This is a genomic window from Paenibacillus sp. FSL H7-0326 (assembly GCF_001955535.1).
In the GTDB taxonomy this organism is placed as follows: Bacteria; Bacillota; Bacilli; order Paenibacillales; family Paenibacillaceae; genus Paenibacillus; species Paenibacillus shunpengii.
In genome coordinates, this window is sequence record NZ_MPVN01000002.1 from 978580 (window position 1) to 1036250 (window position 57671).

Annotated in this window: 44 protein-coding genes, 1 pseudogene and 2 riboswitches (1 of these 47 running past the window's edge); of the genes and pseudogenes, 8 read left to right on the forward strand and 37 right to left on the reverse strand. The window is 45.8% G+C overall.

Annotation, left to right across the window (positions count from 1 at the left end; genetic code table 11):
• Positions 1-27 precede the first annotated feature (27 nt).
• The 4 genes from BK126_RS15420 to BK126_RS15430 form a co-directional block, all read right to left on the reverse strand.
• Positions 28-390 carry a hypothetical protein gene (locus BK126_RS15420; protein ID WP_076313413.1) on the reverse strand — a complete coding sequence of 121 codons (363 nt, stop codon included), beginning with the start codon at positions 388-390 and terminating at the stop codon, positions 28-30.
• A gap of 56 nt (positions 391-446) precedes the next feature.
• Positions 447-1007: a hypothetical protein gene (locus tag BK126_RS15425; RefSeq protein WP_076313414.1), complete on the reverse strand. Its 561-nt coding sequence runs from the start codon at positions 1005-1007 to the stop codon at positions 447-449.
• Between the two features lie 7 nt (positions 1008-1014).
• Positions 1015-1188, reverse strand: coding sequence for a hypothetical protein (locus BK126_RS29445; RefSeq protein ID WP_179085548.1), 174 nt, complete (start codon positions 1186-1188; stop codon positions 1015-1017).
• 539 nt (positions 1189-1727) lie between these two features.
• A complete protein-coding gene (locus tag BK126_RS15430; RefSeq protein ID WP_483310674.1) occupies positions 1728-3248 on the reverse strand; it encodes a recombinase family protein in 1521 nt (506 codons plus the stop codon).
• A 49-nt stretch (positions 3249-3297) separates the two neighbouring features.
• Here BK126_RS15430 and BK126_RS15435 point away from each other — a divergent pair.
• Positions 3298-3651: pseudogene (locus tag BK126_RS15435) on the forward strand (manganese catalase family protein); the annotation flags it as partial.
• Positions 3652-3814: 163 nt separating this feature from the next.
• On the opposite strand, the gene BK126_RS15440 reads toward BK126_RS15435, so the two are convergent.
• From BK126_RS15440 to thiM, 21 genes are all read right to left on the reverse strand, one after another.
• Positions 3815-8305 carry a GH32 C-terminal domain-containing protein gene (locus BK126_RS15440; protein ID WP_256702861.1) on the reverse strand — a complete coding sequence of 1497 codons (4491 nt, stop codon included), beginning with the start codon at positions 8303-8305 and terminating at the stop codon, positions 3815-3817.
• A 192-nt stretch (positions 8306-8497) separates the two neighbouring features.
• The gene (locus BK126_RS15445) at positions 8498-10777 is read right to left on the reverse strand and encodes a GH32 C-terminal domain-containing protein (RefSeq protein ID WP_076313417.1); all 2280 of its coding nucleotides are present in this window, start codon (positions 10775-10777) and stop codon (positions 8498-8500) included.
• Positions 10774-13242 carry a PfkB family carbohydrate kinase gene (locus BK126_RS15450; protein ID WP_076313418.1) on the reverse strand — a complete coding sequence of 823 codons (2469 nt, stop codon included), beginning with the start codon at positions 13240-13242 and terminating at the stop codon, positions 10774-10776. The genes BK126_RS15445 and BK126_RS15450 overlap by 4 nt, the downstream gene beginning before the upstream one ends.
• Before the next feature lie 24 nt (positions 13243-13266).
• Entirely contained in the window at positions 13267-14889 is a 1623-nt protein-coding gene (locus tag BK126_RS15455; RefSeq protein WP_076313419.1) for an ABC transporter substrate-binding protein, read from the reverse strand.
• Between the two features lie 121 nt (positions 14890-15010).
• Positions 15011-15907 carry a carbohydrate ABC transporter permease gene (locus BK126_RS15460; RefSeq protein WP_076313420.1) on the reverse strand — a complete coding sequence of 299 codons (897 nt, stop codon included), beginning with the start codon at positions 15905-15907 and terminating at the stop codon, positions 15011-15013.
• Positions 15908-15920: 13 nt separating this feature from the next.
• A complete protein-coding gene (locus tag BK126_RS15465; RefSeq protein WP_076313421.1) occupies positions 15921-16871 on the reverse strand; it encodes an ABC transporter permease in 951 nt (316 codons plus the stop codon).
• A gap of 183 nt (positions 16872-17054) precedes the next feature.
• Complete coding sequence (locus tag BK126_RS15470) at positions 17055-18023, reverse strand: LacI family DNA-binding transcriptional regulator (protein WP_076313422.1); 969 nt, start codon at positions 18021-18023, stop codon at positions 17055-17057.
• A gap of 242 nt (positions 18024-18265) precedes the next feature.
• Complete coding sequence (locus tag BK126_RS30245) at positions 18266-18535, reverse strand: Imm26 family immunity protein (protein WP_076313423.1); 270 nt, start codon at positions 18533-18535, stop codon at positions 18266-18268.
• Between the two features lie 179 nt (positions 18536-18714).
• Positions 18715-19341: a 50S ribosomal protein L25 gene (locus tag BK126_RS15480; RefSeq protein WP_076313424.1), complete on the reverse strand. Its 627-nt coding sequence runs from the start codon at positions 19339-19341 to the stop codon at positions 18715-18717.
• A gap of 245 nt (positions 19342-19586) precedes the next feature.
• Complete coding sequence (locus BK126_RS15485) at positions 19587-20258, reverse strand: pullulanase-associated domain-containing protein (protein WP_076313425.1); 672 nt, start codon at positions 20256-20258, stop codon at positions 19587-19589.
• 48 nt (positions 20259-20306) lie between these two features.
• Positions 20307-22478 carry a type I pullulanase gene (gene pulA / locus BK126_RS15490; protein ID WP_076313426.1) on the reverse strand — a complete coding sequence of 724 codons (2172 nt, stop codon included), beginning with the start codon at positions 22476-22478 and terminating at the stop codon, positions 20307-20309.
• Positions 22479-22889: 411 nt separating this feature from the next.
• A complete protein-coding gene (locus BK126_RS15495) occupies positions 22890-24173 on the reverse strand; it encodes an amidohydrolase family protein (RefSeq protein WP_076313427.1) in 1284 nt (427 codons plus the stop codon).
• Entirely contained in the window at positions 24164-25546 is a 1383-nt protein-coding gene (locus BK126_RS15500) for an amidohydrolase family protein (protein ID WP_076313428.1), read from the reverse strand. Before BK126_RS15500 ends, BK126_RS15495 begins: the two co-directional genes overlap by 10 nt.
• Before the next feature lie 144 nt (positions 25547-25690).
• Positions 25691-26728: an ABC transporter substrate-binding protein gene (locus BK126_RS15505; protein ID WP_076313429.1), complete on the reverse strand. Its 1038-nt coding sequence runs from the start codon at positions 26726-26728 to the stop codon at positions 25691-25693.
• Positions 26729-26786: 58 nt separating this feature from the next.
• Positions 26787-27674 carry an ABC transporter permease gene (locus BK126_RS15510; protein ID WP_083655902.1) on the reverse strand — a complete coding sequence of 296 codons (888 nt, stop codon included), beginning with the start codon at positions 27672-27674 and terminating at the stop codon, positions 26787-26789.
• Between the two features lie 36 nt (positions 27675-27710).
• Complete coding sequence (locus BK126_RS15515) at positions 27711-29033, reverse strand: FAD-binding oxidoreductase (RefSeq protein WP_305954043.1); 1323 nt, start codon at positions 29031-29033, stop codon at positions 27711-27713.
• A 37-nt stretch (positions 29034-29070) separates the two neighbouring features.
• Positions 29071-29877 (reverse strand): ABC transporter ATP-binding protein, encoded by an 807-nt coding sequence (locus tag BK126_RS15520; protein WP_083655903.1) that lies wholly within the window; start codon positions 29875-29877, stop codon positions 29071-29073.
• Between the two features lie 16 nt (positions 29878-29893).
• Positions 29894-30709 carry a creatininase family protein gene (locus BK126_RS15525; RefSeq protein ID WP_076313431.1) on the reverse strand — a complete coding sequence of 272 codons (816 nt, stop codon included), beginning with the start codon at positions 30707-30709 and terminating at the stop codon, positions 29894-29896.
• A gap of 351 nt (positions 30710-31060) precedes the next feature.
• Positions 31061-31714, reverse strand: coding sequence for a thiamine phosphate synthase (gene thiE, locus BK126_RS15530; RefSeq protein WP_076313432.1), 654 nt, complete (start codon positions 31712-31714; stop codon positions 31061-31063).
• Positions 31711-32523 (reverse strand): bifunctional hydroxymethylpyrimidine kinase/phosphomethylpyrimidine kinase, encoded by an 813-nt coding sequence (gene thiD, locus BK126_RS15535; protein WP_076313561.1) that lies wholly within the window; start codon positions 32521-32523, stop codon positions 31711-31713. Before thiD ends, thiE begins: the two co-directional genes overlap by 4 nt.
• A gap of 3 nt (positions 32524-32526) precedes the next feature.
• Positions 32527-33369, reverse strand: coding sequence for a hydroxyethylthiazole kinase (thiM, locus tag BK126_RS15540; protein WP_076313433.1), 843 nt, complete (start codon positions 33367-33369; stop codon positions 32527-32529).
• 789 nt (positions 33370-34158) lie between these two features.
• Between thiM and BK126_RS15545 the strand changes: the two genes are divergently transcribed.
• From BK126_RS15545 to BK126_RS15560, 4 genes are all read left to right on the forward strand, one after another.
• Positions 34159-36162 carry an endonuclease MutS2 gene (locus tag BK126_RS15545; protein WP_076313434.1) on the forward strand — a complete coding sequence of 668 codons (2004 nt, stop codon included), beginning with the start codon at positions 34159-34161 and terminating at the stop codon, positions 36160-36162.
• A 206-nt stretch (positions 36163-36368) separates the two neighbouring features.
• The gene (locus BK126_RS15550) at positions 36369-36983 is read left to right on the forward strand and encodes a hypothetical protein (RefSeq protein ID WP_083655904.1); all 615 of its coding nucleotides are present in this window, start codon (positions 36369-36371) and stop codon (positions 36981-36983) included.
• Positions 36984-37039: 56 nt separating this feature from the next.
• Positions 37040-37264 carry a cysteine-rich CWC family protein gene (locus BK126_RS15555; RefSeq protein WP_076313435.1) on the forward strand — a complete coding sequence of 75 codons (225 nt, stop codon included), beginning with the start codon at positions 37040-37042 and terminating at the stop codon, positions 37262-37264.
• A 107-nt stretch (positions 37265-37371) separates the two neighbouring features.
• A complete protein-coding gene (locus BK126_RS15560) occupies positions 37372-37884 on the forward strand; it encodes a hypothetical protein (RefSeq protein WP_076313436.1) in 513 nt (170 codons plus the stop codon).
• A gap of 181 nt (positions 37885-38065) precedes the next feature.
• On the opposite strand, the gene gcvH is transcribed toward BK126_RS15560, so the two are convergent.
• Complete coding sequence (gcvH, locus tag BK126_RS15565) at positions 38066-38458, reverse strand: glycine cleavage system protein GcvH (RefSeq protein ID WP_076313437.1); 393 nt, start codon at positions 38456-38458, stop codon at positions 38066-38068.
• Between the two features lie 235 nt (positions 38459-38693).
• Positions 38694-38836: riboswitch (glycine riboswitch) on the forward strand.
• 1 nt (position 38837) lies between these two features.
• A riboswitch (glycine riboswitch) is annotated at positions 38838-38965 on the forward strand.
• A gap of 165 nt (positions 38966-39130) precedes the next feature.
• Here gcvH and gcvT point away from each other — a divergent pair.
• From gcvT to gcvPB, 3 genes are read left to right on the forward strand one after another with little or no spacing between them, the layout of a single operon-like run.
• The gene (gcvT, locus tag BK126_RS15570; RefSeq protein WP_076313563.1) at positions 39131-40264 is read left to right on the forward strand and encodes a glycine cleavage system aminomethyltransferase GcvT; all 1134 of its coding nucleotides are present in this window, start codon (positions 39131-39133) and stop codon (positions 40262-40264) included.
• Positions 40264-41616 (forward strand): aminomethyl-transferring glycine dehydrogenase subunit GcvPA, encoded by a 1353-nt coding sequence (gene gcvPA / locus BK126_RS15575; RefSeq protein WP_076313438.1) that lies wholly within the window; start codon positions 40264-40266, stop codon positions 41614-41616. Before gcvT ends, gcvPA begins: the two co-directional genes overlap by 1 nt.
• A 47-nt stretch (positions 41617-41663) precedes the next feature.
• Complete coding sequence (gene gcvPB, locus BK126_RS15580) at positions 41664-43148, forward strand: aminomethyl-transferring glycine dehydrogenase subunit GcvPB (RefSeq protein ID WP_076313564.1); 1485 nt, start codon at positions 41664-41666, stop codon at positions 43146-43148.
• Positions 43149-43284: 136 nt separating this feature from the next.
• Here the strand turns inward: gcvPB and secA2 are convergent, their stop codons facing one another.
• From secA2 to galE, 11 genes are all read right to left on the reverse strand, one after another.
• Positions 43285-45573 (reverse strand): accessory Sec system translocase SecA2, encoded by a 2289-nt coding sequence (gene secA2 / locus BK126_RS15585; protein ID WP_076313439.1) that lies wholly within the window; start codon positions 45571-45573, stop codon positions 43285-43287.
• Positions 45574-45663: 90 nt separating this feature from the next.
• Complete coding sequence (locus BK126_RS15590) at positions 45664-46194, reverse strand: GNAT family N-acetyltransferase (RefSeq protein ID WP_076313440.1); 531 nt, start codon at positions 46192-46194, stop codon at positions 45664-45666.
• Between the two features lie 314 nt (positions 46195-46508).
• Positions 46509-48221, reverse strand: coding sequence for a phosphoenolpyruvate--protein phosphotransferase (gene ptsP, locus BK126_RS15595; RefSeq protein WP_076313441.1), 1713 nt, complete (start codon positions 48219-48221; stop codon positions 46509-46511).
• Entirely contained in the window at positions 48214-48489 is a 276-nt protein-coding gene (locus BK126_RS15600) for an HPr family phosphocarrier protein (protein WP_076313442.1), read from the reverse strand. The genes ptsP and BK126_RS15600 overlap by 8 nt, the downstream gene beginning before the upstream one ends.
• A 216-nt stretch (positions 48490-48705) precedes the next feature.
• Positions 48706-50751, reverse strand: a complete 2046-nt coding sequence (gene ptsG, locus BK126_RS15605; RefSeq protein WP_076313443.1) for a glucose-specific PTS transporter subunit IIBC — start codon at positions 50749-50751, stop codon at positions 48706-48708.
• Positions 50752-51079: 328 nt separating this feature from the next.
• Positions 51080-51928 (reverse strand): glucose PTS transporter transcription antiterminator GlcT, encoded by an 849-nt coding sequence (gene glcT / locus BK126_RS15610; protein ID WP_076313444.1) that lies wholly within the window; start codon positions 51926-51928, stop codon positions 51080-51082.
• Positions 51929-52052: 124 nt separating this feature from the next.
• Positions 52053-53582, reverse strand: coding sequence for a flotillin lipid rafts scaffold protein FloT (locus tag BK126_RS15615; RefSeq protein ID WP_076313565.1), 1530 nt, complete (start codon positions 53580-53582; stop codon positions 52053-52055).
• Positions 53583-53627: 45 nt separating this feature from the next.
• Positions 53628-54149: an NfeD family membrane protein gene (locus tag BK126_RS15620; RefSeq protein WP_076313445.1), complete on the reverse strand. Its 522-nt coding sequence runs from the start codon at positions 54147-54149 to the stop codon at positions 53628-53630.
• A gap of 451 nt (positions 54150-54600) precedes the next feature.
• A complete protein-coding gene (locus tag BK126_RS15625) occupies positions 54601-55764 on the reverse strand; it encodes an iron-containing alcohol dehydrogenase (protein WP_076313446.1) in 1164 nt (387 codons plus the stop codon).
• 163 nt (positions 55765-55927) lie between these two features.
• A complete protein-coding gene (locus BK126_RS15630) occupies positions 55928-57532 on the reverse strand; it encodes a UDP-glucose--hexose-1-phosphate uridylyltransferase (RefSeq protein WP_256209775.1) in 1605 nt (534 codons plus the stop codon).
• Positions 57533-57545: 13 nt separating this feature from the next.
• Positions 57546-57671, reverse strand: the 3' end of a protein-coding gene (gene galE / locus BK126_RS15635) for a UDP-glucose 4-epimerase GalE (RefSeq protein ID WP_076313448.1). Its footprint extends 876 nt past the window's final position; the window shows 126 of its 1002 coding nt (coding positions 877-1002); its start codon lies beyond the right edge, outside the window — the gene reads right to left on this strand; it ends in the stop codon at positions 57546-57548.

Genomic DNA, 57671 nt, shown 5'->3' on the forward strand with positions numbered 1-57671 from the left:
TTAGATGGACAAAAGGGGCGTCTTTTATTAATCTTTGTATTGTATGTTTAAATGTGTTTTAAACACTTCAATTGCTTCATCAGATAGTTTTTCATCAGGATTTGATCTTATTAAAGTAAAGGCATAATCAGTGAAACAAGGTTTAATAAAATCTCGTTCAACTCTACCATAATAATCTTGGAATTCGATTGCTATTCTTTTGATTCCGCCCCCATGAAGAACATAATCATTAAATTCTTCATGCAAAAATGAATGTTCTTTAAGTAAAGGAACTATATTCATTTCAAATTCTTTTACATATTTGAAATTGTTGGTTTCCATGATGATTTTATCTTGAATATCAATTATTGACTTTCTTAGTTCAGTAAACCTTTTGTATGATAATTCCATTCATAACCCCTCGCTTTTCTTCTTAATCAAATACATTTTCATTTTAGTCATTTACATTACCCCCATGCTTCCTTATGCTTGATCGGAATTGCTGGAATAGATAATGAATTTGGAGAAGCTTTTTCTCTATACATACTCCATAAATTAGGCATCGGTAATTTAGGACCATTAACTTCCGCCATTAAACCATTTACAACATTGATATCCTTCCGATTAAAATCAACCCGATTTTCTAATTCTCTTATTAAATCAAGGTATTCTTTCTTCTTTTGAAGTGCTTCTTCAAGAATAGAATCACAATAAGCCTTCTCTTTTTCTTTGTATTCATTAATACGCTGCAAAATTTCTTCCATTGGCAAAGAAAACTCGAATACGGAATTCTCTGAAATTAGCTCATATTCGTTTTTCCGGCGACCAACAATGATTTCTTGCTTACTTATTTCTTCATATACATCATCCAGTTCTTGCACAGGCGCATGTGTCAACGTAAGATGCTTTACTTTCGCTTTCAATTCTTCCAGTTTCTTTTCTTCTTCCAACCACATCATTTTACGGTTAGTTATTTCTGCGCCAAATGTCAATTTATCAGCTTTTAATTTCTCTATTAATTTTTGCATTTCCTAATCACGCTTCCTTTTCATTTTTTAATTTCTTTTCCCAATATCGTTCTTGATATTGCTTCACTTTTTCACGATTTTCTTTACGCCATTTTCGTCTATACTCTTTCACTTTTTCAGGATTTTTCTTCCGATATTCTCTAAAATACTTGTTCCTTGCTTGGCGTGCTTCTTCATTCATTATGAGATTGAACTCCTTTCAAATTAAAAAGAGGCCTTGTTCCTTCATTGGGTAAGATGTTTGACGACAACAAACCATGCAATGAAGGACGAAAGCACTCCTTTCTGCTTTTTATATTTTTGTTTTACATAGTATAAGCCTTAAACTCGTACAATAGTTGACCCTGAATTCAATGTTTTTTTATAATTTATTTTTCTCGTAATGTGTCATCTATTAATCAAGTTAAATAGAAGGAAGGGTATTTATTCAATTGTTTTGAATAATATAAGAAAGAGCACACTGTTTAAGTGCACTCTTTAACATTTAGCTTTCGTTATAGAGGAATTAATATTATAAAGGTGTTTTACTATTGCTTTAATGAAAAAATTATTATAGCGAAGAACTACGAAGCTTTCCTAACGTTCTTAATTTTAGGACGTCCTTCGCATCGACTTAACTCAAATCGTCGCAGGAATCGTCAGTTCTTGCGGCTAACGATAAGCCGATCATTGAACGTAAAAAAGCAAGGACAACTAATCATGCAGTTGTCCTTGCTTTACTTACCCTTTGTAATGAATTTTTATCTCTATCTCTGCTTTGTGATCTCCAATTCTTTTATATTCCACATGGTCAATGAGAGAGGTCAAGAGGTGATTAACTTCCTTCGTTTCCATTTCTATCGTACCTGTTAATATATCTTTTAACTTGTCCAATACGGTTTGTAACTTGTCTACTTGATCATCTTTTGATTTATTGTCCAATTGCTCCAATTGTGTCTCCGCGTGTTTTCTGTGAGCCTTTAATTGTTTAATCTCTTTTTGTGCTTCATCCTCGGTGTAAACTTCTGCAAGAAAGCCTTGTTGGACCTTCTTAATCTGTTGGTCAATCCTCTTGATCGTAGCTGTCAATATGGCTTTCTCATCGGCAGGATTAAACTCGTCTACCTTCATGTTGCCCTTTACGTCCTCAATGTATTGTTCCAACTTGTCAACGTATTGGGAAAAACTTGAAAAGAAAACCTTCTCGAAATGTTCTAACTTAACGCCTTTGTTATCACAAACAGTATACGTTCCATCTTCTGCGTATATCCTGGTTTGACAAGATGTTACCCTGAGTTCCTTGCCTTTTCTCCTTTGAAAGCTGTGAGTCCTACCGCATAAAGAACACCTGATCAGACCTGTGAAGATGACCTTTCCAATCCTTGCTGATGGTGGCTTCGTCAGTCGATTTTCTCTAATATCCCTTGTTTTTTCCCAATCATCTATGGACACGATAGGCTCATGAGCATTTTCAATGACGATTTGCTCAATAGCATCGGTCTTAAACTGTCTCGGAGCACCAGATGGCTTTTTGCTCGTCTTAGAAGTTTTGGTTTTACCATATACGACCGTTCCCTTGTAAACTGGATTTGCAAGAACCACTGATATTCTCGCCTTCTTCCATTTCGAGCCGTTCGGGGTTAATATGCCTTCCAATTCGAATATTCTTTCAATATCTGTGGAGGTTTTCCCCGACAAGTAAAGAGCAAATATTCGTTGAATGATTGGGGCATGTTCGTTAATATGTAGCTTCTTGGATTTGTGGTCATAGCTGTATCCGACAGGAGTCTTGCCGCCAACCCAATTTCCTTCTTTGGCTGATTGGCGCTTGCCTCGCACTAACCTCTTTTTGATGTTCAAATATTCCTGCTTTGCTACAACGGACATCATATCGGACATCATATCGTCCTCTTGAGTGTTGTAATCAAATACTTTGGAGGTAGTGACTACTTGTACGCCATAGTTAGTTAGAATTTCTTTAATCTGACCAAAACCTCCAGTAGTCCTGCTCAACCTGTCTTGATCGGTAATAACAATAGCGTCATATTCATAATTTTGTACTTTGGCAAGCATCTTATTAAGTTCGGGACGGTTGATGTCTTGAGATGAACCCACTTCAGAGTACACTTCAAATTTCCAATCGTTATTTACGCACATGTCAATAAGAATTCCAAGTTGCCTTCGTAACATATCATCGGTTTCATCAGGTCTACTTTTCCGACTGTATACCGCCACTTTCTTGATCTTACTCAAGTGTATCACCTTTCCGTATAGTGAGCTTATACCGATATATTAACATGATTGCATTTTGTTGTCGATATACAAGCTAACGAAGGATGCGACACCAGAACAGATGAAGGCGGCTGGACTTGGAGATCACTTCGTCAATCACGATCATGCCTTGTTCTACCAAAATGCTTCCGGCGTGCCGTGGACGGCTACCTATATTCAGGCCAAGGGTGATCCGATTGCTGATCTGTATGAGGATATTGCTGCTGAGGAGAAGGCGCGGGCGACCTATCAGTGGCTCATTGACATGACCGATGATGTGGACCTGCAGGACGGTCTCAAGTACCTCAGAGAGCGGGAGGTCGTACATTCCCAGCGCTTCCGTGAAGCGGTCGAGATCATTAAGGATGATCGGAGTCATCAGAAGTACTTTTAGCATTAAGATATCAAGAATCTGAGTGACATAACCTGTAAGTTTAATAAATAACCAGCTGATCGCATTGATCAGCTGGTTATTTATTTATCAAGCTTTCCACTTTTGCATTTTAATTAGAAGAAGGGATTAGACTTCAAAGCAGCAAAAGATAATGAAATTCATCTTACTCTAAATGAGAACTCGAATTCTGCTCCTTAACCGGTACGTTAAAATCATCGACATTAATATGCCCAAAACCACCTGTGGATTGATCTACGACCTTAATATACAATTCGTCTCCAATGTATTCAGACGCATCCCAAATTTTTCGTTGATACTCTTCATAATTTGTTGCCGTTTCTTTAAACAATTCTTTACCGTCCCGCACTCGAACCAATGAAACATAGAGTTTATCTATATCACGGCCGCCGCTAATGAGAAAGTCAATCTTACCATTTCCGCCTAGGACGAAGTTTTGTGTCTTTAATGTTCCCGTCAAGCTGTCACCCCCGGCTTCCTCACTGAAGCCCCATAAGTGATAGCCACCTGGGATTTTTTGCGATGGGTTGAAATAAATCGTGTCCCAAAAAAACGGCATATCCGTTACATGGATATCTTGGAAAGCATCTCCCTCCGTAATCCAGCCTGTTAAATCACCTGTAGCAAAATCATGATTCGGAAGATCTGTAATATCCGTATATACGGAGTTGTCCCAGTTGTTAGGTACATCGACAGGAGGAGCAGGATTGCCCGTTAAAGCATTCATTTCCCATACTTCCATCGAATTCACGGTAATATCTTTATCGGCCCAGACCTGTAATCCTAAGGAGTCATATCGGCCTACATAGACGCGGGTTGTCAGCTTTTTCTTGTAATTTGCGAAAGCTTCAACAACAGAACGGTCGAGGAAAATGTGAAGCTTCAAATTCTCTCCATCCAAATCCACGTATCCTCCCTGAATTCCATCTACACGGACATCCGGATCAATGCTGCTTTTACTCCGATCCACATTAAAGGTCCCATCGGACTTGTCGTAATATATCAGCGTTTCTTCCTGTCCATTATCAGAGCGTCGAACCTTTAACCCAAATTTCTGGGCTTCACCTGGATCGACTTCCATAACAATCTCTAACATGTCACCTTTAACATTCTCGATTAACCGGTTAGCATCAGCCAAATTTTTGTCTGTAAAATCAACTGCCTTATCTCCTCGGAGACTCTCTAATTCCTCAATTGGCTCGATACGCAATTGATCATGCTCATCTAAGCTAAGTGAGACCGGCAAAGCTAAATTATGAGCCCATCCGGCTTGGTATTCGGCTTGCGGTGTTCTTACATTTTGCACCATAGAGAAAACGACCGTTCTTCCGTCAGGAGTCACCATTCCACTCTCTGCAGTTAAGTAACCGTCCCCTACATCCATTTTGGATGGAGCGTCTTGATCAGGAATAAACCTGAAATTATCCCGGTCCCAGGTACCGATCCAGTAAAAGACCTCAACATCCCTTTGCACATCATTTACTGGAGGAACATGCTCCGGCTTCTCATGTGGATTGATCATAAAAATATGCTTTTCCTTGCCCGTACTATCCTTGCCTAAAGGGAGCAAGACCGGCAGTTCCCATACAGTACCTAGCTCTGGATAAAGGCTTCTGTCACTAACGTATAACGGTCCCTTATACTCCCAGTTGTACATATCGTCCGATACATATACCAAGGCTGTGCCGCTGCTGAAATCTTGAATACCAGAAGTAACTAACTGGTACCACTTGTCTACCTCTTTGTCATACCAAACGAATGGATCCCGGAACTCATTATGAATACCGTTACCGTTCTGCTCCGTTACGGGACTAGGATGCTTTACCCATTGTTCCAGATTGGGATCGGACAAATCGGCCGGCATGGCAAGCCCTGTTCTTTGGTTTGGTGACTGCGAATCATTACCGGCAGTATAAAATAGAACGGGATTTCCGTTTCGATCATACGCTGCACTGCCTGACCATGTACCGTCCGGATCAAGCGTACCGGCTTCTGGGGCAAGAGCAGGCCTCATATTTTTCCAGTGAACCATATCGTCACTTACCCAATGTCCCCAATGGATTTGATGCCAGAAAGGTCCTTGCGGGTTATGTTGGTAGAATAAATGATATTTGCCGTTATAGTAGATTGGTGCATGGGCTTCATTCATCCAATTTTGCGGAGCGATCGCATGGTACTGTGGACGATGCTGATCACCATTGAATACACTTGGATCTTCATCAATATCACCATCTGGAATTTCAGGAATCGAACCTCCGTGAAGTGTTTGAACACTCTCATATTCAGTAAGGATATCTTGATGAGTAAGTGCTTTATTTTGCAGTTTCACCTCATCTATAAGTCCGGAGAACATATTGTAAGAAAACAGCCCTGCCAATTCTACCGGTTTATTATTTTTACCGATTATCAGGCTTTCTGTAGAAGGTGTGATCGGAATATTAACCGGGGTCGCTTTAGAAGCTACTTCCTCACCGTTTAGATACAACTTGATCAATCCATCCTTTTTATCAAAAGTAGCTGCCACATAGTTCCATTTGTATTTTTCAAGTGGATGATCTTCTACCCAAACCTGAATCCATTGGCCACCAATCCCGGCCTGAAAGGACCAGGTACCGTGCCGGTACATGCCTAGAGAATAACCTTCCGCTTTGTCTTGATCGGACTGATTTACAATTGCAGATAACTTATTTCCGTCTCCCCATTCGTAGCTGCGTGGTGCAACCCATGCTTCTATCGTTAAAGCATCAGTTGCAGGAATGACATCCTGTTCATTGATCTCAATATCATTCGAGTAACCATCGAACAACAGGGCACCTCCTTTAACTCCACGTGGAGTCCATCTCGGATCCTTGGAGGCCATATATCTGGCATTGTTAAATACGTAATTCACCTCATGTTCAAGGTTACTTACTTTCTCAAGGACCTTCTTTCCTGTGCCTTCATCAAAATTGATGTAGAAAATGTCCCCCTTGCCATAAGCTTGGAAAACATCAACGGCAATACTTGCCTCACTGGATTGATCCACAACCTTTATATATAGCCTTTTGTTATAGTGATCTCTCACGTTCCAGGAGATTTCGCCTTTATCTGCGGCATCACCAGTCTGGGTAAGTAATTCATTGCTATTGGCATCATATAGGCCGACGAATACTTCTTCGGAATGACCTGCGATGTCCAATACGGTGAAGTTAATAATTCCGGTTCCTTGCAATGTAAAAGTATTGGAGGTCAGGGTACCCTGTTCTTCCACTGAAGATTCGACATAATAGTTACCCTCTTTACCCTCATGTGCCTTATCAGCCACTTGAAAAGTATTACCTTCAACTCTCCATCCTCTCAGATCTCCGGTCTCAAAACCGGGATTCGCAATTTCGGTCGGTAAAATGTTATCCGCCATGACGCCTATTTCTGGTACAATTTCGTTGAAGGTGTTGAAGTCATCTGCAAAAATGAGTCCCCAATCCATTGTTGCATGATCAATGATTTCCACATACATTTTTTGGCCAATAAACTTGGATAAATCCGCTTTATACTGGACCATATTTGCTGTTCTTAATCCCTGATCCGGATCTGGGAACCCCGACTCATTAAACTCAGTGTTTCCGTATCTTGCAATCAGATCTCCTGTGTCCGCTTCAATAAATTCTATATACACTTGATCTGTATGCTTACCCCCACCCAGTCTGAAACTGATCCAACCTGTTCCTCCCAACTCGAAAGTACTGGAACGAAGTACACCTGTCGAAGCTTCGTCATACTTCCACCCGTTCAAATGATAATCGCCTTCCTGGTCGTACGGTATTTGTTCCGACCACCAAGTGGTTTCGTCCGTTACGCTGTTCGGACCGAATGCTTCCCCTTCGATGACTGTCCATCCCGTCAAATCCCCACTTTCAAAACTAGGGTTCTGGATTTGATAACGTTTAAAATCGGGTTTGATATCCTTTGCGACAATTCCTTCAGCCGGTTCGGACTCATGGTACATGAAGAATGCATCTGCAAATATCACTCCCCAGTCTGTGGTTGCATTATCGACGATCTCCACATACAGACTTTTTCCTATATATTCGGAAAGATCCGCCTTATACTGTTCCATGTTAGCAAGCCGCATGCCCTCCTCAGGATCTGGGAAGCCAACATCAGCGAAAGCACTGTTTCCGTACCGGGAAATGATTTGTCCCGTATCGGCATCCACGATATTTACAAATACCTTATTTGGGTTCTTACCCCCACCAAGCTTGAAACTGATCCAACCGCTTCCGCCTAGCTCGAAGGAGCTCGAACGAATCACACCTGTCGCAGCTTCGTCATACCTCCAACCGTTTAGATGATAACCGCCTTCCTGGTTATACGGTATTTCTTCTGCCCACCAAACGGTTTCATCTGATACACTGTTTGGACCGAAAGCATTGCCTTTGACTACGGTCCATCCCGTTAGATCTCCAGTTTCAAATCCAGGGTTCTGGATTTGATAAACTGCATCCGTAACAGATACATCTACATCATTCTTAGAAGTCATCGCGCTACCCGCTTCATTTTCGGCAGCAAATGATATTCCAGGAGCAACAAGATGGAGAGCCATTGTCCATACGACCAATCCCGTGATCCAGTTTTTCCTTGCTTTTATTTTTCTCATTCAAGAGCCTCCTTCATGATTTCGTATCCAGATAAATCGATATCAGAGTTCAACAGCTCCCCCTGTTACAAGGATGAAGAGTCATAATGGAGACGGAGGAAAAAGAGAAGTAAATAAACGAAGCTTTTTTCACAAACACACAGGTTGTTTTAGTCCTTTATGCAGAAGGTAAGGAGCGCATAAGCGCTCTTCTTACCAAATGGATTGCATTTCCCATATATCCAAAGATTTAACTAACAGATCCCCATCTCCCCAGATTTCAAGTCCCAAAGCATCCTTTCGGCTTGGATATACCCGGGTCGTCAGGCTTTTCAATCCGTTGGCATAGGCTTCGACCATGGAACGGTCTATATAGATGTGAAGCCTTAGATTTTCCTCACTCAACTCCAGCTTACCGCCTTGTATTCCTCGGCACTTTTCTCCCGGATGAAGGCTGGTTTTAGTTCGATCTACAGAGAACATGGAGTCGTTCATATCATAAAACAACAGGGTCTCTTCCTCTCCATCAGGAGTTCGACGGACTTTAACTCCCAGTTGTTTGGCGCTTAAAGACTCCACTTCCATCTGAATCTCAAGCATGTCGCCTTGAACATCCTGAAGTAGTTCGTTAGTTTCAGTTAGTAACTTATCATGTAGCGATAAGAGCTTATTGCCACGTAAGGATTGAAGCTCCTGAATCGGTTCGATTCCAAGCCGTCCATCATCTCTCAAATACACACTGATAGGCAAGCCGCCATTGTGAGCCCAGCCCGATTTATATTCCATTTCAGAAGTCCGGTCGCCTTGAGCTATTGTAAATATAATATTCCTCCCCGTCTTGGGATCAACCATTCCGCTTGGGCCAGTAAAATGGAAATCACCGACGTCAATCAACTGAGGCTCCTCTTGATCGGGAATGAATGATAAATTTTGCTTGTCAAGTTGCCCGATCCAATAGAATACCTCGACATCTGCTCCCTGTCCCACAGGGCTGACGAGAAGAAGATGTTTGTGTTTCCCCTGCTTGTCACTTCCTAGAGGAAGAAGTACGGGGAGCTCCCAGATGGGTCCAAGATAAGGGTATTTAATTATATCCGCTTTAAACAAAGGTCCTTTGTACGTCCAATTCATCATGTCCTGTGATGAAAAGGCCAGTGCCGCTCCGCCTTCACCTTCGATTCCCGAACCAACCAAAGCAAACCATTCACCATCGTCCTTCCATACAAATGGATCCCGGAAATCTCCGAATGCCCCCATTCCTTTTTTCTGTACGATTAGCGGCTCTGGGTGTTTGACCCATTGAACCAGATCTGGATTCTTATCGAGGGAATAGGTACTTCGGGCAAGTGCCACACTTTGGTTCGGTGAAGCACTGTCATTGCCCGCCGTAAAAAACAAGACGGGTAGACCGTCTGCATCGTAAGTTGCACTTCCTGACCATATCCCGTCCGGGGCGAGCTGATCCTTTTCTGGAGCCAGGGCCACAGGAAGATCACGCCAATGTACGAGATCCTTGCTTATCCAATGTCCCCAATGAATCTGATGAAAGAACGGCCCAAGGGGGTTATGCTGATAGAATAAATGATAATGCCCGTCAAAATAGATGGGAGCATGGGGCTCATTCATCCAATGGGCCGCTGGACTGACATGATACTGAGGTCTATGCCGATCCGTCAGCAGTGGAGTTCGATCCAGCTTGATTTCATCATAGGATAATCGCGGGTGGGATCCTTGATAAGCGCTATCCAACACATATCGATAAGAAGTGACTACCTCTTCCGGGCTCAGAGCTCGATTATAAATTTTGAGTTCATCTAAGATACCGCTAAACATGTGAAGGCTGAACATGTCGGCCAGCAGGCTGCTGTGGTTATTTTTACCGATGAGCAGTTCTGTGTCCGAGGCATCAGCTAGGCGGGAGCCGCGAGGGAGATCCGCTGATGCAATCTCACTGCCGTTTAAATACAGCTTCATTTCACCCCGGACACCATCAAATACAGCATTTACGTAAGACCATTCATTTTTGGGCAGTTCAAAACCATCCGGTGACCAGACTTCCTTCCAGGCCCCACCTTCTAGGCCGACCTGAAAGGACCAAGAGCCATGACGGAACATCCCAAGCAAATATCCCTGCTTGCGATCGAAATCATGGTTGTTCACAATAGCAGACAACTTGCCTTCAGAGCCCCATCCATAAAAACGCGGTGCCACCCATACTCCAATACTTAGCGCATCTCGGTACGCTTGCTTCATGTTCTTATTTCCCTCATGGACTGTATGGGCAATATAAGTCGAATAACCATCGAAGAGGAGACCGCTTCCCATCACCCCCTCTCTCCACTGAGGTTCTTGCGGTTCGTTGAACTCGGCTTGATTAAACACGTACTGAATTTCATTCCTAACTTGGGCCACATTCTCTATAGTGCTGGTCCCTGTTCCTTCATCGAAGGCCCAGGACATCATTAATCCCCTGTTAACTGATGTATGGTTCATCCATCTCTCCTCCTTGATAACTGCTCTGGCTTCGTCTCAGAATGATGAATGGATTGAAGAGCATAGATATGCAATGAGTTCAGTAGAACTTGTCCTGATCTGGCGTTAATGGAAATCATATCAATCGACGATTTAGGGAAAATTTGGTCGGTCAGAACAACTAAACCTTTGTTCCCATACACTTCGACTGCATTGCGATCCAACCAGATATGCAGCTTAATCTTTCCATTATCCGGAATCATGCTCGCACCGTGATGACAGGGAAACGAGGAGTGGAAGTCAGTTAGACCGGACTTTGAACGGTCGATGTACAACCATTGGCGCACAGGGTCATAACCAATCACTGTTTCACTGTCCTCGGAAGACTTCAATATGATATAGACCTCGCCAGAGGAACTAATATCAATGTCCGCTTCAATCTCAAGCAGATTGTCACTTATCTTATGGCTAAACGGTATCTCCGGCTTAATCAAGACATCAGACCAACTCATAGAGGAATTCCGTAACTGCTCTATTTCCCGAACAGGCATCTGAGTCAAAACTACTCCTTCATCCCATTTGGTTAATGACAAGGTACGAGGAAGCGTCATTGACCCTCTCCAGGAACCCGTTGGTGTCTCGTTGGCATATTTCCAGTTACTCATCCAACCCATCATCACTCGACGACCGTCTTGCTCAGGTATATCTGACCAGGTTACCCCCGCGTAATTATCCCGACCGTAATCTAGCCACATGATATGATCAGCCGAGTTATCATTGATAAATGTATTTCCATCGAACTCACCGATAAAATATTGTGTGCGTGAGCCTTCTGGACAAGAAGGGTTGTCTCCAATGCTTATAACAAGCACCCATTTGGTACGCCCAGTGTCATCAATTGACAATTCAAAAAGATCAGGGCATTCCCAAACCCCATCATGCGAGCCTTCTCTGTGACCGAATTCGCCTGTCAGCGACCATTCACGCAAATTTTCTGACCCATAAAACCGAACATGGTCTCCCGCGACAATAGCCATCACCCACCGTTTACTTTCAGGATGCCAGAATACTTTAGGGTCGCGAAAATCAACCAGATCAGGCTCAGATAGAACTGGATTTCCCTCATATTTGTGCCAGGTGCGCCCTTTATCGCTGCTATATGCCAAGCTTTGACGCTGCCTCGGCTGACCGGTCTCCGGATATGTATCCGCATGGGTAAAGATGGCAACTAAGCCAGGAGAACCGACAAAAAGTCCGCTGCTATTATTCCAGTCCACCACACAGCAACCGGAGAAAATGGCTCCGTGTTCATCTGGGAACAGAGCGATTGGCTCATGCTGCCAATGAATAAGATCTTGGCTTATGGCATGACCCCAGTGCATCGGCCCCCATTTATTACTGAAGGGATGGTATTGATAAAAGAGATGATATTCTCCTTCGTAATAAACTAATCCGTTCGGGTCATTGAGCCAATGGGAGGGAGGCGAAAAATGATATCCTGGTCTCCAACCATCATTATTGAGCTGTTTATACGAGTCCATCATTTTGTTTATCTCATCTGTTGTTGGCATAGATTGAAGTGCTCCCTTCCGTGTTGTTACGAATGCCCCTCCCGCATTAGCAAATCTCAACATGTCGATCATTTGTTGTTGAGTGAACTGATTCAAGGAAATTCCATATTCCAGTACCTTAAATAGCAAGCAGCCCAGAAAAGCGTCGCCAGCTCCTGTCGTGTCGATAGCCTTCACTGGTAAACCCGGAACATACCCATCATGAGCAGTCAATCGGTAATAGCAGCCTTTTTCGGCCAACGTGACAACAACCAAAGCGATGCCGTATTGTTGTTGCAGTTCTTGTGCTCCTTTTTCTATATCTGTTAAATCTGTAATAAAGGAGAGCTCTTCCTCTGAAATTTTCAGAATATCAGCATATTTCATGCCCCAAAGAATACTCTCTTTCGCTGCTTGTTTAGTCTCCCATAGAGCAAACCGGATATTAGGATCAAAAGAAATCAAGGCTCCCGCTTCTTTAGCCTTAATTATTGCCGCTCTTGTTGCCGAACTTGCCGGCTCATGAGTCATTGACAACGATCCAAAATGCAGTAACCGGCAGGATTCAATCCGATCTAGAGGGATATCTTGCGGGCACAAGAAGGTATCTGCTCCTGGCTTCCGGTAAAAGCTGAACGATCGGTCTCCGTCTTTATTCAAATGGACAAATGCGAGCGTTGTATTAGCTTCATTAGTAGAAGAAATACCTGACACGTCAACCCCACTGCTCAGCAAAGTATTGCGCAGCAATGAACCGAAACGATCTTGTCCAACCTTACTAATTAATGCCGTTTTGGCTCCTAATCGAGCAAGCGCCACGGCTACGTTAGCTGGAGCTCCTCCAGGATTGCACTCAAACTGCTCGTTTCCTCCCTCTGTATGACCAGCAGGAGTAAAGTCTATTAACAATTCCCCGATTGTTATTGCATCAAGCACAGTTTCTCTCCACCCATCATCTGATTAATTATTGTTATTGTTTAAATTTGCATTATAACGATCCAACGCATTTTGGTAGATTTCCATAAGTTCATTCAGTCCCATCTTCTCAAGAGTCTCTACATAACGATCCCACTGTTCATCTATGCCGCCATCAACAATAAATTTTCCTCGCTCTGTATTTACATATTTAATGAGCTCTGTCTCAATCTTATTGATATTATCCAGCTCTTCAGGCTCAAAGAAGATGCTTGGATAGTTTTCCTTTTCCATGTAAGGATCGTAATATTTCTCCAAATCTTTAGCACGCTGCTGGGCCCGAGGCTCCATATCCACCACTTTTCCGAAGTCTTCGTTCGTAATAACGCCAGGCCCCCCTGTTCCAGGAGCGACTTTTTGACGAAATTCGCCTGCTGAGGTTCCATCAGGAAGAGGTAAGTTGACTAATTTTCCGTTCTCGTCCTTCTCAAACACGACATCCAGCGGTCCCCAGTGAATTTGCGCTGCCATGTAGGGTTCATACTGCTGATCGATCCAACGCATCGTGATCTCAGGGTTCTGATTTTCTTTTGTGATTACAAATGCACCACGACCCGGACCTCCACCGTTGCTTCGTCCAATAGTTTGGGATCCATCTGGCCCGATTAGAGGAGCTAACAGCTCATAATCTTGAGCCCGTTCAGGCCCCACAACTTCCTCCTTTTCCCACCAAATATAAGAGCCCAGCGTTTCATCTGTTGTTTTACCCTTGGCGAGATATTGTGCTGCATCCTGAGTAAAGGATTCGGGGTCAATCAATCCTTGCTTATACCATTTTTCATGGAAATATTTGAGAGCTTCCTTGTATTCAGGCTGAGTAGCTGTAAAAATAACTTTCCCATCACGGACGATCCGGTGTTCCAAGTTATCCGGAAGACCAAATGCTCCGAACATTCCTGCAATGTCCATACACCATTGCATATGCATGAAGCTTAACGGTATCTCGTCGGCTTTGCCGTTGCCGTTCGGATCTTGTGTTTTAAATGCGACTAGGGCTTCCGTATATTCGTCCAACGTCTTTGGCATGCTGAGACCTAATTTGTCGAGCCATTTTTTGTTGATAACATGGAAGAAAGGGTTCGTACCAAGGTTATTTTCTTCCCATGAAGGAAGACCATAAATATGTCCGTCCGGTGCTGTGATTGATGTTTTAATATCCGGTCTTCGATCTAAGAGCGCTTTCAAATTAGGAGCGTATTGTTCAATTAGTTCTTCTAAAGGTATGATGGTTCCGTCTTCACCGTAATTAATTAATTCATAATCCGAAAATCCGGCTCCATAGAACGCATCTGGTAGATTGCCGCTGGCCAGCAGCAAATTTTTCTTTTCTGCAAAGTCGGTATCCGGAATGTTCTCCCATTCGATGTTAACGTTAGTTTCTTCTTCCAGACGTTTGAAGATTTCCATCTCCGAATATTCTGGTGCTAACGCAGCTTTTGGGGATACCATTTTTAACGATATCGTTTCTTCGACAATCGGAAGACCCGTCTTGTTGAAGTCGACTGCTTGATCGGTATTGTTTGAATCGCCGCTGCCTCCAGAACATCCACTTATTACAATCGCTCCAGAAAGTAATAGAATCCCCGTACTCTTGAATACAAATTTCATGTACATGAACCTCCCTTAGGATCTTGCTAATCTAGCATAAGCTAATTGCTAATTCAGTGATTGGATTGCAGAGTATGCTTCTGCCGTACATCCCCCCTTTCAGGTACCCAAAAAATGATCATTATCCCTTGATCGAACCGATCATGACACCTTTAACAAAGTACTTTTGTAAGAAGGGGTACAATATTAGCAGCGGTAGGCTGGATACGATGATAACGCCATATTTAATAAGCTCCGTAACCCGCATTTTCGCCGCATAGGATTCCACATCTACCATCATTCCGGAGTTCACTTGATTCTGGACGAGGATATTGCGAAGCACCAGCTGTAGCGGATATTTGTTCTCGTCGTTCATATAAATTAAAGCATCAAAGAACCCGTTCCAGAATCCAACCACATGGTACAGGACCATGACAGCAATGATTGACTTTGACAGTGGCAATATAAAGCTCCAGAAAAATCTGGTGTTGGAACAGCCGTCAATGGAAGCAGCTTCCCACATTTCATCCGGGATGGATGATTGAAAAAACGTTCTCACAATAATGACATTGAATATACCGCCCGCTCCAGGGATAACAAGAGCCCAAATGGTATCCAACATGTGAAGATCCTTAATCAACAGATAGGTAGGTATCAGCCCGCCGCTAAAAAACATCGTAAGCATTAAAAACCACATAATTACAGATTTGCCCGCCAAGTTTTTACGAGCTAACGGATAGGCCGCAAACACAGTCACAGCTACTCCGATCAATGTTCCTAAACCGGCATAAAGAATGGAATTGGCATATCCTATCCAAATCGATGAGTCACTGAATATTCGTACATACCCATCCAATGTAAAACCTTTTGGAAACAACCACACTTCCCCGGAGTAGATATAGTTTGGATCGCTGAATGAAGCAATGAGTACAAAATACAACGGGAATAAAACAAGCAGCATAACCATGGTCAATAAAACTAGGTTAATAACGTCAAATATAACGTCCCCTCTGCTTTTTCTTTTCAATAATTGATTCAAAGTAAACTCCCCCTTACCAAAGGCTGGTCTCTGTCATTCTTTTAGCAATCCGGTTGACGGTGACAATCAAGATGATATTGATGACGGAATTGAACAGTCCCACTGCGGTAGAAAAGCTATATTGTGCCTTCTGAATTCCCATCTCATAAACATAAGTCGGAAGTATATTGGAAGTGGCGTAGTTCAAATCGTTCTGCATGAGAAACGCCTTTTCAAAACCAATACTCATAATGTTACCGAGTGCTAAGATCAGCAAGATCACGATTGTCGGCAGGATACTTGGGATATCGACATACCATACTCTTTTCCATTTACTTGCTCCATCCATAATTGCCGCTTCATGCAATTCAGGGTTGACCCCCGCCAGAGCTGCCAAATATATAATTGTAGAGAAACCGGTTTCTTGCCAAATTCCTGACAGTATATATAAAGGACGAAACCAGCCTTCATCTGCCATAAACAGAATTGGGTCCCCCCCAAACCAAGTGATGATGTGATTCACAATTCCGCTGTTAGGGGATAAAAAAACATGGAGCATACCAACGAGAACAACGGTAGAGATAAAGTGTGGTGCATAGATGACAGTTTGAATAAATTTCTTATATCGCTTGCCTAACATCTGATTCAGCATAATGGCGATGATAATTGGAACTGGGAAGCTGAATAGGAGTGATAGAAAGCTGAGCGTCAGTGTATTAGTTATGATCGTCCAGAAGTTATAGGAATTGAAAAAATCAATAAAATGCTGGAATCCTACCCACTCACTCCCCCAAATCCCTTGGCTTGGCGAAAAGTCCTTGAATGCAATTTGCACTCCGTACATCGGATAATACTTGAATACGGCATAAATAATGATGATTGGCAATAGAAACAAATACAGTTGATAGTCACGTTTGATTCGAGCCCAAGTTTTCCGTTTTACTTGGCTATTGGGTTGATATCCTGCAGAGTCTCTTGAGTTCACCCTTATATTCCCTCTTTCGTGTTATATTCAAGTGATATTGAAACGTTTCCAATTAATTTGAAACGTTTCCAATTTTGCATAAGAAAAACAACCTGCATCACTTTAGCTTTCCAAGTTAGACACATAGACTTGGTTGACTTTGATCGTTAGAGGAGTTACCGCTAACGATCAATTTTTATAAGGTTATGTAGTCTCACCCTGCCTGAATTGTACAGGTAGATGATACACATCCTTGCCTAATTTTCCACCTTCAAACTTTTTAAAAAGAAGCCTGATCGTCATTCGTGCCATCTCTTCCACAGGCTGCCTGATTGTTGACAGTATCGGATGAAAATATGGATGATCCTGTATGCCATCATATCCAATGACCTTAACGTCCTCTGGAACACGAATCCCCAGTTTTCTTGCTCTTTCTATATAACTTGCGGCAAGCAGATCAGTAATGGCGAAAATCCCGTCTACATCACGATGGGTATTAAAAAACTCATCAAAATAAGCATCTTCGTCCTGAATCGGGTCTGGCTTCTCATATACCACATAGTTGACTCCCAAACTTTTCGCTTCATCAACGAATCCTTTTCTTCGATTCATCGTTTCACTAAAAACGGATGTGACGCTTCCAATGAATGCCGGGTTTCGGGCACCCGCTTTAATAAGTTCCCTTAGAGCCAGACGTCCTCCCTCGTAATTGTCCGAAGTCACACACGTGATTTTCTTATCAAAATGTCTGTCGATACTTACGATGGGAATATGATTACTCACACTGCTTTCGATATCATTGTAAGTAATCCCAACAATACCTGCTACTTTATTTTGCTGTAGCATATCTAGATAATATAATTCTTTTTCAGGCTTGCCACCGCTATTGCACAGCATGAGCTTAAAGCCTTCTTGATCCAACTCATCTTCAATGTAATAGGCTAGTTCAGAAAAGAAAGGATTCCAGATGCTAGGCAGAAGCAGTGCTACTGTCTTTGATCTCTGCATCTTTAAATTGCGAGCGATTTCATTTGGAAAGTAATTTAGTTCTTGTATGGCCTCCTCTACTCTTCTGCGAGTATCAGGTTTTACGGCGCCCGAATTGTTAATAACACGGGACACGGTTCCAACAGCTACACCAGCTAGACTGGCAACATCTTTAATACTAGGCATCTAACCCCCCACTTAGCTCTGTTATGAAAAACATAATAACACCGAATTGGAAACGTTTCAATATTTATTTGAAAATAATTAGATATACTCAAAATGATGCATAACTCAACTAGTTTCGAACTCGAACAGTAAAAAATTTGATCTAGTGATTTTCAGAATAGAAAATCATTTATGGTTTGTATACTACATCCCCATACTCCTCTTTCCAGTCTTCTCCATCGACAATAGCATTCAGAATATCTTCAAGAACGCCAGGAGTATACGTTGCATTTCTCGTGTATGGGCGTAACTACTTCAAAATGATCAAGTCCATCACGAATATAATACTTGGGGATATTAATATTACTAGGCACTCCAGCATTCCCCAAAACTTTCCAATATCCTTTCTCTATATACACAAGGTTTGATCTTACAAGTAGGATACCGAATGAGACTACTTGTCCGTAACCGTAACGATTTTCTTTTAACGGGATTACAAATACATCTCCGATATTCACTTTCTTCTTTCGCATAATTCAATCACTCCACTAACTCGTTTAAATATCGCCTTGGTAAATAAACAACATAATAAAGACTATTAATTGAGAATAGTATATCGCAAGTTTTTTTAGCTTGCAGACGGCAAAAAGGACCCTGCGCATTCAAATGCGCAGAGTCCTCGAGCTTACTCTATATTTTATTCAACTTATCATTATTTTTCTTCGGAAGCCGCTACCTCTTCGTCAGCGCTAGATTCAGCTGCCTCGCCTGTATCCGTATCCGCTGCACGCAATACCCCTACAGAAGCAACGAGTGTATCTTCAGGTGTAACGAGCGACACGCCCTTCGGCAACCCAATTTCGGATGCAGCCAGCTTGTCCCCTACCTCCAGCTTGGAGATATCCACTTCAATGACAGCTGGAAGATCATTTGGCAATCCTTCGACTTCGAGCTCTGTCAACAGCGTCTGGAATACGCCGCCTGCCTTGGAGCCCACCGCTGTACCTTGGAAATCGATTGAGATCGAGACCTGAATTGGTTTATTTTTGGCAATTTTTATAAAGTCAACATGAAGCAGTCGATCGTTTTGTTTCTGCATATCCTTGATCAGCACCGGCACCGTTTTGCCGTCCAATTTCAGCTCGAACAGCTCGGAGCGTCCCGTATGGGATACGCGGGAGAATTCCTTCGCATCCACATGAATCGGAATGCTGTCAAATTGCTGTCCGTATACAACAGCCGGAACGCGCCCGCTCTGTCTTAGATTTCGTAAACCTGAACCTTTTTTCTGTGTCCTTTGCTCGGCAATTAGTTGGACCGTTTCTCCGTTGGATTTCATATCTAAACATCCTCCTTACAAGTCCATGGTTCGAATTTGCCCCCAATAACAAATAACAAATAGAATCAGGGCCATATGTATAACTACCCCCTATGAACGGGATTGAATCTCGATTTGCTCATAAAAAGAAATAAAAATAGCTGCCGAGTCTCTCTCGACAGCCTGAACTTCACGTGTCATTACATAAACGCCACTATTTTTCCCACAATAACGACTTATTAAATCCAGCATTTCCAGTCCCCTCATCATGCACTGCTAAGTCCATGCAAGCGTATCTTCTGACCACCGACGGCAACGACCACTTCTCTTGTCCCGCTGTGTACATGAACCTTGATTCGTTCGTTCGCAGGAGAAGGCGGGATATCTATGAAGTAATCACGATCTCCTTCTCGCTTCTCCCACTCATTCAACCGAATGATATACCCGATCCGTTTAATGCCGGGTGCCACTCTGATCCTTGCCTTCACAGAATGACCACCCTCAGCATGTAAAGGGATTTTGCCGTCGTGGATACCCGTGCCCCATACCCAGACGTTCCAGCCTTCGTAATGTCCATCTGGCCGGGAATATTCTATTTCCACCGTGCGCACATAATACGGCTGAACTTGAAAATGATGCTCTGCCCTGACCTCACCTGCAGTTGCAGCCACCACTGCTGTGCCGGGTCGTATGGCTTTGACTTTGCCATTATCCAGCGCAATCACTCGGGGTGTCGTTGTCTCCAGCGTATAAGGAGCACCTGCCATCACTTCTTCATATTGGTTCCAGACCGTTACATGAGGACGATACGTCTGAGTGGCATAGATGGATTTGTCGACAGCGATTTCAATGCGGGCAGGATATAGATCATCGACCCACATCTGAACCGCCCCGGATATTTCTCCATGAGCTGCAGTGATGAAGCATTGTCCATTCATGAGACTGCTCGCTTTGCCCGTCTGTCTTACCCGGATTACTCGTTCATCCTAGGAGCGCCAGACCGCTGTAATTCCGTCCATTTGCTTGCCGTGCTGATCTCGATAAACCGCTTCGAATTGAAAATGTTCTCCTGCTGCCACCGCTCTTCTATTGGTCATAATTTCAATGGAAGACAGCACAGGCACTTCGATCCCGCTCATTCGATCATAGAGCACCATCATGGACAGCCTTGGGACGACAACCTGCGAAGTCACTTGCGCCAGCACCTTCTCACCGGCTGCACGATCACTGACAACGATGTTCCAGGAAGTATCCTGCGGTACGGCTATAATTTCATCCTGCTCTTTCCCATTATAGATAACAATGATCCGGTTCCATGCATCGCCTGCTCGATAGCCTTCCAGCATATAGGCCAGAACCCCATTACCGCACTCAAGCACTTTCAAATACTGCTCGACCTGATCCCGATGCTCCAAACGAAAGGCAGCATGCTTTTTCCGAAGCGCAATGAGCCCCTTATAATAATCAAATACGGGACGGAACCTCGCCTTATTACTCCACCTCAGCGCATTCACTGCATCTCCGCTCCGATAACTGTTATGGTCTCCAAATTTGGAGCGGAGCAGTTCATCCCCTGCATGAATAAAAGGAATCCCTTGTGAAGTGAGAATTACACCATTCGCAAGCAGGGAACGTCTTACCGTATCGTTGTCTAACAAGTTCATTGGATCTACATGACGATAAGGATCCGCATGCTTGACGGCCTCTGCAGCACTGATTCCGCTCGTTGGACGGCCATCCCTCCATTCAGGAAAGGCTAGCAGATCTCTGATGCCTTGGGATGTGACAATTTTGTCCCAGAGATTCAGGTTATCGTGAGCTGTCACATAATTGATCGTCTCCGCCGGTGAATACGCAAAGTCATGTATCGCTCCCTGCACTCCAGCCAGCACCGCACCTTCCACTCCCCACCAGCCTGTCGCAAATCCGCTTCCAGCACCATCGCTGTCACCCTTGACCGCCGCACGATAATGGTCGTTAAATACCGCAAAGCCTTTGCCTCGCTGTACTCCCTTAAGCGTCTTGTCCGGAAGCGGTGAATCGCCGCCAGTCCAAGGCTCGCCGTATACCAGGATCGAAGAATCCAGCTCCTGTCTGAGCATTGCCGTAACTTCCGTCATCGTCTGTGTATCGATAAGCCCCATGAGATCAAAGCGGAAGCCGTCAATGTGATACTCCTCCGTCCAATATCGAACAGAGTCCTTAATATATTTTCGAACCATCGGTCTTTCTGTTGCCAGCTCATTTCCTACACCTGAACCATTGGACAGAAATCCGTGACCATTTCTACGGTAATAATACCCCGGTACAATGCCGTCAAAAGGTCCATCGTCCACGCCATAGGTGTGGTTGTATACGACGTCCATAATGACCCGAATGCCGCAGCGATGCAGGGCACGAATCATTTCCTTGAACTCTCGAATTCTTGTATATGGATTGGAAGGATCACTCGAATAGGAGCCCTCGGGTACATTGAAGTTCTGCGGATCATAGCCCCAGTTGTATTTGTTATCTGCTGCCTCTGCATCATGCACGGTTAATTCATTAACCGTCTTGAAGTCAAACACCGGAAGCAGGTGGACATGGGTTACCCCAAGCTCCTTCAAATGGTCTATTCCAATACGATGTCCCTCTCGATCGGTTAAGCCCTCTTCCGAAAAAGCACTGTAAAGCCCTTTCTTCTGAAAAGGTGATTCCTCGTCCATCGAGAAATCCCGGACATGAAGCTCATAAATGATGGAATCCGTTGACTTGATCAGCGGGGGACGCACATCATCCTCCCAATCGTCCGGATCGGTCTTGCTCATATCAATGATTGCTGTGCGCGCGCCTCCAGCAGCAACTGCTTTTGCATAAGGGTCTACTGCATAATGTACCTGTCCGTCTGAGAAACTGACCTTGTACATATAGAATTTCCCTTCCCAATCTCCCTGAAGTGTAAGCCCCCATGTACCTGCCTGCATCTGATTCATGACATAAGCCATTCCACCCTCATGATTCATAAGCAAGCCGTTAGCATCATACTGACCCGCATCTTCATAGAGAACCACTTCAACCTTGCACGCTGTAGGAGCCCAAATCTTAAAAGCGCTGCTCTCACGTGTATAAATCAACCCGAGATCATGTTTGTCATAATAAACGTTATTCAAATCCTGCATCAAGCTCACCGCCCGTGATTGTAATAATGTACGGACCCTGCAGTCTTACCCGTTTGTGCGTTATGACTCTTAGACTCGCCTGCTTCTCCCTGCACACGGTGATCGATTCAAAGTTGTTGAGGATTTAATAAACCAAATCCTCAAATATATAAACTACAGAGTAATGACTCTATCGTCATTACTATCATTTATGCCACTTTCATAGAGAAACTATAACCGCCCAAACGAGAAAGAAATGAGCAGAGCTGATATTGTAAAATCAGAAAACGCTTACACAATAGTATATGACACCATCCTACAAAGGTTGTCGGCTAATGATACCTGCTCCACAAAAAAAGGCTTATACACATCACAAAAAAAGACGTCCCAGCCAATATGCAATAGGACGCCGCTTGCCATAATATCGAAGTTCTAGTAGACCTGTAAATGGGAGGGAGCGAAGGAGAGTTCGGTCTTCACGGGAGGGGTATGAGCAATAACTCTGCCTTGGCGAATAACATACAGCGGCTTCGGACGAAGCCGAATTGCATCCGCGGCCTGCTGCGCGGGAAAAACAACCAGATTAGCCGGATGTCCAGGAGCAATTCCGTAATGGTCCTCCAGACCGAGAACGCCGGCTCCATGCTTCGTGACCATATCTAGCAGCAAGCCAGCATCATCTCTTCCGGTCATATGCTCCAAATGGGCCGCCATATGAACCGCCTGCAGCAGATTGCCGTCTCCGTAGGGATAGAAAGGTGTCAGCATGTCATCGTGGGCAATGGCAACCGGAATGCCGGCTCTCGACATATCCCGGATCCGCGCGATCCCCCTGCCTCTTGGATACGCATCGAATCGTCCCTGCATCGAGCTGTTAATCAGCGGGCAGGCAATAATATGGATGCGCGAGGCTTTGACAAGTCCCAGCAGCTTCTGGAAATACGGCTCATTATAATAAGCGGTAGCACTGCAATGACTGGCAGTTACTTTCCCGTACAGCTCATGCTTAATGGCAAGCGCTGCTGTGCACTCCAGGAAGCGGGACTGCTCGTCGTCTGTTTCATCACAGAAGACGTGAACGAATGCACTGTACTTCTTCGCTAGCTCGAAGCAAATCTCAAGTGACTCTACCCCATCCTCCCGGGTCCGTTCTCCATGCGGGATCGCCCCTACACCATCAGCACCGAGCCGCAGCGCCTCCTCCATGCGCTCTGCATTCCCAGGACAGGCAACGATGCCGTCCTGAGGAAAAGCGATCACCTGAAGCTGAACAACAGATGCCCACTCCTCCTTCAATGCAAGAAGTGTCTTTAGCGCTGTCATCCGGGGATCGGAAATATCTGCGTGCGTCCGAATATAGAGTACTCCATGTCCGACCAGAAGACGTATGACTTCGTTCGCCCGCTGCCGCACATCTTCCGGGGTGAGCCGCTTCTTGCGTTCACCCCACAGCTGAATCCCTTCCAGCAAGGTGCCGCTTCTGTTCCAGTCCGGATCGCCTGCCGTGAGCACGGTATCCAAATGAATATGAGATTCTACAAACGCTGGGAGCAGGAGTCCCCCTTGCCCATCAATGGTATGTTCTACTTCCTGATCGTCTTTCCAAGCCTTACTGCTGTCAGATGGCTCAATGGAATGAATGTGCCCTGATGCAAGGAATACATCCACATGACGGCCTTCCTGTGTCATTACATTTTTTAATGTCGTCACTTCCATACCGCTGTCCCCCCGATTCCTTCTGTTTCTAACACGGACGCCTCCCACAACCTTTGAATTCGTTCATCCCCATATTGGCTTGCTGCCCTTGTCACACTGACCCATGCTCCGGATTTGGCGACCCAGCGGCCGGCCGGCAGGCGTGTGAACACTTCCTCCGGATTCCTCGCATCCACAATAACGAAGTCGGCTGCTCCCCCCCTGCGAATACCGTAATTCTCCAAGCCGGCGATGATGGCAGGCTTCACCGTTACCATATCGAGAAGCTGCACCATGTCCTCGGGACTTCCATAATGGGCAGCATAGCCTGTAAGCTGCGCAATTTGCAGCAGATCTCCTCTCCCGAAGGGATGGAATGGATCGTGGATATTGTCTGATGCCGCGGCGAGAGCAACTCCCCCATCCATCAGCTCACGGACCCGGGTCACTCCGCGTCTTACAGGACCCAGGTCTGCTCTGCCTTGAAGATACAGATTGGCCGCCGGAAGAGTAACCGCATGAACTCCAGCGAGTGACATCATCGCGATCAGCTCTTCAGCCTCAGCTGGGGGCATGGAAGACAGAGAGCATAAATGTCCGGCAGTGACCTTTCCATGATAATCATATTTCAGTGATTCCTGAGCTACTTTAAGTACTGTCTTCATCTCGGGATTGTCCGTCTCATCGCAGTGCAGATCAATAGGCACTCCAAGACGTACCGCCAGCTCAAATATGCCCTCAATATCTGCATCGGGGTGATGGGATAAATGCGGCGCACCACCAATGCCGTCAAGTCCCATTCTGAGCGACTCCTCAATCAGCTCCATGCCCCTTCTTCCAAGATCGCGATAAGGAACCATGGGATACAGCTCCAGATCCACCACACCGCTCAGTAACGCTCTAGCTTCCAGTGCAGCTTCCACTGTACGAATTGCAACATCTTCCCCTGCATTCACATTAAAATCAAGGTGGGATCTCAGCCTGGTCGATCCATAAGATACCGCCTGCAGAGCAGTCCTTACGATCCGTGCACGAATTGTTTCCTTCGAGAAGGATGACGCTGCACGGCTGTAATTTTGAATGGCTTCAAGCAGTGTCCCCGTTTGATTACCTACCTGGGGCAGGCTGAAGGCTTTATCCAGATGCATATGTATATCCACTAAGCCAGGAAGCATCATTCGTCCCTTGAGATCAAACACCTTCTGCTCATTGCTCATATCCCTCCTCATGGGAAGCGCAAATGACGCAATGTCCGCAGCCTGAACCCTTTCCTCGCCTGAGGTCTGCTCCTGAACAGATTCAAATTTCCCATCACGAATCCGAATATCATAGAGCTTGCCCCGGCTCTTAAGTTCGTGCAGTGAGGCATTGATAAAACGCAGTGTTCCTGTCATGCTTCGCTCCTCCTATCTAAGGACAGACCTAATCGTGCATATCACTCTCATTAAAAAAACCCCCTGCAGCTTATGCGTCAGCTGCCCAATAGGCCGGCGTCCGATAAGCCAGGAGGCTGCAGCTCTTAATAAGCTGTCAATCCATTATTCGCTGGGACCGGGAAGATATTCGGTCGTGAAGACATTTCCTATATCCTCTTTGGATTTCAGTAATCCAAGACTGTACATATCCTCCTGAAGCTTCGTCCAACGTTCTTCTGTCATGCTGAGTAGCCCGTTCGATTCCGTCTCGTCTGTAAAAATCAGCTCAAATTCCTGCTCCGCTCCATACTTCATCCCTTCCAGCGTGAGATCCGGATTTCTTTCCTTCAGAAACTCGTTCATCTCTTCGTAATGGTCCTTGTAATAATTCCAGCCTTTGATAGAGGCGGCAAGGAACGATTTTACAACCTCAGGATTCTTCTCAAGGAACTCTTCTGTAGTAAACAGCACATTGGAATAAGGCTGAAATCCTGCATCATAAGTCAGTAAATAACGGGTCTCAATCCCTTGCTGCTCGAGTGTATAGGGCTCTGATGTGACATAGGACTGTGTGACCGCATCCTTATCCTCAATGAAGTTAACGAATTGCCCTGTATAGGTTTGATCCTTCACTTCTGTCAGATCATATTTCTTCTTGATAAAATCCCAATATCCAGACCCTGGTGCAATATATACGTTACGTCCGTCTAAATCCTCAAAATCCTGAATATCCGCATCTGCATGGAACAGCATCGCCTGCGGGCTCTTTTGGAAGATGGCTGCAATGGCTACAACCGGAATTCCGTTGTCTCTGGCAGTGAGCACTTCATCCGCTTGCCCCATACCGAACTGGGCTTTGCCGGAAGCTACGATCTGCATAGAGGATACCTGAGGTCCACCAGGCTCGATGGTCATATCGATACCGGCTTCCTCGTAGTAGCCTTGCGCTAGAGCGGTATACTGCCCTCCATGCTCAGGCTGTGCAAACCAGTTCGTCACCTGGGTGATTTTTACCGGCTCCTTGTCGCCTTCTTCACTCGCGCTGGCGCTTCCTTCGGTTGTACTGCCGCCAGAGCCTGAGCTGCTGCATGCTGAAAATATAAGGGCGAGTGCCATCGTTACTGTGAGACCTGACATTTTCTTCTTCCATGAATTGTTCATTCTCTTGAATCCCCCTTATATTTTGATTTCAGAATATTTTGATTTCAGAAATCTTATCTTAGTTCTCGGATTTCATTTCAGACTCATGCCAAGAGCTGAGCGCCCACTTGGAGAAGGCACTTACGAGCAGATAGAAGGTAATCCCCAGAATGGAGGCGCACAGTCCGCAGGCGAACAAATAAGGTGTCTGGAGTCTTGAAGAAGCAACTGTAATGGCATAACCAAGACCACCTTCTCCGCCGCCAATGCCAGCAATGTATTCACCGACAATAGCCCCTACGACAGACAGGGTACAGGATATTTTCAGTCCTGCAATAATATAAGGCATTGCGGCAGGCAGACGCAGTCTCCACATGATCTGCCAGCGTGAAGCATTGTAGAGCTTGAACAGGTTCTGCATGTTGCCATCGGTAGAATTAAGACCAATCAAGGTGTTGGATATCATCGGGAAGAAGCCAATCAGGAAGGCAATGATGACAATCGAATTCACGCCGGCACCAAACCAGATGACGATAATCGGGGCGATCGCGACAACCGGAATCGTTTGCAGCACGATTGCATAGGGATAGACGGCTTTTTCGATGATTTTGGAACTGGCAAGCAGTATGGCGCCGGATACCCCGATAACGATGCTGAGCAAGAATCCAAACACCGATTCATATACCGTCGTCATGACCGATGTCATCAGGTTGCTCCAATTCTCTACGGCCGATAATACGATGTCCGATGGCTTAGGAAGCAAATAGGGAGCGTATCCGAGCAATCTCGTTACGATCTCCCATAGGCCGACAACAACGATGAAGGCGATGGCGGGAGGAAGAAATTTTTGCATGAAATTATTGTTCTTCGCAGCTTTCGGGGTTTGGACAGCTGAGGCAGAAGGCGTATTACTGTCCTCTTTCTGACCCTTTTTTTCATAAGCAAGCTTCGGCTGATTCATTGCCATTGTTTAAGCACGTCCTTTCTTTCAAGAGAGCTTCTTCTAATCGATCTTGCCAGGGTTAAGCAGCCTTAACGGATCATTCTCCTGTTTCTTCTGTTTCATAAGCGGCAATATTCCTCGTCCACCGGAGTCCAGTGAATACGTATGCGGGTTTGCCACATGAATTCCGTTAGTGTTAAAGAAGTCAATGATTTCGTTCAAGCGCTCCTCGGTCGTATAACGCACGACGGGCAGTGAAGACGGAGTGACTGTACCACGGCTTCTCATCCATTCAAAATGAAGCAGCACTTCATCTCCAAATGTTTCTTTAACAAGCTTCACTTGTTCTCTGAAATGTGCTAAGGAGAATCCGGCCTGCAAATAGGTAATATTGTTCTCGCATTTAAGCGCCCATAATGTGGTGTGATTCCAGCCAAAGTCAGACAAGCCAATGCCTGATCGGTACTTCTCAGCCGGAATGTAATGGCCAACTGTTCCGCCATGCAGCTCCGCAAGACGTGCAAGGGCAGGCTGGCTTCCCTCCTCTGTCTCTAGCAGAACCGCCGCTTTCTCGGGGAGGACCACCTTTTTCAATGGTCTAAAATAGGAAGGTATGGGCCATTCGTGGGGAGAGATTAGTCTCTTGCGAATGGAATCATCATGAGACAGGTCATGGGAGAATTCCATAGCCTGCATAAAATCATCAAAGAATACGATAGACTGCTCCCATTCGGTCTTGGGTGCAAGTGGAATCACAAGCTCGGTCAGAATTCCGGTTGTGCCATAGTTATGAATATAGGCCGGAAGATCTTCGCCGGACACGACCAGTCTTCTCGGCTCCTCTTCCATGGTATAGACGACGACCTCCGATACATTGCCGTCCCACAGGTCCCCCCAGGTGATGGAGCCGATCCCTCCTGAACCACCGCATACATAACCTCCGACGGTCGCCTTCATGAACGTGCTCGGATAAATTCGCAGTTCAAGCTCTCGTTCCCGGGCTGCCCGTTCCAGAGCTCCAAGTCTGACTCCACATTGCACGCGAACTGAATTCTCTCCCCATTCAAGGATTTGATCCAGCTTGCTTAGATCGAGTACAATGCCGCCTTCGAGCGGGATCGCCTGACCGTAGTTTCCAGTGCCTGCCCCTCTAACCGTAACAGGAACTTTATGGTGATACGCAATCTTGAGCAATGTCTCGACCTCAGCATCCGACTCGGGTCGAACAATGCTGTCCGCAATCTTATCCTTCAGCCGTTTTTCAAGGACAGGAGAATACCAGTAGTAATCTTTCGAGAGCTTCTCCCTCGAATCAAGATCAAGCAGCACCTTATCTATTCCAAGCCCGTCAATACACACCTTCTCGATCTCAACAGCCATCATCTTCATCCTCCTTGAACACGGATTTTTTTCACTTATGCTAGTGATGCAGCACCTCTGACACTTGACCGACCAGCTTGCTGAACTCCGGCGCGGTGCGGAACGTTTCATCTCTCGGGAACGGTACAGGTACCGGGATCGTACTCGCGATTTTACCAGGTCTTGCTGTCATGACAACGATGGAAGTCGAGAGGTATACCGCTTCAAAAACGTTATGTGTAACGAATAAGACCGTCATTTTCTTATCCTTCTGCCATATGCCGAGCAGCTCATCCTGAAGCGTCTGTCTGGTCATTTCATCGAGCGCTCCAAAAGGCTCATCCATGAGAAGCAGCTTCGGATCGGATGCCAGTGCTCTCGCGATCGATACCCGCATCTTCATCCCGCCTGAGAGCTGGCGCGGAAGAGCGTTCGCATAATCCTGCAGACCAACCATCTCAAGCACATGCATTGCCTTCTCCACTCTTTCCTTCTTCGGGATCTTTCGCAGCTCCATCGGCAGCGTTACGTTGTCAATCACTTTGCACCATGGAAGCAGTGTTGCATCCTGAAATACGAAGGAAATGTCACTCTGTTTTCTCGCTTCGGCAGGCTCCATACCCATCAGCCGCATTCTGCCGGCTGTCGGGTCTCCAAGTCCGGCGATCATACGGAATATCGTAGATTTACCGCAGCCGGATGGACCTACAAAGCTGACAAACTCGCCTTCCGGTATGCTGAGATTGACGTCCTGCAGCGCGATGGTGCCGGTCTGATAGATTTTGCTGATCCCTTCCATCTCCACTAGCGGTGTCATTCCTGGGTTAAGATTTGCCTTATTTCCCTGTGCTGTAATCAAGCTGCTCATCGTTTCATCTCTCCCTTTAAACGGATTCCATTTTTACTTTCTTGTCGAACTGGAACTCAAGCATCAGTCTAAACAGCTCCGCTGCATTCCTGCCTGCTGATGACAATAGTGTGCGGCCCTTCTCCGCTGTAGCCAGCTGTGCATTTCCACAAACACCGGATTCCGATAAATCCTTCATCACCCATGCAAACCGTTTGTTGCTGAATTGAAGCTTCATTTCTGGAGTAACAGGCGGGTATTCATTGGGAAGCAAATCGCGATGCACCCAATCGTTATGGAGATGCATGATCATCGATGTTTCCGAATCACCTGCGTGAATTCCGTACATGCGTTCTTCAGGTGTGAGGAGCTCCTTATCGTTATCGAGCCCGCCTCCATCAAGCCTGAATACCATCATCCCTGTCTTCTCTCTAATATCTCTGGCAGCAAGGTTAAGCAGATCCGCATTTCCGCCGTGTGTATTAAATAATACGAGCCTGTCAAAGCCGGATCTGGCAAGGCTCTCTGCAATATCCATCAGCACAGCTAGCAGAGTCGTCGCTGATAATGTCACCGTGCCGCTCCACCCCGCATGCTCATTACTTTTTCCATAAGGGAGATGCGGCAATAGCCATATATTATCCTCTGGAGTCAGATGCTTGAATGCCTCCGTTAACAACCCTTCTCCAATCAGCGTGTCGGTATAAACAGGAAGATGCGGCCCGTGCTGTTCCATTGCACCGATTGGCAGGATCAGCATAGCTCCCGTCTTGGCGAGTTCACCGATCTCCGGCCCGGACAGTCTGGGGAGGAACAACTCGTTGTAAGCCATTCCTTGATAACGTGCGGTCATTCATATCCACCCCTCAGTTATGTATTGTTGTTAGAATCAAATGTAATGGGAGGAGGAGATGATGTAAACAAAATTTACGTCGTTTTGGTTTTTTATATAAAATGGCAACTTTATTTTGTGCCTCAAGCACTTAACCATGTTATTTCAATGTTAGGTTCAAGGGTAAATATACGAAAAATCAGAAGAAAAAGCTTAATATTGTTCGTTATTAAGGAGGGATTAGCAATAAAAGAGGTGTAAATTTGTTATGTAAAGTATGAATGTAATACAACCTTCGTTTTCATGCTTTGTAAATAAAAAAGAGAAGGATGACTGTTTCATGTCAGCTATCCTTCTCTTTTTTTCACATTGTTAAGCTTTAAAGTTATGTTGAAGCTGTCTCACACGGCCTGCAATATCCTCTGCATAGCTGATCGCGGAAATGACGGCTATCCCATCTGCTCCTGCAGCAAACACATCCTTGGCATTGTCGGCTGTAATTCCTCCGATGCCAACAATGGGAAGTGTGATATTCGCGTTCCGCATAGCCGTAATGATCTCCGGACCTTGCACGGCCTGTGCATCATCCTTTGATTTTGTTGGATAAATGGGGCCTACTCCGATATAATCGGCCCCTTGCGCATAAGCTCTCGCCGCTTCTTGAATAGTATGAGCCGATATGCCGAGGATTCGATCTCCAATTCTTTGTCTCACCAAATCCGCTTCCTCATCCTCCTGACCGACATGGACACCGTCCGCATCCACTTCCAGTGCCAGGTCAACGTCATCATTCACAATAAACGGTACTTTATGCTCTCTGCACAGCTTCTGCAAACGCCGGGCGAGTTCGATCCGCTCAGCGCCTTCAAGGCAGCCGGGCCCCTTCTCTCTGAATTGAAATAACGTCAACCCGCCGGTTAGTGCAGCCTGCAGCGTGTCTTCCGGTGCTTGCACACAATTTCTACTACCCATTACAAAATAGACCCGAAGCAGCTCCTTCATACGGACACTCGAAATCCGGCTCATACGCTCACTCCTTTTTGCCTGCGATAAGCCCAGTGATTCGTCGGACCCTGTCCTCCTCCGATGCCCAGTGCATCGGTAAGTGCAGCTTGGACAAAATCTCTGGCCGTCCTCGCCGCTGACAGGACGTCCTTTCCTTTTGCCAATTCTGCAGTAAGCGCCGCCGAGAAGGTACAGCCTGTTCCATGGGAATGAACCGTGTCTATTCTTGGCCCTGCAAGCTCCGTAAATCCTGTCCCATCGTATACCAGGTCCGTAACCGTATCGCTGCCTGCATCATGGCCACCTTTTACAATGACGTAGGCAGGACCATAATCATGTATTCGTTTAGCCGCCTTCTTGCGGTCTGCCAGCGAATGAATAGTGCACCCTGTCATCACCTCCGCCTCGGGAATGTTCGGTGTAACGACAAGTGCAAGCGGAAGAAGCTGCTGAACTAGCGCCGTCACTGCTTCCGACTGAAGCAAGGACGCACCGCCTTTTGCAATCATTACTGGATCAATAACCAGCTTATTTATCTGATAGCGCGCAGCCTTCCTTGCAACCTCTGCAATAATTTCGCTGCTGAATAACATCCCTGTCTTCACGGCATCTGGTCTCAGATCCGCAAAGACGGACTCGATCTGCTGAGCTACAAAGGGAACCGGCAAAGAATGCACGCCTTGTACGCCAAGGGTATTTTGGGCAGTAACTGAGGTGAGTGCCGACATACCGTAGACATCCAGCTCCTGAAAGGTTTTGATATCGGCTTGAATTCCAGCACCGCCTCCGCTGTCTGAGCCTGCAATGGTAAGCGCCTTAGGTATATTCATCAACTATGCCTCCTCCTGAATAAACAGCTCGTTCATGTCGGTAAATTCAACATACTTCTCAAATACAGACGGCTCAAGCTTGGACAGCTCATCCAAGAATGCAATCTGGAAGCTGCCGGTCCCCTTCTGCTCGGTCTTCTGCCCCGCGAGGCTTGCCGCCGCTCCATAAAACCCAAGACCTGCGGCTCCCGCTTCCAATACCGAGTCATGAACGGCAAGAAAAGCACCGATGACAGAGGTTAAGAGACAGCCTGTCCCTGTGACACGTGTAAGTAAAGGATGGCCGGATTTAATAATAAATCCTGTATCTCCATTCGTAATGACGTCTTCTGGACCAGATACGACGACGGTTGTTCCGAGTGTTCGGGCTGCACGCACCGCCATTTGTGCTCGATCTATGACCTCAGATTGACCCGCGTCTACACCTTTTACGGTCATCCCTTCCCCGATTAAATGGCTGATTTCTCCTGCATTGCCTCTAATGAGCGCGATCTCTACTTCCCGAAGAAGCCGAAGTGCCGCATCTGTCCGATAAGGTGTAGCTCCCGCTCCGACCGGATCCAAGAGAACAGGTACACCGTATACATTTGCCGCCTTGCCTGCTGCAATCATCGTATGGACTAGGTCTGTGGTAAGTGTCCCGATATTGAGCACCAGTGCACGGGCATGCTGAACCATATCAGCCACTTCCTCCTCCGCATAGGCCATGACCGGGGAAGCGCCAAGAGCTAGCAAGCCGTTCGCCGTAAAATTCGTAACGACCGTATTCGTTATGTTATGGATCAAGGGTTGTTCTTCGTGGATACGAGTGATAAGAGATGATAGTTCAAGTTCAACATTAGACATTGGGATCGAGTCCTTTCTTTTTGGAAGGTACACAGGAGCCGATCTTGGAACTGAGAGGGGTGTCGCAAAACTAAAAAAACGCATGCGAAAGCATGCGTCATCATCATGTTCGCTCCCTACGCTGGCATTATCCATGGCAGGTTCAACCGGTCAACAACAGATTAGTTGTACTCTCAGCTTGCTTCCGCAGGCTCCCGTATCTATATAATTATTAAAATTACTCGTGCCTCTTCATTGTATAGTACATCTTCCCAACATTCAATTTGTTGACTTTCGCTGCCGTGTAGCATATGATACGAAGTAACTCATCCAAAAAGGAGAGATTTTTGATGTCGGTGATCGTTCTTAACTAATCAAATTTCATACAGAGGCTTGATCTATTGCTTCATCGCCTGAAATTGCGATGTTTATTTTTTAATGCGCAATTACATGTGTATCCTATAGATGCCTCATGAAATCAGTTAAGAACAGCGGATAACTAAACTCTCTATGAACATGAGTGATGTACAATTGACTTGTGAACTCATCCGCGCTGTTTTTGCAGCGCGGTTTTTTTGTACCCGTAAAACCATCGATTTACAGAGATCTATGCTCTGTAGTAAACAAATTATGGATGGCGGGCACCATTCACAGGTTGATATTTATGGCTTGGCAGCATTCTTTGCCGATCCATAAGCTAACTCATGCATACAGACGTAAGAACGAACCCTACTGTTCGCTTCTTGCGTCTTTTTTTGTTTTATCCGCTTCAACGTCATTCATTAATACAAAAAAAAGGAGCAATAACCCATGAATCATCAAAGCATGCAAAGACTCGAATACAGTACTGTCAAAGAACAGCTGAAATCTTACGCGGTATCCTACCTTGGAGAACGGCAGATCGATTCACTAACCCCTATGACCCGTTTAACCCAGATTCGTCAGGCACTCGCTGAAACAGAGGAAGCACTGGGACTGATCCGGCACGGAGCAAGCGTCCCACTTCCTTCATTGTCAGGAATCGAAAATATTATGAATCTGCTAGGCACCGGCTATCTATTTACGGAACAGGATTTCATGCATCTCCTGCAATTTCTGCGAAGCTGCACCCAGCTTATGAAGTACATGCAGTCTAAGAGAGAGATTGCCCCGAATATAAGTGCCTATGCAGGCTCTATGTACACCCTGGATTCCCTCCGTGAAGAGGTGGAACGCTGTATTTACTTAGGCCGGATTACCGATCATGCCAGCAAAGAACTGCTCAAGACGAGAAAACAGGCTCAGGTCATCGAGGAACGGCTGAAAAAGAAGCTGGATACCCTTCTGTCCAAACACCGTTCTATTCTGCAGGACCAGCTCATAACAAAACGCGGGGACCGCTACTGCCTGCCTGTCCAGAAGGAATTCCGCAAGCAGATCAGAGGAACGGTTCACGGCGAATCCGCCAGTGGCCAAACGGTATTTATCGAGCCGGACGAGATCGCCAGTCTTCAGATGGAGCTCAGCCTGCATCGTGCAGCGGAACAGCGAGAGGAGATGAAGATACTCAGTGAATTGACGCGTTTAGCAGACCAAGCTGAATATGAGCTGCGTGTGAATACGGATACAGTAGGCATATACGACTTTTTGTTCGCCAAAGCACGGTATGCCCTCTCCTATCAGGGACGGTCGGTTCACCTCGTTGATCATGGGGTCATTCGATTAAGGTCCGCACGGCATCCGCTCGTGAACAATATGGTTCCGCTCGATTTCCACATTGGTGATGCATTCAAGTCCTTGATTATTACAGGTCCCAATACCGGCGGCAAAACCTTATGTCTTAAGACCATTGGGCTGCTAACACTCATGGCCCAGTCCGGTCTACTCGTTCCTGTCGGAGAAGACAGTCAGCTGAGCGTATTTGAGCAAGTCGCCGTCGATATCGGGGATGGTCAGAGCATTGAGCATCAGCTGAGCACGTTCTCTGCCCACATCAAGAACATTATCGAAATTCTAAAGATCGCGGACCCTTCCACGCTTATTCTTATTGACGAAATGGCGTCGGGTACAGATCCTGGGGAAGGAACCGGATTGTCTATCGCTCTGCTCGAAGAGATGCATAGAAGGCAGGCGACGGTCGTGGCAACGACTCATTTTTCGGAGATCAAAAATTTCGCAGCGTCGGCTGACGGATTTGAGAATGCCCGCATGGAATTTGATACAGAATCTTTGAAGCCGTTATATCGGCTGACGATCGGGGAAGCAGGGAACAGCTATGCTTATGCCATTGCCCTGAAGCTCGGGATTCCGCCTTATATCATTGAGCGTTCCAAACAGATCTCTGCCACATCATTGACAGCAATTGCAGATTCTTCAGGAGAACCGAAAGCCGCTGATAGCGAAGAGAAGCGTAACATCGTGTATCGCAATACAAATTCTCATGAACCAATACCAGACCATACAAAACGGGTAGATAACGATCGCCGAGAGTCACGAGCTGCCCATGCCAAAAGAGCTGAGCCAACTGATATGGAAACACAGCCGGCCCGGCCGCTGCAGATTGGGGACAGGGTACACATCCCTTATATGCAGGAAGGAGGAATTATTGTCGAAGCAGAGGATCCAAAAGGCAAGCTTACCGTACTTGTTCGAGGAAAAAAACTGAAAATTGCCAAGCAGCGAGTGAAGCTGCACATTGCAGGCGAAGAGCTGTATCCGGACGACTATGATTTTGACGTTGTATCCCAGACCAAGGAGAATCGAAAAAAACGAAAACAAATGTCCAAGAAGCATGTTCCGGGTCTCACCATTGAAATGCCAAGAGATGAGTCTTAAGTGTGCCATTGAATATGTGATATGATGCAAATGAATAAACAAAGATGGACGGGGAATGTCTCTTCCTCGTCCATCTTTAATATTTCCATAAAAAAATACTTTACTTCACAGTTAAGCACATATTATTATGGTCAAGCTGCTTTGTTCGGGTATTGCATATATTTACATATTACTGGGGGAAGAATATTCTGGAATTTCTAGCGTTCATGCTTTTTTCATCACTCGAGACATTTGCACTTTTCATCCTTATTATTATGTTATTCAAGATTAATCCTGCCCATTATGCCAAGCGAGCCCTATTTGTCCTTATGCTCGTTAATTTACAGAGCTACTTTCTGCAGAGTGAGCTGGATGTCGCTAATCTGGTGCCGGTTATTACCATTATCATTTTGACCCTATTCTTCACCGTTGTGGTAAAAATTCCTTTGCTGCCTTCGGCCTTCCGCACTATATTAGTGACAGTCCTGTACGGTGCTATCAAGAGTCTCTTATTGATCATCCTTTACGGAGATACAGATGTATTGGAGCAGAGTGTTCGCAGCGGTTATCTGTTACAAAGCTACAGCAGCGCTGTGCTGTTGATCATATCCTGGCTTATGTATAAATACAACTTCGGATTCAGCTATCCATATGATAAACTTAAGCTTAAATTTGAATATGCTATTGTTACTGCTCTAATGCTCATATTCTTGATTCTGATCTCTTACATCCTCTATATGAATCAGATCTGGCTTAATATTTTGTTTTTTGCCTTGAACCTAGCTTGCTTTTTGTTCTTTGAAATTCAAGAACGCAATTCAAGCAGATCACATTCATCATAGAATCTAACGCTTTGCATCCATAATCAACAATGACCCTATCATAAAGCAGGTGAAATATGTCTTCATCCTCTATTGAAATCAATCCGCTCCTCTGCCCTTTGTGCCACAAGTCTAATGAGTGTGCCTATGCAGCCGGGAAGCCTTACACGGAATGCTGGTGTATGAGTCGGTCTGTTCCACAGGAACTGCTGTCACGTATTCCGGACGAGCAGAGACGCAAGGCATGTGTGTGTGAAGCCTGTGTAATTGCGTTTCATGCCAGGGGAACGGATAAAGCCTGAACCCCTTGGCCTATCTGAAATTGCATTCAATGAATTATTTTGGTTACAACCTTTGTGGCAAGTAAACGTTATATTGAATATATACTTAAACTTTCTGGGAGGTTATCATGACGAAGACGCAAGTAATGAGAACACACTCACCATCTAAAGTCAAAAGTACTTATGTTACTGTCTCATCCATCCTTCTCGCCTCTGCGTTCATTCTGTGGCCCAATGTACCTTCTGCTATATCTCCATCTACAAGCATTTCGTCAGAGTCCGATCAATACAGCCCGCTTCAAATTACATTTCCGCTTGATAAATATGCTATGGTGATGAGCAGCGTTCCTGGATTCCCCATCGAAATAAGGGAAGAAAACACCTCATTTCCGCTAACCGTTACAGCTTCTTCAGGTAAATTACTGGTTATGGATGGTTCGCCGGGCACACAGGTGAGGTTATCAGGAACATCCCTTGAGGTGAAGCAGGCCAGCATCATTTATTGGTCCCCTCTTGCATCTCCACCCGTAAAAGAAACCACCATTACGGTAACGAGCCGAGCTCTTCGCTCGAATTCAGCTGCGGGGTCTGCTTCTGTCCACATCGTGCAAGATCATGATGGCTTCTACAAAATTAATTAACCCCATGAGATTCGTTCCACGAGAAACATTTTTTTCACAAATAATCTAAAACTAGGTTTAGTTATGACTATAGGTTATAAGACGACATCATATAAAAAGAGCTGACCTCCCCTATAAACAGGAAGATCAGCTCAAACAATTTAAATAATTTCGTCATATATTATAGAATCGAATCAAACTTCTACTCTTCAGTATGTGCACGATAAGCATCTGCATCCAGCAGTTTAGCAAGAGCAGCCTTGTAATCTCCACTCAGCTTCACTTCAATCATCCAGCCATCGCTATAAGGTGCAGCATTCACAAGCTCCGGCTCGTCTTGAAGCTTATCATTTACACTGATAATCGTTCCGCTAACTGGCGCAAACAAATCAGATACGGTCTTAACCGATTCAATCGTACCAATACTATCATCACTATTAATGTCCGTTCCTACTTCAGGCAGCTCCACAAACACAATATCTCCCAGCTGATGCTGAGCAAATTCAGTAATTCCAATACGTACCGTATCTCCTTCTAACGTTTGAACCCATTCATGCTCTTCACTATACAACAAACCGTTAATTACTTCGCTCATGATCTCGTCAGCCTCGCTTTTTCAAAAGTTAGAATTGTGTTTCTTCTCTGGTTCCTGCCCTTTTTCCACCCATAGCGTAAAACAATCCTTATCACAATGTCAAGATTGCTAACAAAAAATATGTTTTATGGATATACTCCTTGACTTTTCGGATTTAATCACGTATTAATGTAGTATAAGCGTTAGATTGAGCGGAAGAGTTCGCTATTTCCGAACATTCTAGCTCGTTAAGCGGTTGAACGTAAAGGGAGAGATTACCGCAGGATTCTTGTTCTGAGCTTCTGAGCAAGGGACATTTTCCGCATGGTAACGCCGAAGGAGTAAGCCCATTGATAAGCAAAGGGTGAATCTCTCAGGCAAAAGGACTTTTACCGGACGCGACTCTGGAGAGCATCCATAACCGTTCGCCTGCTTACTAGAAGCGAACGTTGTTAATAAAAGGATCACCCAAGGGGAAACTCGTGAGCATTGCATACGGGGTAACTCTCAGGTACCAAGGACAGAGCCTAAGAAGAACACATGCTTTATTTGCGTGTATTTTTCTTTGGCCTGTCCTTTTTCTTTTTCCAATCGCCCTTTTTCCCTTTTCCTATTATTTATCCTGATGATTATTCTTCTTCATTCCTTCTATTTAACTACAGCCGGAAGCCGGCTTTTGACGAGGTGAAAATTATGTCCCAATTATTGAGAACACCGCTTTTCCCTCTTTATGAACAATATCCAAATGTACGCTGTATCGATTTTGGAGGCTGGGAGCTCCCGGTTTCCTTCAGCGGTATCCAGAAAGAGCATGAGGCTGTTAGACAGCAGGCCGGATTATTCGATGTATCCCATATGGGCGAATTTCGAGTAGAAGGCGAGAATGCAGCCAACTTCCTGCAAGGAATGCTGACAAATGACATATCCCTGCTCGAAATTGGTCAGGCACAGTACACACTTATGTGCTATCCCACAGGTGGTGTAGTGGACGACTTGCTCGTGTATAAGCGCAGCGAGCATTTGTTCATGCTTGTAGTGAATGCATCCAATATTGATAAGGATTGGACATGGCTGCAAGAACATCTGCCTGCGAACGTACAGATGGTGAATGAATCGAATGCAACCGCTCTGCTGGCACTGCAGGGTCCAAAGGCAGAGGCTATATTATCTAAAGTGACAGATGTGAACCTTGCTGAACTTGGTTCTTTCCGTTTTGTCGACGGAGCAGAAGTGAGCGGAAGCACCGTTATTCTCTCACGCACAGGATATACCGGTGAGGACGGCTTCGAAATTTATGTCAGTGCCGATGACGCTCAGAAAGTATGGCTTGCACTTATGGCCGCTGGCGAAGATGAAGGATTGCTTCCTATCGGGCTTGGTGCGAGAGATACACTTCGATTTGAAGCTAAGCTTCCGTTATATGGACAGGAGCTCTCATCAACGATTACACCGCTCGAAGCCGGTCTAGGGATGTTCGTGAAGCTGGCAGCTGGTGACTTTATCGGTCGGGATGCACTGGTGAAGCAAAAAGAAGAAGGCCTGACCCGAAAGCTCGTCGGAATAGAGATTACAGACCGCGGTATTCCACGAGCTCATTATCCGGTCTTTGCTGACGAAGAACAAATCGGCGAGGTAACAACAGGTACCCAGTCGCCTACCCTGAAACGCAATCTGGGTCTTGCACTGCTGGATATCCGGTTTACAGAACCAGGCACCACGGTTGATGTCGAAATCCGGGGCAAACGCCTCAAGGCAGAAGTGATCAAAACCCCATTCTATAGAAGACCAAAACCTACAGCCCAAGCGGCAAAAGGAGCGAATTCGTAATGACAAATCGTTATCTTCCGATGACGGAACAAGATCAGGCGGAAATGCTGGCAGCAATCGGAGCTGAAACGATAGAGGATCTCTTCTCCGACATTCCTGAAGAAATCCGTTTTAAAGGCGAACTCCCTGTTTCATCCAAGCTGGACGAATATGCACTCACACGCCATATGACCCGTCTTGCCGGACGCAATGTGAACGCAGATACACATGCAAGCTTTCTCGGCGCAGGTATCTATGACCATCATGTACCTTCTGTCATTAACCATGTCATTTCCCGCTCCGAATTCTATACCGCTTATACGCCTTATCAGCCCGAGATCAGCCAAGGCGAGCTGCAGGCGATTTTTGAATTCCAATCCTATATTTGCGAGCTTACCGGAATGGCTGTCGCCAATGCGAGTATGTATGATGGAGCAACCGCTTTTGCAGAGGCGGGTAATCTGGCTGCAGCTGCAACGCGCCGGAAGAAGCTGGTCGTATCGAGCACCGTACATCCGGAATCCCGCCAGGTACTTGCGAGTTATGCACATGGTCTGAATCTTGAAATTGTAGAGATTGGTTATCAAAATGGTGTCACTGATATGGAAGCACTCGCTGCTGCAATCAGTGAGGATACGGCTGCGGTTATGATTCAAAGCCCGAACTTCTTCGGCAGTGTAGAAGATATCCAGGCTGCAGCTGACTTGATTCATCCCAATAAAGGACTTCTCATCGTCAGTGCGAATCCAATTTCACTCGGACTTCTGGAAGCACCGGGTAAGCTTGGTGCAGATATCGTTGTTGGTGATGCTCAGCCGCTAGGGATTGCAGGCTCCTATGGCGGTCCTACCTGTGGATATTTTGCTGTATCCCAGGCCCACATGCGCAGAATTCCTGGACGGATTGTCGGTCAAACGACGGATCGTTATGGCAGACGAGGCTTTGTACTGACTCTGCAGGCTCGTGAACAGCATATCCGCCGCGAAAAAGCGACCTCCAATATTTGTTCCAATCAGGCCCTGCTTGCACTAAGTGCATCAGTCTATATGTCGCTGCTCGGTAAACAAGGCATGCTTGATGTGTCGGAGCTTAATTTGCAGAAGAGTCATTATGCCAAGCAGACATTAGCTTCTATTGAAGGGGTAAGCACTCCTTTCACTTCACCGACGTTTAACGAATTTGTGATTAAGCTGCCGGACCATACGAGCATGGAAGATGTACAGAGCAAGCTGCTCGCTGCAGGATTTATCGGAGGATATGATTTGGGACGTGAATACCCGGAGCTAAGCGGTCATATGCTGATTGCCGTTACAGAACGCCGGAGCAAAGAAGAAATCGATGAATTCAAAGCGGTATTGGAGGGATTGCTGTGAGTAAGATTGAAGCAGAGAAACCACAGGTTCAGAACGAGACAGCAGAACTGGATTTTGCTAGAACAGCCGGATCAGAAGCTCCTGAGCAGAAGCTGATTTTTGAACTGAGCAAACCAGGTCGCGTCGCATACTCCTTGCCCGAGCTCGATGTCCCTCAGGTCAGTCAGGCTGAGCTCATTCCTTCTGGATTTTTGCGTAAGGAAGCAGCTGCACTGCCAGAAGTATATGAAGTGGATGTCGTTCGCCACTATACAAGCTTGTCCCGCCGTAACTTTGGTGTAGATAACGGCTTCTATCCGCTGGGCTCTTGTACGATGAAATACAATCCGAAGATTAACGAGGATGTTGCCCGTTATACCGGATTTGCCAAGATTCATCCTTATCAGCCGGAAGAAAGTGTACAGGGTGCACTAGAGCTGCTGTATCAGCTGCAATCTGACCTTGCAGGTCTTACTGGAATGGACGAAGTAACGCTTCAGCCGGCAGCCGGTGCACATGGTGAGTGGACAGGACTGATGATGATTCGCGCCTATCATGAGAGCCGCGGTGAAGTTCGTACCAAGGTCATCGTGCCTGACTCTTCCCATGGTACGAATCCGGCCAGTGCGACAGTGGCAGGCTTCGAGACGGTGACGATTCCTTCAACTGCTGAGGGGCTGGTCGATCTGGATGAGCTGCGTGCAGCCGTTGGTAATGATACAGCCGCACTCATGCTGACGAACCCGAATACACTCGGTCTGTTCGAGAAACAAATTGTGGAAATTGCCAAGATCGTGCATGATGCCGGCGGTCTTCTCTATTACGATGGAGCTAACTCTAACGCGATTATGGGTATTGCTCGTCCGGGGGATATGGGCTTTGACGTAGTCCACTTGAATCTGCATAAAACGATGAGTACTCCCCATGGCGGCGGCGGTCCGGGTGCTGGTCCGGTCGGCGTGAAGAAGCTGCTCGTGCCGTTCCTTCCGAAACCACACGTGAAACGTACAGAAGAGGGAACATTCTACTTGGATCGTGAAGAAGGACAATCCATCGGCCGTGTTAAAGCTTACTATGGTAACTTTGGTATTCTTGTCCGTGCGTATGCCTATATCCGTACCTATGGTCCAGTTGGACTGCGCCAAGTCTCCGAATATGCAGTGCTTAATGCCAACTACATGATGAAACGTCTTGAGCCCTATTACGAAGTTCCATATCCAGGTGTATGTAAGCATGAATTCGTTATGTCGGGCAAAGGCTTGAAGCAGTATGGTGTACGTACACTTGATGTTGCTAAACGCCTGCTAGATTTCGGCTATCATCCGCCAACGATCTACTTCCCACTGAACGTGGAAGAATGCATCATGATTGAACCGACAGAAACCGAAAGCAAAGAAACACTCGACGGCTTCATCGACACGATGATCCGCATTGCCAAGGAAGCCGAGGAGAATCCTGAGCTCGTGCTTAATGCTCCTTACGGGACACCGGTGACTCGTTTGGATGAAACGACAGCTGCACGTAAGCCTGTCCTTAACTGTGCTTGCAGCTAATTGGATTAGTAGTTTATTATCGGCTTGATCAAGTGAAACGTAAATCAAAATAAAAAAGAGGTGTCCCAAGCGTCATATTGACTAAGGGACACCTCTTTATTTTGCATAAAAAGAATTTAGCTTTAAGAAAGCTGCATCACAATTTTGGCAGCTTATGTACCGGCCACAATACCCTCCTTACAATCTTACGGATATAGTAAGCCATTATCGTCGTGGTGCTCCATGAGCTGCGCTTATTCTGACTGTATTGATCGTTCATAATATAAGTCCGAGTGGAAGTAGGACTCATTAGTCCGAACCTCTCCCATTCTGCTGGATCATTTGAACCTTCAAGTTTTATAAGCATATTCTCAGTCTCGCGATTTACTTTAGCCGGAATTTGTTCATATGCTTCGGAGATTTGGGCATGAAATTCGTCAATCGGATTACGGCTAGCAATACTCTCCAGGTGGATGCCTTCTCGAAGGTACGAAACGTATGACAGATGTTCAGCCCAAAACTGATCGATATAAAAAAGCCGAACTCGCTGTTCCGAAGAACTCATTGACTTCTCCCCTTTTAAAATTCGAAGCCTCTCCTCGAACAGAATTCGCCGCTGATCCTCCACCATATCCGAATATGAATTCAGTTCCTTTTGGATATCAAAGTTTTGCCCCATAATAACACGCTGGATATGTGTAATTTTGTTACGAAGCACAGGATCATCGAGAGCCTCATCCTGCCTTGGAACACGAATTGCTTTATCAATGCCGAACCGCAGCATCAACTCATCCTCCAAGCTTACGAAGAATACCGAACCTCCAGGGTCCCCTTGGCGGCCGGAACGTCCGCGCAGCTGGTCGTCGATCCGCACACTTTCGTGCACATGCGTACCAATCACGTACAATCCGCCTAGTTTAGCAACTTCTTCTGCTTGAGTAGGGTTACCCCCGCCGAGCCGAATATCGACGCCGCGTCCCGCCATATTCGTAGACACGGTCACCGCACCAATCTTTCCCGCTTTGGCGATAACATCAGCTTCCTCAGCGTCATTCTTCGCATTCAAAACATGACAAGGTACGTTTGCAGCAGCCAGCGCCTTCGCCAGCATGTCAGACTCCTCGACGCTTGACGTACCAATTAGAATTGGGCGTCCCTCCTTATGAACGGACGATATTTCATATACAAGTGCCTTAAGCTTGGCTTCTTTATGAGTATAAATTCGATGCGGCTGATCAATTCGAATGTTCGGACGGTTTGGCGGGATTTGTACAACCTGCAATGCATAAATATCTTCGAACTCCATGGCTGATGCATGCGCAGTAGCCGTCATTCCACAAATCTTAGGATATAGGCTAAGGAAGTGTTGGAGAGTGATCGTCCCGAGAATTTTCCCGCCGCCTAAGAGTTCGAGCTCTTCTTTGGCCCCAAGCGCAGCTTGCAGCCCGTCCGGCAGATGCCGGTTCTCCGCCACGCGACCGGTATATTCGTCGATCTGCTCAATTACACCGTCCCGGACGATGTAATCGACGTCTTTTACTAATAAATATTCTGCATGCAGCGCACAATTTAACGAAGATAACATATGACTATTATGGCTATCGTATAAATTGCCGCATCCGAGCAGCTCTTCCGCTTTCGCAGCGCCTGCTTCATTCAAATATACATTCCGCTTGAACTCATCGAAGTCATAATGCTCATCTTGCTCGAGCTGCCTGGCTACTTCTGTGAAACGAGTAACGTCTCTACTTAAAAAATCCGACTCTCCGGCAATGACTAGCGGTACCCTTGCTTCATCGAGAAGAAGCGAATCCGCTTCGTCAACGATGACATAGTGGAAAGAACGGTGCACAGTATTCGCCTCATCCAGTGCGATTGTGTCCCGCAAATAGTCAAATCCTGCCTCTTTAGCCGTAACGTAGGTAATATCCTGTGCGTATGCTTCCCGTTTCTCGGAGAAGCTCATGCCCGCTTGAACTGAGCTTACCGTTAACCCTAGAAGACGATAGATCGGTCCCATCCACACTGCATCCCGATTTGCCAAATAATCATTGAATGTCAGCACATGAACGCCTTTACCGGTTAATGCATTTAGATAAGCAGGCATAACAGCTGAAAGCGTCTTTCCTTCGCCGGTATGCTGCTCTATCAAATAGCCCTCATGCAGAGCGATTGCACCTATTATCTGGACATCGTAGGGCTGTAATCCAAGCGTTCTCTTCGCCGTCTCGCAGACTAGCGCATAAGCATCCACAAGCAGCTCGTCCAAAGGTATACCCAATTTTGCTTTCGTTCTCAACCTGAGTGATTCTACTTGAAGCTGCTGATCGTCCCATGTTTCCAAATTCCATTTCCTTATGAGTTCCACTTTATCCTGATAGCTTTTCAGCTTATTTTGGGTATCGCGGTTTTTGAATTCTCGCATCATCTTAATGGCTAAATTCATTGGGATTGGATCCTCCTCATATGATTAGCTATTCTATCGATAAGTATAATCATGCCTGCTGAAAATAGCAATTTTTTGGAATTTATGAACTCATATCTCCCACTCTTCGCGCAGCATCCCCATCCGGATGGAATCATAGTGCTTTCCATTATAGAATCTAACCTTACGGATACGTCCTTCAATCTGCATTCCCAGCTTCTCTGCGACCCGAATCATTCGGGTGTTCCCTGACCAAGTAGTTAATCCCACTCTAATAAGAGGCAAATGATTAAACAGATGGTCGATCCATAAGCTTAAGGCTCTGGTTCCCACCGACTTGTTCCAGCTGTTCGGCTGATGCAGCACAATCCCCATCTCCAGCCAATTCTTCTGCTCATCCTCATAATAGTAGGATACCATGCCGCATATCTCTTCATGCGCCGTGATGACCCAGCGATGATCGCATGCAATCCAGCTACCCTGCATCTCCGTGAACTCTTCCCAGCTCTTCGTATGATGAGCAAAGTAAGGGGCATCCCACTGCTTCCACTCCGGATTCTCGTCCTTGTAGATCAGCTCCCATAAACGTGGCAAATCTCCCTGTTCGATCGGTCGGATCGTAATTTCCTTATCTTTGTACATGGAATCTCCTTTATTATCATGATATCTATGTATTTCACAAATTATGTAAACCCTTCGTTTCATTCTATTTTAGAAGCAGAGCGATCACCAGGTATAGATCGATTTAAACCAAATTAGAGCATGGACACAGTAGATCTGGATTAAGCTATAAGGATGATATTAGATAAAAAAAACGGTATCCGCATGGAGCGAATACCGTGAAAGTGTTGGAAAAGATAAAGAATTAGAAATCAATTTCATAATACCTTTAGCTTAATGATCTATGAAATTGATTTAAAAAATAGAGATTTTAAAAATTTCGAAAAAAACAAAAATTACTGTTCGATGCTTTGAACAAGCTCTACTACCTGCTCAGCGGTCTGCATATCCAGTGCTTTTGCAGCAAGCTCTTTCATGTCTGCTTGAGACAGCTTCGTCAGCTGGCTGCGTGCAGGCAGAATTGAAGTTGCGCTCATGCTGAATTCATCCAGGCCAAGACCCAGAAGGAGCGGAATAGCGGTAGAGTCGCCCGCCATCTCTCCGCACATGCCAACCCAGCGTCCTTCGCGATGCGCTGCATCAATGACCATCTTGATCAAACGGAGAATGGATGGATTATACGGCTGGTACAGATAAGATACACGTTCATTCATCCGGTCAGCGGCCATTGTGTACTGGATCAGATCGTTTGTACCGATGCTGAAGAAGTCCACTTCCTTGGCAAATTGATCAGCAAGCACCGCAGTTGAAGGAATTTCAACCATGATTCCGAGCTGAATGCTGTCGGATACTTGAGTACCTTCAGCTGCAAGCTTTTCCTTCTCTTCGAGAAGAATCGCTTTTGCTTCACGGAATTCTCCTAGGGTTGCAATCATCGGGAACATAATCCGCAGGTTGCCATGTACACTCGCACGAAGCAAGGCACGAAGCTGTGTACGGAAAATGTCTTGACGATCCAGGCATAGACGAACCGCACGGAAGCCCAGGAATGGATTCATTTCTTTTGGAAGATCTAGATAAGGAAGCTCCTTGTCTCCACCAATGTCGAGCGTACGCACGACAACAGGTTTTCCTTCCATTTTCTCAAGAACGGTTTTGTAGGCGTTGTACTGTACATCTTCAGATGGCAGCTTGTCGCGTCCCATGTACAGGAATTCTGTACGATAGAGACCTACGCCTTCTCCGCCGTTCTCAAGCACACCCGCGACATCATTAGGAGTACCGATGTTTGCAGCAAGCTCAACATGCACGCCGTCTACCGTAACTGTAGGCTCGTCGCGCAGTTTTCTCCATTCTGCAACTTGTGCCGCATAAGCAGCCTGCTTGGATTTATATTCTTCCACAACGGAATCCTCTGGATTAATCAGTACATGTCCGTCCAAGCCGTCAACGATGATCAGATCACCATTCTTCGCTTGAGTCAGTACTTCCTTCGTTCCTACGACTGCAGGAATTTCGAGGGATCTGGCCATGATGGCGGAGTGAGAAGTACGACCACCGATATTAGTAGCAAAGCCAAGCACGTATTTACGGTTCAACTGTGCTGTATCGGATGGAGTCAAATCCTCAGCAAGTACGATCACTTCTTCACTGATCTCCGCCGGATTGACCACTTGTAATCCAAGCAAGTGACCAAGCACACGTTTTGTAACGTCGCGCATGTCAGCTGCACGTTCTTGAAGATATGCGCTCTTCATGTTTTCAAACATTTGAATGAATGTAGCAGCTGTTTCTTCAAGAGCGAATTCAGCGTTTACTTTTTCATCCGAAATTTTCGATTTAACAGGATCAATAAGTTCTGGGTCATTCAATATCAACAAGTGAGATTCAAAAATTTCTGCTTTTTTCTCACCCAATTCTTGCAAAGTACGTGCTTTGATTGCCTGGAGCTCGGCTTCGGATTTCTCCAAAGCCGCTTCCAGTTTAGCAATCTCCGCATCAACGTCGGTGATCGAGCGTTTTTCTACAGAGTAATCAGGGTGCTCCAAGATAAACGCCCGGGCAATGGCAATACCCGCCGAGGCAGCAATCCCGGAAACATTAGGCATGAACTTCGCCCAGCCCTTCGTTAACCATCACGTCTGTCAGCGCTTGAATCGCTTCTGCTTCTCCTTCGCCTTCAACGATGATGCTGATTGTGTCGCCTTTTTCAAGACCAAGGGAGAGAACACCCAGAATGGATTTCAATGTTACTTTTTTGCCTTTCGCTTCTGCAAAAGACTCAGCACCTTTAAATTTGTTCGCTGTGTTTACAAGTGCTGTTGCAGGGCGTGCATGGATTCCATCTTCGTCAGTAATTCTGAATGTTTGTTGCATAGTTTTCATCCCACTTTCGTCATTTTTAGTTGGTTGTGATTACGTCATATACGTATATTACCTGTTACACAGGAGTATCGAACCACAATAGACTGATTTTTCACAGAATCATGCTGCTGTTAAATGAGATGCAAGATCTAGCCAAACCTTAAATTTGAACTAGACCTTGCATGAGCTCTTTTACGGTGCTATACATTCAAACGTAAAAATCTCGTCTTATTTAATTGTTATGATTCCCTCTTCGCCTGCTTTCAGTACACCGGATTTGTTCAGCGTAACCGCGGAACCTTCCGGCAGGTTAGAGAAAATAATTGGTGAAATAATGGAAGGAGCATGCTCCTTAACATAATTCACGTCAACTTCCATGATCGGTTGACCTGCAGAGACGAGATCTCCTTCAGCAACCAGAACATTAAAGCCTTGGCCTTTCAGCTTCACCGTGTTAACACCAATGTGAACGAGTACTTCCTTGCCGCCGTCAGACATAATGCCGACCGCATGCTTGCTTGGGAATACATTGAATACTTTACCGTTCACTGGGGATACAATCGTTCCATCATGCGGTAGAATGGCGAATCCATCGCCTGTCATTTTCTCTGAAAATACAGGGTCTGGAACCTTCGTAATATCGAGAAGCTCACCGTTGACCGGCATAACGATCTGCTCGTTGATGATCGCTTCACCTGCTTCACCTTGTGCCTGTTCTTCTTCAGGTTTAGGCTCCTCAGCTGCTGGAGCTGGTGTACGCCCCTCAATGATGTCCTTCATTTGGGACTTGATCGTATCGGAACGTGTCCCGAAGATTGCTTGTACGTTGTTACCAACTTCAAGTACTCCAGAAGCACCAAGGTCTTTCAAACGGCCTTTATCAACGTTGCCCTTATCTTTAACCTCGATACGAAGTCTTGTGATACATGCATCCAAATGCTTGATGTTCTCTGAGCCACCAAAGGCTTTCAGGATGTGATGCGGGAGCTCGTCCTTCGATCCTGTATTGTTAGATCCCGTTTCAATGACTTTGTCCTCACGGCCCGGTGTTTTCAGATTGAATTTCTGAATAACGAAACGGAAACCGAAGTAGTAGATCACCGCAAATACAAGACCTACGACAATAACCAGCCACCAAGGCGTACGGTTTGGCAATACTCCGAACAGCATAAAGTCTATGAATCCGCCGGAGAACGTCATACCGATCTTAACGCCGAGGATCTGCATTACCATGAAGGACAAACCTGCAAATACCGCATGCACTGCGAACAGAAGTGGAGCTACAAACAGGAAGGAGAACTCAAGCGGCTCTGTAATACCTGTCAGGAACGCCGTCAGTGCACCAGATACCATCAAGGATCCGACCACTTTCTTGTTCTCAGGCTTCGCTGTGTGGTAGATCGCAAGTGCTGCAGCCGGAAGACCGAACATCATGAACGGATATTTACCTGTCGTAAATGTACCTGCTGTAAATTCTACACCATCACGAAGCTGAGCCATGAATATCTTCTGGTCACCACGGATGACTTGACCTGCTTGGTTTACATATTCTCCGAACTCGAACCAGAACGGCGAGTAGAAGATGTGATGTAAACCAAACGGGATAAGCGAGCGTTCGATCAAACCGAAGATAAATGCAGCTAGTGTTTCATTCTCACCAATCATGCTTCGAGAGATGAAGTTCATCGCTTCTTGAATTGGCGGCCAGATCAATGTCAGCAGCAGACCAATCAAGAGCGCCATTACCGCGGTGATAATCGGAACAAAACGTTTACCTGCAAAGAAGCCTAGGTAAGACGGAAGCTCGATTTTGAAGAAACGATTGTACATCGAGGCAGCCAAGACCCCGATTATGATACCACCGAACACGCCTGTCTGCAAAGTTGGGATACCGAGCACATTAGAATAACCGGCTCCTAATTCAGAAATATTCCCTGCATTTACGCCCATCACGGTACCCATCGTTACGTTCATAACGAGGTAACCGATAATTGCGGCGAGACCCGCAACGCCGTCTCCACCGGCAAGACCAATTGCTACGCCGACCGCGAACAGCAAGGACAGGTTATCAAAGACAATTTGTCCCGAGTTCATCATGACATTAGCAATGACTTGGATCCAGTGCGCCTCTAGAAAAGGCACATATTGTAGGAAGTCAGGGTTAACCAGAAGGTTCCCGATCCCGAGCAGGAGACCTGCCGCCGGCAAGATTGCAACCGGAAGCATGACTGCTTTACCGACACGCTGCAACACGCCGAAAAGCTTTTTGAACATGTGTTTCACTCCTTCAAGGAATATATGTGTTAGTTGATCTCGAACAACGCAAAAAAGGCATGAGCTTATAGAGCATGTATGCAACAACCTGTGGGTTATATTGCCCAATAATGGTCATTGCCAATCATACTTTAATCAACTCATGCCTGATCGAATCAGTAACACGTCATAAATATTAAGTTGTTATTTACTACGGTGAACATCATAGCACCAGAAAAAAAAGAATGCAAGCCTTTACAATCAAAAAATTATTTTAATTTCAAAATAATCTAAAAAACGCAAGATGTAGATGAAAACCCCATTGAGACTCGATATATTGATTAGAAGTTTATTCGTTTTGCTCCTTTTTTTGGGAAAGCCGCTGTAAATGCATTGTTAAATAACTCACCTCGGCAGCATACACAGGAAGATTAATCCTTCTTTCCATAATCTTCGTCAGCTTCCAAGCAAGCGAATACATCTCCGGATATTCTTGATTAAGAAGCGAATCCAGTTTATGAATTTCGGCTACTTCTTCCCCCCGTCTAATCCGTTCAATCGCAAATCTAAGATGGGTCACGAGCCTGGAATAATCGAGAGAATCCCGAGGAATTCGATAATCTAGCTTCTCCTCAACCAGACCAACCAAATCTGCGATGAGCTTCGAATGCTCTTGAACCTGTGAAATATTCTGATTCGTCATCGCACTGTAAATGTGAAGGGCTACAAATCCAATCTCTTCTTTGCCAAGATCGACGCCCAGGCGCTTCTCGATCAGCTCAATGGCATATTCAGCAAATTCATATTCCATGGGATACATATCTTTTGTCTCGTACAAAAAAGGATTATGCAATACGATGCCTTGCTCTTTGCGCTTCATCGCAAAGGCAATATGATCAGTCAGGGCAATATGGATATGTTCGTTGAGAGATACGTTACTCTTACTCGTAATATTTAAAATAATATCGTTAATCGTTTCTATTAACTTCTCACTAACACGAGGAACCAGCTGCTTGTATTGCTCCTGCTCCTCCTGTCTCGTTAATATAAACATTTTTTCTACTGCCTGCAGAGGAATTTGATCACCTGATTTGCGATTGAATCCAATCCCTTTGCTGATGATGACTACTTCTTCGTGTTCAGGGTGGGTCGCGATAATCACATTGTTATTCAACACTTTAGCTACCTTCAGGTTCACTTTTGCACCTCTTTTAGCCCCATAATTCGTAATTTCGGCATGTCGTATCTCAATAAGATACACCACGCTTAAGTTAACAAATTATGAGGCTAAGGTCAATATTTAACCGTTGGAAGTACTTAGACTAGATCGTTTCTTTGGTAGCAACCACTTCAGCCGGAATCTTCAAATGGTCTATTGCTGCCGGCTCCGAAGGAGCGGTTGGGATTGCCTTTTTGGTAAAGCCTTGAATGAGCTGCTCAACATCGATACCCGACACACTCTTCAGCATTTCAGGAGCTGTTGACATAAGCTCGGTCACGTAATTGCTGACTCTTGCAGCCCCTTCTCCCTTGCCTGTATCTACAACAGTAAGCTTGTCGATGGAGGAAATTGGCTGTGCGATACGCTCGGCAAGCTCAGGCAGCATTTTTACAATGATGTCGAGGACAGCCGCTTCGCCGAACTTCTGGAATGCTTCTGCCAGTTTCTCCTTCGCTTCCGCTTCTGCAAGCCCCCGCAGACGGATCACCTCTGCATCTGCTGTACCTTTTGCACGCTCGGCATCCGCGACAGCCTGACCCTCAAGACGCTTCTGTTCAGCTGTAGCCTTTGCTTGTGTTTCAATGGAATATTGCACGGCATCTGCTTCCCGCATTCTTTTGGCCTTGTCGGCTTCTGCCGCCTGCTCTACCGCATAACGATCTGCCTCGGCTTTTTTCTTCACTTCTGCATCATATTGCTTCTCACGTACCGTAATTTCTTTTTCCTGAAGATCAATTTCGCGCTCTTTGCGCACGAGCTCTACCTTCATCTGCTCTTCAACCATCGTCTGTCTCGCCCGGGCTTCCTGAATGTGATACGCTTGGTCAGCTTCGGCTTTGGCAGTATCTTGCTCTTTCTTAAAGGATGCGACCTTCAGCTCTTTTTCTTTAGCTGCTTCTGCGATATTCGTATCCCGCAGCAGCTCCGCCTTCTGCCCTTGTTCCTCTGCATTCGCTTTCTGGATTCTCGCATCTCGAACAGCTTCTGCCTCTGCAATCTCAGCATCCCGTTTCACCATGGCAATTCGGGGCTTACCGAGTGCATCAAGATATCCGTGCTTGTCGCGTACGTCTTTGATTGTAAAAGAAACGATGGTCAAGCCCATCTTCTTCAAATCTCTTGCCGCCACGCCTTGAACCTCTTGAGCAAATCGATCCCGGTTACGGTACACTTCCTCGACCGTCATTGAGCCGAGAATCGCACGCAGATGCCCTTCGAGCACTTCCTGTGCTTCGCTTTTTAGAGCTTCAATTGGTTTACCAATAAATTGTTCTGCCGCTGTAGCCACATCTTCGATGGAGCTGCCGACCTTGATGATGGCTACACCATCTGCAATAACCGGTACTCCTTGCTCCGTATACACTTCAGGGGTTGTTACATCGAGCTTATGAGATAGTAGCGATATGAACTCCGACTGCTGGAATACCGGCCATATAAAAGTACCCCCACCACGAACAATCTTTATTTCCCTTCCTGATTCATCACTGGATATATTTTTCCTTCCAAGAAAAGACCCGGTAACGATCATCGCTTCGTCTGGACCTACGGTCTTGTATCTCGCCCAGAAGGCAATCCCCAGGATTAAGATAACAACCACTACAATTGCGGGAATAAGTAAAGATTCTTGCATGAAATCTGGCATTCTCATCTCTCCTCTAAGTATAATGGGTTTTTACTACAGACTGTCTAGCTCCGCTACACGAAGCACGCCATCCGCAACCTCCACAACCACGACTCTGGTACCTGCCATAATCGGTTTGGCTTCGAAGCTGGAGGCTGTATGAAGGGTATTTCCACTTACGAGCTTAATCATCACTTCGCCATATCCCTTCTCTGGAACGGGAACGGTGATCTCGCCAATCTTTCCAGCAAGCTCTCGCATGGAAAAACCGGTCGACACCTCGCTGTTTCGTGCAGGCCTTATGTAAGCAAAAAACACAGTCAACGCTCCAAGTATGCCGAACAACAGGGATAGCAGCACATGTCCTGCTGTATTCAGCTCGGTATACTTCATCAGCAAAATACCTGCTCCCCCAAAGGTAGTGATGGCACTCGCAATGACTGTGGAATTCAAAAATTCTACCCCTGCCAGTTCAAATGATCCCTCAAGCAAACCATCAAACAGATCTCCGAACAAGACGCTAACAAGTGCAAATATGGCGCCCCCAATCAGGCAAGCCCAGTATAACGTCTCCATAGTTCACCTCCCTCAGATCTTAGATGCACATGTCAATATATACGTATGTATTAGGTAAATGTTTCAAAATTATGAAGAGGGAGCTAATTGAGGTGTGGATAAGGAAAGTGAGCATAGGATCAATAGCTGCGGGTGACGGATTGTTTCTCAGATCGCAAATTGCCTTTGGATTCTCTTGATCCTATCAAACATTCAAAGGTTAGAAGTCCAAAGACAAAAAGCGAACGCTTCGCTTCTTCTGTAACAATTCCGTCCTCCTTCGCTCGCCCATGCTCTCTTTAAATATCTGGACCCAGCTCAATTACCTCCCTGAATGGGAGGGTAAGCGGAAGGAGTGGCATGGGATTGTCGCTACGGTTGACGGATTGTTCCTCAGAACATTTTCTTATTGCATGCCAAACAGCCCTTTGCAATATTAAACAAGAGCAAAGGGCTGTTGGTTATGCTTTTTTTACAAGGATGCTTTATAGATTTCCACTACATCCTCGCGCTGTAATTTGTTGAAATTACCAAACGGTCCAAAACGCATCGCTTTATCCGCCATCACATCAATTTGACTCGCGTCAATATCATAGTCTGCCAGACGGTTTGGTGCGCCGATGCTTGTCCAGAATGAGCTCAGTGCATCGATTCCTTCAAGTGCAATCTGCTCATCGCTCTTGCCTTCCGGATTCACATCAAACACATTAATTGCAAGACGCTTAAATCGGGATACATCCACATGCAGGTTATGCTTCATCCAATTCGGGAACAGGATCGCAAGCCCTCCGCCATGCGGAATGTCATAAACGGCAGACACGGCGTGCTCAATATTGTGCGTAGCCCAATCGCCTGCAAGTCCCATGCTCAGTATATTGTTCAGCGCCATCGTACCACAGTACAGAATGGTTTCACGCAGCTCATAATTCTCTAGCTCGTTAATTAACTTAGGAGCCGTCTCGATCACTGTACGAAGGATTGTTTCACAAAAGCCCAATTGTACTGGAGTATTCGTATCCAGATGGAAGTAATGCTCCAATGTATGGGACATCATATCTACCATGCCATACACCGTTTGATCTTGAGGTACGGAGAAGGTATGTACCGGATCAAGAATTGAAAAGGCAGGGAATACTAGCGGACTTCCCCAGCCCAGCTTCTCCTGCGTTTCTTGATTCGTAATAACCGAGCCGCTGTTCATCTCTGAACCTGTTGCGGCCATCGTCAGCACTGTAGCCAGCGGCAATGCGGCTTCCGGCTTCGCCTTACGCTCTGCAAAGTCCCACATGCTGCCATCATATTTGGCACCGACGGCAATGGCTTTGGCACAGTCAATTACACTGCCGCCGCCAACAGCCAGAATCAGATCAATGTCGTGTTCTTTGCAAAGGTCTGCTCCTGCATGTACGGTAGACAGACGCGGATTAGGCTCAACACCAGCCAGTTCATGAACCTCAGCTCCGATTTCAGACAACAGCTGAATAACTTGGTCATAGAGACCATTGCGTTTTATACTGCCACCGCCGTAAACAAGCAGCACTTTGTTCCCGTATTTAGGGACTTCGGTTTTTAGAGCTGCAAGCTGACCTTTACCAAAAATCAGGCGTGTAGGATTATGAAATTGAAAAGCTCTCATTGTAAGATTCGCCTCCAAGCATACATTTTGATAGTGATACACTTCTTATTATAGGATCATTTGTTTCCAAAAAACAAACTTCCGCATCGTTCCTAAAAAAACAAAGCCCACCCCTAATCAAGGGACAGGCTTACATAGCAATTAAAAATAATGTTCTATTCCGTTATTCCGTGTAACCCAGATGCTGTACAAAGCGACGGAATGCTTTTTTACCAGCTTCATCTCGTTTGTAAACACCGGCGTGCTCGAGAATTTGAGCGAATTTATTGCCCGCCTCTTCTTGCACCCGGGCCACAGCTGCTTCCTTAGACAGCGCAGCACCGTACTTCTCAATCAGTGCGTGGATCCATTCTGTATGCTTGTGAAGGTCTGAAGCTTCATCGCCGACAGCTGATTTTAGAAGCTCATCATCACCTGTCAAAATATTAGCGATAAGATCCAATTCTTCTTTTAGTCGTCCCGGCAGAATCGCGAGGCCCATGACTTCGATCAGACCGATATTTTCTTTCTTCAGATGGTGCATTTGGCGATGAGGATGGAAAATTCCCTCCGGATACTCTTCACTTGTACGGTTATTGCGGAGAACGAGGTCCATCTCATATCCCCCGTCTGCCGCACGCCGTACAATCGGTGTTACGGTATTGTGAGGTATTTTCTGTCCATCCTGCTCTGTATGTGACAGAATATCTACTTCTGGATCACTGTATACCTTCCATGCCTCATAAATATCATTTGCCGCTTCAAGTAAGACCGCTTGATCCTTGGATGAGAGTCTCAGCACAGACATCGGCCATTTTACAAGACTGAGTGAAACGCCTGGAGCCGCATCATTATGGAATACAGCCTCCTGTACCGCGTTTTGAATCGCAAATGTATGTCTTCCACCTTGGAAATGATCATGCGTTAATATGCTTCCGCCCACGATGGGAAGATCTGCATTAGAACCGATGAAATAGTGAGGATATTGATCCACAAATCCAAGCAGGCGGCGCAGCGTATCCTTTGTCAGCTTCATTGGCACATGGTCATGATGGAACACGATACAGTGCTCGTTATAGTAAACATAAGGAGAGTATTGGAATAACCACTTCTCATCATTCAGCGTAAGCGGAATGGTTCTCAGGTTCTGACGTGCCGGGTGATTAATCCGGCCTCTGTAACCTACATTCTCACGGCAGAGCTGACATTTAGGATAAACAGGCGGCGGAAGCAGCTTAGCCATCGCAATTTCTTTTGGACTTTTTTCCGGCTTGGACAGGTTAATCGTAATCTCGATATCCCCATATTCCGTAGGCTGCTTCCAATACACGTTCTTCGAGATGCGATCCATTCGAATATAGTTGGAATCGATGGACAGTTCATAGAACCGGCTCGTTGCGGCCTCTATTCCCTTCTCTGCTTGAATCTCACGGAACTCCCGAATCACTTCGGAAGGACGAGCCATCACCAGTCCCATGATCTTCGCATCCAGCAAATCCCGATACGTATCCGTGTTCTCCGGAATAAGCCCGATCTCATAACCGTAATCAATCAGCACATCAATCAGCGGCTGTGGTCCAGACAGCTCAGATTCATCCAACGTACCTGCATAGGGCTCGTCAAGATCAAACAGACTGAGCAGCTGGTTACGGCTATAGTCATAATCCGCATCCTCGATCAGACGACGTCTTGCTGCAAACAATACCAATCGTTCAATGGCATGAAGCGCTTCCTGTGCAGCGGATGACTGCTTATTCTGTTTCTCTCCTGCATTCGTATTCACGTTCATCTCTGCCATTTACTTACTCCCCTTTTTGGTTAGTGCTGTACCCATCCGGATGGGACTGATGCCAGCTCCAAGCACTCGCAATGACCTTGTCCAGATCTGTATATTTCGGTTCCCAGCCAAGCACTGCCCGGGCTTTATC

Excerpts from the sequence above, each read along its gene's own strand:
- BK126_RS15440 (WP_256702861.1), bottom strand. The coding sequence starts at position 8,305 with ATGAGAAAAATAAAAGCAAGGAAAAACTGGATCACGGGATTGGTCGTA.
- ptsP (WP_076313441.1), bottom strand. The coding sequence starts at position 48,221 with ATGCCTAATGTTTCCGGGATTGCTGCCTCGGCGGGTATTGCCATTGCC.
- BK126_RS15445 (WP_076313417.1), bottom strand. The coding sequence starts at position 10,777 with ATGAACCATACATCAGTTAACAGGGGATTAATGATGTCCTGGGCCTTC.
- secA2 (WP_076313439.1), bottom strand. The coding sequence starts at position 45,573 with ATGAATTTAGCCATTAAGATGATGCGAGAATTCAAAAACCGCGATACC.
- BK126_RS15560 (WP_076313436.1), top strand. The coding sequence starts at position 37,372 with ATGACGAAGACGCAAGTAATGAGAACACACTCACCATCTAAAGTCAAA.
- ptsG (WP_076313443.1), bottom strand. The coding sequence starts at position 50,751 with ATGTTCAAAAAGCTTTTCGGCGTGTTGCAGCGTGTCGGTAAAGCAGTC.
- BK126_RS15620 (WP_076313445.1), bottom strand. The coding sequence starts at position 54,149 with ATGGAGACGTTATACTGGGCTTGCCTGATTGGGGGCGCCATATTTGCA.
- BK126_RS15510 (WP_083655902.1), bottom strand. The coding sequence starts at position 27,674 with ATGGCAATGAATCAGCCGAAGCTTGCTTATGAAAAAAAGGGTCAGAAA.
- pulA (WP_076313426.1), bottom strand. The coding sequence starts at position 22,478 with ATGCAGGATTTGAATAACGTTTATTATGACAAACATGATCTCGGGTTG.
- BK126_RS15600 (WP_076313442.1), bottom strand. The coding sequence starts at position 48,489 with ATGCAACAAACATTCAGAATTACTGACGAAGATGGAATCCATGCACGC.
- BK126_RS15500 (WP_076313428.1), bottom strand. The coding sequence starts at position 25,546 with ATGACAGGAACACTGCGTTTTATCAATGCCTCACTGCACGAACTTAAG.
- BK126_RS15520 (WP_083655903.1), bottom strand. The coding sequence starts at position 29,877 with ATGAGCAGCTTGATTACAGCACAGGGAAATAAGGCAAATCTTAACCCA.
- thiE (WP_076313432.1), bottom strand. The coding sequence starts at position 31,714 with ATGAGCCGGATTTCGAGTGTCCGTATGAAGGAGCTGCTTCGGGTCTAT.
- BK126_RS30245 (WP_076313423.1), bottom strand. The coding sequence starts at position 18,535 with ATGCGAAAGAAGAAAGTGAATATCGGAGATGTATTTGTAATCCCGTTA.
- BK126_RS15545 (WP_076313434.1), top strand. The coding sequence starts at position 34,159 with ATGAATCATCAAAGCATGCAAAGACTCGAATACAGTACTGTCAAAGAA.
- thiM (WP_076313433.1), bottom strand. The coding sequence starts at position 33,369 with ATGTCTAATGTTGAACTTGAACTATCATCTCTTATCACTCGTATCCAC.
- BK126_RS15495 (WP_076313427.1), bottom strand. The coding sequence starts at position 24,173 with ATGGAAGTGACGACATTAAAAAATGTAATGACACAGGAAGGCCGTCAT.
- BK126_RS15625 (WP_076313446.1), bottom strand. The coding sequence starts at position 55,764 with ATGAGAGCTTTTCAATTTCATAATCCTACACGCCTGATTTTTGGTAAA.
- BK126_RS15555 (WP_076313435.1), top strand. The coding sequence starts at position 37,040 with ATGTCTTCATCCTCTATTGAAATCAATCCGCTCCTCTGCCCTTTGTGC.
- BK126_RS15425 (WP_076313414.1), bottom strand. The coding sequence starts at position 1,007 with ATGCAAAAATTAATAGAGAAATTAAAAGCTGATAAATTGACATTTGGC.
- gcvT (WP_076313563.1), top strand. The coding sequence starts at position 39,131 with ATGTCCCAATTATTGAGAACACCGCTTTTCCCTCTTTATGAACAATAT.
- BK126_RS15455 (WP_076313419.1), bottom strand. The coding sequence starts at position 14,889 with ATGAAATTTGTATTCAAGAGTACGGGGATTCTATTACTTTCTGGAGCG.
- BK126_RS15420 (WP_076313413.1), bottom strand. The coding sequence starts at position 390 with ATGGAATTATCATACAAAAGGTTTACTGAACTAAGAAAGTCAATAATT.
- BK126_RS15485 (WP_076313425.1), bottom strand. The coding sequence starts at position 20,258 with ATGAATGGACAATGCTTCATCACTGCAGCTCATGGAGAAATATCCGGG.
- BK126_RS15470 (WP_076313422.1), bottom strand. The coding sequence starts at position 18,023 with ATGCCTAGTATTAAAGATGTTGCCAGTCTAGCTGGTGTAGCTGTTGGA.
- BK126_RS15515 (WP_305954043.1), bottom strand. The coding sequence starts at position 29,033 with ATGATGGCTGTTGAGATCGAGAAGGTGTGTATTGACGGGCTTGGAATA.
- gcvPA (WP_076313438.1), top strand. The coding sequence starts at position 40,264 with ATGACAAATCGTTATCTTCCGATGACGGAACAAGATCAGGCGGAAATG.
- thiD (WP_076313561.1), bottom strand. The coding sequence starts at position 32,523 with ATGAATATACCTAAGGCGCTTACCATTGCAGGCTCAGACAGCGGAGGC.
- BK126_RS15590 (WP_076313440.1), bottom strand. The coding sequence starts at position 46,194 with ATGTACAAAGATAAGGAAATTACGATCCGACCGATCGAACAGGGAGAT.
- BK126_RS15615 (WP_076313565.1), bottom strand. The coding sequence starts at position 53,582 with ATGCAAGAATCTTTACTTATTCCCGCAATTGTAGTGGTTGTTATCTTA.
- BK126_RS15480 (WP_076313424.1), bottom strand. The coding sequence starts at position 19,341 with ATGAAATCCAACGGAGAAACGGTCCAACTAATTGCCGAGCAAAGGACA.
- BK126_RS15505 (WP_076313429.1), bottom strand. The coding sequence starts at position 26,728 with ATGAACAATTCATGGAAGAAGAAAATGTCAGGTCTCACAGTAACGATG.
- BK126_RS15550 (WP_083655904.1), top strand. The coding sequence starts at position 36,369 with ATGCTTTTTTCATCACTCGAGACATTTGCACTTTTCATCCTTATTATT.
- BK126_RS15630 (WP_256209775.1), bottom strand. The coding sequence starts at position 57,532 with ATGAACGTGAATACGAATGCAGGAGAGAAACAGAATAAGCAGTCATCC.
- BK126_RS15525 (WP_076313431.1), bottom strand. The coding sequence starts at position 30,709 with ATGACCGCACGTTATCAAGGAATGGCTTACAACGAGTTGTTCCTCCCC.
- gcvH (WP_076313437.1), bottom strand. The coding sequence starts at position 38,458 with ATGAGCGAAGTAATTAACGGTTTGTTGTATAGTGAAGAGCATGAATGG.
- BK126_RS29445 (WP_179085548.1), bottom strand. The coding sequence starts at position 1,188 with ATGAATGAAGAAGCACGCCAAGCAAGGAACAAGTATTTTAGAGAATAT.